The 57,072-nt window shown below is 64.9% G+C and carries 49 protein-coding genes (1 of these 49 cut by a window edge); 28 read left to right on the top strand and 21 right to left on the bottom strand.

The window, feature by feature from the left end:
• The 7 genes from paaC to WHZ77_RS23935 all read left to right on the top strand — a co-directional run.
• Positions 1–553, top strand: partial view of a 1,2-phenylacetyl-CoA epoxidase subunit PaaC gene (paaC, locus tag WHZ77_RS23965; protein ID WP_375310208.1) — the 3' portion only. Its footprint begins 224 nt before the window's first position; 553 of the gene's 777 nt are visible here — the last part of the coding sequence; the start codon falls outside the window, past its left edge; it ends in the stop codon at positions 551–553.
• Entirely contained in the window at positions 547–1,050 is a 504-nt protein-coding gene (paaD, locus tag WHZ77_RS23960; RefSeq protein WP_375310207.1) for a 1,2-phenylacetyl-CoA epoxidase subunit PaaD, read from the top strand. The genes paaC and paaD overlap by 7 nt, the downstream gene beginning before the upstream one ends.
• 2 nt (positions 1,051–1,052) lie before the next feature.
• Complete coding sequence (gene paaE, locus WHZ77_RS23955; protein ID WP_375310206.1) at positions 1,053–2,135, top strand: 1,2-phenylacetyl-CoA epoxidase subunit PaaE; 1,083 nt, start codon at positions 1,053–1,055, stop codon at positions 2,133–2,135.
• A gap of 101 nt (positions 2,136–2,236) precedes the next feature.
• Complete coding sequence (gene paaI, locus WHZ77_RS23950; RefSeq protein ID WP_375310205.1) at positions 2,237–2,686, top strand: hydroxyphenylacetyl-CoA thioesterase PaaI; 450 nt, start codon at positions 2,237–2,239, stop codon at positions 2,684–2,686.
• A 44-nt stretch (positions 2,687–2,730) separates the two neighbouring features.
• The gene (gene paaK, locus WHZ77_RS23945; RefSeq protein WP_375310204.1) at positions 2,731–4,062 is read left to right on the top strand and encodes a phenylacetate--CoA ligase PaaK; all 1,332 of its coding nucleotides are present in this window, start codon (positions 2,731–2,733) and stop codon (positions 4,060–4,062) included.
• A gap of 51 nt (positions 4,063–4,113) precedes the next feature.
• Complete coding sequence (locus tag WHZ77_RS23940) at positions 4,114–5,118, top strand: zinc-binding alcohol dehydrogenase family protein (protein WP_375310203.1); 1,005 nt, start codon at positions 4,114–4,116, stop codon at positions 5,116–5,118.
• Positions 5,118–6,176, top strand: coding sequence for a YeeE/YedE family protein (locus WHZ77_RS23935; protein ID WP_375310202.1), 1,059 nt, complete (start codon positions 5,118–5,120; stop codon positions 6,174–6,176). The genes WHZ77_RS23940 and WHZ77_RS23935 overlap by 1 nt, the downstream gene beginning before the upstream one ends.
• Here the strand turns inward: WHZ77_RS23935 and WHZ77_RS23930 are convergent.
• A complete protein-coding gene (locus tag WHZ77_RS23930; protein WP_375310201.1) occupies positions 6,155–7,066 on the bottom strand; it encodes a DMT family transporter in 912 nt (303 codons plus the stop codon). The genes WHZ77_RS23935 and WHZ77_RS23930 overlap by 22 nt on opposite strands.
• A gap of 82 nt (positions 7,067–7,148) precedes the next feature.
• Between WHZ77_RS23930 and WHZ77_RS23925 the strand changes: the two genes are divergently transcribed.
• Entirely contained in the window at positions 7,149–8,597 is a 1,449-nt protein-coding gene (locus tag WHZ77_RS23925) for a PLP-dependent aminotransferase family protein (protein WP_375310200.1), read from the top strand.
• A 61-nt stretch (positions 8,598–8,658) separates the two neighbouring features.
• Here WHZ77_RS23925 and WHZ77_RS23920 read toward each other — a convergent pair whose 3' ends face one another.
• Genes WHZ77_RS23920 through WHZ77_RS23900 form a run of 5 tightly spaced genes read right to left on the bottom strand, consistent with a single transcriptional unit; the run spans position 8,659 to position 13,432 of the window.
• The gene (locus tag WHZ77_RS23920; RefSeq protein ID WP_375310199.1) at positions 8,659–9,879 is read right to left on the bottom strand and encodes an alpha/beta fold hydrolase; all 1,221 of its coding nucleotides are present in this window, start codon (positions 9,877–9,879) and stop codon (positions 8,659–8,661) included.
• 25 nt (positions 9,880–9,904) lie between these two features.
• On the bottom strand, positions 9,905–10,567 hold the full coding sequence (locus tag WHZ77_RS23915; protein ID WP_375310198.1) for a sulfite oxidase-like oxidoreductase: 663 nt from the start codon (positions 10,565–10,567) through the stop codon (positions 9,905–9,907).
• Positions 10,568–10,585: 18 nt separating this feature from the next.
• Positions 10,586–11,908, bottom strand: coding sequence for an MFS transporter (locus tag WHZ77_RS23910; RefSeq protein WP_375310197.1), 1,323 nt, complete (start codon positions 11,906–11,908; stop codon positions 10,586–10,588).
• 33 nt (positions 11,909–11,941) lie between these two features.
• The gene (locus WHZ77_RS23905; RefSeq protein WP_375310196.1) at positions 11,942–13,162 is read right to left on the bottom strand and encodes a cytochrome P450; all 1,221 of its coding nucleotides are present in this window, start codon (positions 13,160–13,162) and stop codon (positions 11,942–11,944) included.
• A 60-nt stretch (positions 13,163–13,222) separates the two neighbouring features.
• Positions 13,223–13,432, bottom strand: coding sequence for a ferredoxin (locus WHZ77_RS23900; RefSeq protein WP_015687579.1), 210 nt, complete (start codon positions 13,430–13,432; stop codon positions 13,223–13,225).
• A gap of 156 nt (positions 13,433–13,588) precedes the next feature.
• Here WHZ77_RS23900 and WHZ77_RS23895 point away from each other — a divergent pair, with 156 nt between their 5' ends.
• Complete coding sequence (locus WHZ77_RS23895) at positions 13,589–14,236, top strand: TetR/AcrR family transcriptional regulator (RefSeq protein ID WP_375310195.1); 648 nt, start codon at positions 13,589–13,591, stop codon at positions 14,234–14,236.
• Here the strand turns inward: WHZ77_RS23895 and WHZ77_RS23890 are convergent.
• The 4 genes from WHZ77_RS23890 to WHZ77_RS23875 all read right to left on the bottom strand — a co-directional run bounded on the left by WHZ77_RS23890 (position 14,233) and on the right by WHZ77_RS23875 (position 18,280).
• A complete protein-coding gene (locus WHZ77_RS23890) occupies positions 14,233–14,871 on the bottom strand; it encodes an aspartate/glutamate racemase family protein (protein WP_375310194.1) in 639 nt (212 codons plus the stop codon). The two genes, WHZ77_RS23895 and WHZ77_RS23890, sit on opposite strands and share 4 nt — an antisense overlap.
• A gap of 157 nt (positions 14,872–15,028) precedes the next feature.
• Positions 15,029–16,039: an amino acid ABC transporter substrate-binding protein gene (locus tag WHZ77_RS23885; protein WP_375310193.1), complete on the bottom strand. Its 1,011-nt coding sequence runs from the start codon at positions 16,037–16,039 to the stop codon at positions 15,029–15,031.
• A 13-nt stretch (positions 16,040–16,052) separates the two neighbouring features.
• Complete coding sequence (locus tag WHZ77_RS23880; protein WP_375310192.1) at positions 16,053–17,402, bottom strand: aspartate aminotransferase family protein; 1,350 nt, start codon at positions 17,400–17,402, stop codon at positions 16,053–16,055.
• Between the two features lie 5 nt (positions 17,403–17,407).
• Positions 17,408–18,280, bottom strand: a complete 873-nt coding sequence (locus WHZ77_RS23875; protein ID WP_375310191.1) for a MurR/RpiR family transcriptional regulator — start codon at positions 18,278–18,280, stop codon at positions 17,408–17,410.
• A gap of 87 nt (positions 18,281–18,367) precedes the next feature.
• Here WHZ77_RS23875 and WHZ77_RS23870 point away from each other — a divergent pair, with 87 nt between their 5' ends.
• Both WHZ77_RS23870 and WHZ77_RS23865 read left to right on the top strand, forming a co-directional pair.
• Entirely contained in the window at positions 18,368–19,555 is a 1,188-nt protein-coding gene (locus tag WHZ77_RS23870) for an amino acid ABC transporter permease (RefSeq protein WP_375310190.1), read from the top strand.
• 2 nt (positions 19,556–19,557) lie between these two features.
• A complete protein-coding gene (locus WHZ77_RS23865) occupies positions 19,558–20,664 on the top strand; it encodes an amino acid ABC transporter permease (protein ID WP_375310189.1) in 1,107 nt (368 codons plus the stop codon).
• Between the two features lie 149 nt (positions 20,665–20,813).
• Here WHZ77_RS23865 and WHZ77_RS23860 read toward each other — a convergent pair whose 3' ends face one another.
• Both WHZ77_RS23860 and WHZ77_RS23855 read right to left on the bottom strand, forming a co-directional pair.
• The gene (locus WHZ77_RS23860) at positions 20,814–22,232 is read right to left on the bottom strand and encodes an amidase (RefSeq protein ID WP_375310188.1); all 1,419 of its coding nucleotides are present in this window, start codon (positions 22,230–22,232) and stop codon (positions 20,814–20,816) included.
• A 37-nt stretch (positions 22,233–22,269) separates the two neighbouring features.
• Positions 22,270–23,046, bottom strand: coding sequence for an SDR family oxidoreductase (locus WHZ77_RS23855; RefSeq protein ID WP_375310187.1), 777 nt, complete (start codon positions 23,044–23,046; stop codon positions 22,270–22,272).
• Positions 23,047–23,201: 155 nt separating this feature from the next.
• On the opposite strand from WHZ77_RS23855, the gene WHZ77_RS23850 reads away from it, so the two are divergent.
• A complete protein-coding gene (locus WHZ77_RS23850) occupies positions 23,202–24,275 on the top strand; it encodes a tartrate dehydrogenase (protein ID WP_375310186.1) in 1,074 nt (357 codons plus the stop codon).
• A gap of 61 nt (positions 24,276–24,336) precedes the next feature.
• On the opposite strand, the gene WHZ77_RS23845 is transcribed toward WHZ77_RS23850, so the two are convergent.
• Genes WHZ77_RS23845 through WHZ77_RS23830 form a run of 4 tightly spaced genes read right to left on the bottom strand, consistent with a single transcriptional unit; the run spans position 24,337 to position 28,546 of the window.
• A complete protein-coding gene (locus tag WHZ77_RS23845; RefSeq protein WP_375310185.1) occupies positions 24,337–25,410 on the bottom strand; it encodes a malate/lactate/ureidoglycolate dehydrogenase in 1,074 nt (357 codons plus the stop codon).
• An 11-nt stretch (positions 25,411–25,421) separates the two neighbouring features.
• Positions 25,422–26,333 carry an NAD(P)-dependent oxidoreductase gene (locus WHZ77_RS23840; RefSeq protein WP_375310184.1) on the bottom strand — a complete coding sequence of 304 codons (912 nt, stop codon included), beginning with the start codon at positions 26,331–26,333 and terminating at the stop codon, positions 25,422–25,424.
• Positions 26,334–26,345: 12 nt separating this feature from the next.
• Positions 26,346–27,596 (bottom strand): Zn-dependent hydrolase, encoded by a 1,251-nt coding sequence (locus tag WHZ77_RS23835; protein ID WP_375310183.1) that lies wholly within the window; start codon positions 27,594–27,596, stop codon positions 26,346–26,348.
• A 32-nt stretch (positions 27,597–27,628) separates the two neighbouring features.
• Positions 27,629–28,546: a LysR family transcriptional regulator gene (locus WHZ77_RS23830; RefSeq protein WP_375310182.1), complete on the bottom strand. Its 918-nt coding sequence runs from the start codon at positions 28,544–28,546 to the stop codon at positions 27,629–27,631.
• Positions 28,547–28,665: 119 nt separating this feature from the next.
• Here WHZ77_RS23830 and WHZ77_RS23825 point away from each other — a divergent pair, with 119 nt between their 5' ends.
• From WHZ77_RS23825 to WHZ77_RS23800, 6 genes are all read left to right on the top strand, one after another.
• A complete protein-coding gene (locus WHZ77_RS23825; RefSeq protein WP_375310181.1) occupies positions 28,666–29,481 on the top strand; it encodes a putative hydro-lyase in 816 nt (271 codons plus the stop codon).
• Positions 29,482–29,570: 89 nt separating this feature from the next.
• Positions 29,571–30,815 (top strand): ABC transporter substrate-binding protein, encoded by a 1,245-nt coding sequence (locus WHZ77_RS23820; protein WP_375310180.1) that lies wholly within the window; start codon positions 29,571–29,573, stop codon positions 30,813–30,815.
• A 197-nt stretch (positions 30,816–31,012) separates the two neighbouring features.
• A complete protein-coding gene (locus WHZ77_RS23815; RefSeq protein WP_375314800.1) occupies positions 31,013–31,846 on the top strand; it encodes a branched-chain amino acid ABC transporter permease in 834 nt (277 codons plus the stop codon).
• Entirely contained in the window at positions 31,846–32,829 is a 984-nt protein-coding gene (locus WHZ77_RS23810) for a branched-chain amino acid ABC transporter permease (RefSeq protein WP_375310179.1), read from the top strand. The genes WHZ77_RS23815 and WHZ77_RS23810 overlap by 1 nt, the downstream gene beginning before the upstream one ends.
• The gene (locus tag WHZ77_RS23805; protein WP_375310178.1) at positions 32,826–33,557 is read left to right on the top strand and encodes an ABC transporter ATP-binding protein; all 732 of its coding nucleotides are present in this window, start codon (positions 32,826–32,828) and stop codon (positions 33,555–33,557) included. Before WHZ77_RS23810 ends, WHZ77_RS23805 begins: the two co-directional genes overlap by 4 nt.
• Positions 33,541–34,245, top strand: coding sequence for an ABC transporter ATP-binding protein (locus tag WHZ77_RS23800; protein ID WP_375310177.1), 705 nt, complete (start codon positions 33,541–33,543; stop codon positions 34,243–34,245). The genes WHZ77_RS23805 and WHZ77_RS23800 overlap by 17 nt, the downstream gene beginning before the upstream one ends.
• Before the next feature lie 138 nt (positions 34,246–34,383).
• Here the strand turns inward: WHZ77_RS23800 and WHZ77_RS23795 are convergent, their stop codons facing one another.
• Positions 34,384–35,088, bottom strand: coding sequence for an aldolase (locus WHZ77_RS23795; protein ID WP_375310176.1), 705 nt, complete (start codon positions 35,086–35,088; stop codon positions 34,384–34,386).
• 103 nt (positions 35,089–35,191) lie between these two features.
• On the opposite strand from WHZ77_RS23795, the gene ltnD reads away from it, so the two are divergent.
• From ltnD to WHZ77_RS23755, 8 genes are all read left to right on the top strand, one after another.
• Complete coding sequence (gene ltnD / locus WHZ77_RS23790; RefSeq protein ID WP_375310175.1) at positions 35,192–36,109, top strand: L-threonate dehydrogenase; 918 nt, start codon at positions 35,192–35,194, stop codon at positions 36,107–36,109.
• A 14-nt stretch (positions 36,110–36,123) separates the two neighbouring features.
• The gene (gene otnI, locus WHZ77_RS23785) at positions 36,124–36,906 is read left to right on the top strand and encodes a 2-oxo-tetronate isomerase (RefSeq protein WP_375310174.1); all 783 of its coding nucleotides are present in this window, start codon (positions 36,124–36,126) and stop codon (positions 36,904–36,906) included.
• Positions 36,903–38,180: a 3-oxo-tetronate kinase gene (otnK, locus tag WHZ77_RS23780; protein ID WP_375310173.1), complete on the top strand. Its 1,278-nt coding sequence runs from the start codon at positions 36,903–36,905 to the stop codon at positions 38,178–38,180. The genes otnI and otnK overlap by 4 nt, the downstream gene beginning before the upstream one ends.
• Before the next feature lie 169 nt (positions 38,181–38,349).
• Positions 38,350–40,041 (top strand): methyl-accepting chemotaxis protein, encoded by a 1,692-nt coding sequence (locus tag WHZ77_RS23775; RefSeq protein WP_375310172.1) that lies wholly within the window; start codon positions 38,350–38,352, stop codon positions 40,039–40,041.
• A 257-nt stretch (positions 40,042–40,298) separates the two neighbouring features.
• Positions 40,299–42,395, top strand: a complete 2,097-nt coding sequence (locus WHZ77_RS23770) for a methyl-accepting chemotaxis protein (protein WP_375310171.1) — start codon at positions 40,299–40,301, stop codon at positions 42,393–42,395.
• Positions 42,396–42,650: 255 nt separating this feature from the next.
• Entirely contained in the window at positions 42,651–44,345 is a 1,695-nt protein-coding gene (locus tag WHZ77_RS23765) for a methyl-accepting chemotaxis protein (RefSeq protein WP_375310170.1), read from the top strand.
• Positions 44,346–44,515: 170 nt separating this feature from the next.
• Positions 44,516–47,695, top strand: a complete 3,180-nt coding sequence (locus WHZ77_RS23760; RefSeq protein ID WP_375310169.1) for an efflux RND transporter permease subunit — start codon at positions 44,516–44,518, stop codon at positions 47,693–47,695.
• On the top strand, positions 47,682–48,884 hold the full coding sequence (locus WHZ77_RS23755) for an efflux RND transporter periplasmic adaptor subunit (protein WP_375310168.1): 1,203 nt from the start codon (positions 47,682–47,684) through the stop codon (positions 48,882–48,884). Before WHZ77_RS23760 ends, WHZ77_RS23755 begins: the two co-directional genes overlap by 14 nt.
• A 106-nt stretch (positions 48,885–48,990) precedes the next feature.
• On the opposite strand, the gene WHZ77_RS23750 is transcribed toward WHZ77_RS23755, so the two are convergent.
• The gene (locus tag WHZ77_RS23750; protein WP_375310167.1) at positions 48,991–50,499 is read right to left on the bottom strand and encodes an acetyl-CoA acetyltransferase; all 1,509 of its coding nucleotides are present in this window, start codon (positions 50,497–50,499) and stop codon (positions 48,991–48,993) included.
• Positions 50,500–50,684: 185 nt separating this feature from the next.
• The gene (locus WHZ77_RS23745) at positions 50,685–51,818 is read right to left on the bottom strand and encodes a nitronate monooxygenase (RefSeq protein WP_375310166.1); all 1,134 of its coding nucleotides are present in this window, start codon (positions 51,816–51,818) and stop codon (positions 50,685–50,687) included.
• A 220-nt stretch (positions 51,819–52,038) separates the two neighbouring features.
• Here WHZ77_RS23745 and WHZ77_RS23740 point away from each other — a divergent pair, with 220 nt between their 5' ends.
• Together WHZ77_RS23740 and yghU are read left to right on the top strand one after the other, a co-directional pair.
• On the top strand, positions 52,039–53,694 hold the full coding sequence (locus tag WHZ77_RS23740; protein WP_375310165.1) for a flavin-containing monooxygenase: 1,656 nt from the start codon (positions 52,039–52,041) through the stop codon (positions 53,692–53,694).
• Positions 53,695–53,928: 234 nt separating this feature from the next.
• Positions 53,929–54,804, top strand: a complete 876-nt coding sequence (gene yghU, locus WHZ77_RS23735) for a glutathione-dependent disulfide-bond oxidoreductase (RefSeq protein ID WP_375310164.1) — start codon at positions 53,929–53,931, stop codon at positions 54,802–54,804.
• Positions 54,805–54,882: 78 nt separating this feature from the next.
• Here the strand turns inward: yghU and WHZ77_RS23730 are convergent, their stop codons facing one another.
• Complete coding sequence (locus tag WHZ77_RS23730) at positions 54,883–55,500, bottom strand: flavin reductase family protein (protein WP_375310163.1); 618 nt, start codon at positions 55,498–55,500, stop codon at positions 54,883–54,885.
• A gap of 134 nt (positions 55,501–55,634) precedes the next feature.
• On the bottom strand, positions 55,635–56,966 hold the full coding sequence (locus WHZ77_RS23725) for an IS1182 family transposase (protein ID WP_375310162.1): 1,332 nt from the start codon (positions 56,964–56,966) through the stop codon (positions 55,635–55,637).
• Positions 56,967–57,072: the final 106 nt, after the last annotated feature.

Raw genomic sequence — 57,072 nt, 5'->3', positions numbered from 1 at the left:
GGACAAGCTCGCTTACCTGCGCGACGTGCGGCAGTACCGCAATCTGCTGCTGGTCGAGCAGCCGAACGGCGACTTCGCCCAGACGCTGGTGCGGCAGTTCTTCTATTCCGCTTTTGCCGATCTCTACTGGCGCGCAATGATGACCTCGCGCGACACGACGCTCGCCGCGATTGCCGCCAAGTCGGAGAAGGAGAGTGCCTATCACCTGCGCCATGCCTCGGAATGGATCATCCGGCTCGGTGACGGCACGGACGAAAGCCATCGACGTGTGCAAGCCGCGATCGATCATCTCTGGGCCTTCACCGGCGAGATGTTCGCGGTCGACGACGGCGAGCGCGCCCTGATCCATGCCGGCATCGCCATTGATCCCGGGACCCTGCGCAGCCGCTGGCTGACCACGCTCTCCGATGTCGTCAGCGAGGCAACGCTGGTGCTGCCGCAGAACGACTGGATGCAGCAGGGCGGTCGCTCCGGCCGGCACAGCGAGCATCTCGGCCATCTCCTGTCCGAGCTGCAATCGATGCAGCGGACTTTTCCGGGGCTGACATGGTGATGGTGCTCGAGAGCGACGCCGAGCTGCGCCAGCGCGCCTGGGATGCGGCCGCGAGCGTGGTCGATCCCGAAATTCCCGTGCTGACGATCGCCGATCTCGGGGTGCTCCGCGATGTCGTTCTCGCCGGCGATCATGTCGAGGTCGCGATCACGCCGACCTATTCCGGCTGCCCGGCCATGAACATGATCGCACTCGAAATCGAGGTCGCGCTGGAGCGCGCCGGGTTCCATCGCCCGAAGGTCCGCACCGTGCTGTCGCCGGCCTGGACCACGGACTGGATGAGCGAGCAGGGCCGCGAGAAGCTGCGCGCCTACGGCATCGCGCCGCCACAAGCATCGAGCTCGCGCCGCGCGCTGTTCGGCGAGCAGGTCGTGGTCTGCCCGCAATGCGGCTCGGAGAAGACCGAGCTGTTGTCCGAGTTCGGCTCGACCTCCTGCAAGGCGCTCTGGCGCTGCAAGGCCTGCCTCGAACCCTTCGATTATTTCAAGTGTCATTGACCATGTCCGCAGCCGCACCACGCTTTCATCGCCTCGCCGTCAACGATCTTCGCCGCGAGGCGTCGGACGCCGTCTCGATGACCTTCGCCATTCCGGGCGAACTCGCCCGGGACTACGCCTTCACGCCCGGCCAGTATCTCACGCTGCGAACCATGCTCGACGGCGAGGAAGTGCGCCGCTCCTATTCCATCTGCTCCGGCCCTGACGACGGCGAGATCCGCATCGCCGTGAAGAAGGTCGATGGCGGCGCGTTTTCGAGCTGGGCAGCAGACGAGCTGAAATGCGGCGACGAGCTCGACGTGATGACGCCGACCGGGCGCTTCGGCGTGGTTGCGCCTGATGATGCCGGGCGCATCCATGTCGGCTTTGCCGCAGGTTCCGGCATCACGCCGATCATGTCGATCGTGAAGGGCATTCTCGCGCGCGAGACGGGCAGTCGTTTCTTTCTGTTTTACGGCAACCGCTCGACCGACAACATCATGTTCCTCGAGGCGCTCGAGGATCTCAAGGACCGCTTCATCGATCGGCTCTCGATCTTCCACGTCATCTCCGGCGAGGAGCAGGACATCCCCATCCTGCATGGCCGGCTCAACGGCGACAAGGTGAGGGTGCTGTTGCGATCGCTGGTGCCGGCGGCGAGCGTCGATCACGTTTTCATCTGCGGTCCCCTTGGCATGAGCGAGCAGATCGAGACGACCTGCCGCGATCTCGGCATCGCGCAGGACCGCATCCACGTCGAGCGTTTCGTCTCCGAATTCGGCGGCAGGCCGCGGCCGAAGAAGACCGTTGCGCCTGACGCCCCGCCGAAGGCGATGGCGTCGCTGATCATCGACGGCAAGCGCCGTGACGTGCCGGTCGCCGAGGATGAGGCGATCCTCGATGCGGCGCTGCGCGCCGGCGTCGATCTGCCCTTCGCCTGCAAGGGCGGCATGTGCTCGACCTGCCGCGCCAAGCTCGTCGAGGGGGAGGCGCCGATGGATATCAATTATTCGCTGGAGCCCTGGGAACTGAAGGCCGGCTTCGTTCTGACCTGTCAGGCCAAGCCGTCGTCGGAGCGGGTCGTGGTCGACTACGACCATGTCTGATCAGGCGTATCAGGGCCCGACAATGCAAATGCGTCGCATTATTTGACAGCTTGGGCCAAGCAGCAGAACATCATGTGCAAACAATCGGCCGGGAGAAGCGCGTGAACGTCAAAGCCACCTTGTCGCCTGAGGATGTTGCCCGCGCCTGCGCCGATGCGATGTGGGCCGAGGACGATGCGTCCAAGGGGCTCGGGATGGAGATCATCGAGATCGGCCCGGGCTTCGCGACGCTTGCAATGACGGTGCGGCCGGACATGGTCAACGGCCAGCGCATCGCCCATGGCGGGTTCATCTTCACGCTCGCCGATTCAACGTTCGCGTTTGCCTGCAATTCGCACAATGAGCGCGTGGTCGCGGCGCAGGGCCAGATCACGTTCATCAAGCCGGGCAAGCTCGGCGATCGCCTTGTCGCAAAGGCACGGGAAATCACCCGCGGTGGCCGCTCCGGCATCTACGATGTGCGCGTCACCGCAGGCGACACCGTCATTGCGGAATTCCGCGGGCATTCACGGGTCATTCCCGGCACATGGCTACCGGCGCAGGATCAATAAAGCGACCAACAAAAATAACGAACCAATGTTGTGGGGAAACGAGGATGGCTCTGACGAGGCTCAAGGAAGGTGGCAACGCCTATCGTGCCGAGATGGACGCGCATGAGCGCGCTTCTCGCGACGAGATTATGGCACTTCAGACGCAGCGGCTGGCCTTGTCGCTGAAGCACGCCTACGACAACGTCGCGCATTACCGAAAGGCCTTCGACAAGGCCGGCGTGCATCCGTCCGACTTTCGCGAGCTGTCCGATCTCGCCAGATTTCCGTTCACGGTGAAGACGGACCTGCGCGACAACTATCCCTTCAACATGTTCGCCGTGCCGCGCGAAAAGCTGGTGCGTGTGCATGCCTCCTCCGGCACGACGGGTAAGCCGATCGTAGTCGGGTATACGCAATCCGACATCGACACATGGTCGGACGTCATGGCGCGCTCGATCCGCGCCGCCGGCGGCCGCACCGGCATGATCATCCACAATGCCTATGGCTATGGTCTCTTCACCGGCGGGCTCGGCGTGCATTATGGCGCCGAGAAACTCGGCTGCACGGTGGTGCCGATCTCGGGCGGCATGACCGAGCGGCAGGTGCAGCTCATCAACGATTTCCGGCCCGACATCATCACGGTGACGCCGAGCTACATGCTGGCGATCCTCGATGAGTTCAAGCGTCAGAAGCTCGACCCGCGCCAGTGCTCTCTCAAGGTCGGCATCTTCGGTGCCGAGCCCTGGACCAATGCGATGCGCGGCGAGATCGAGGACGCCTTCGATATGGACGCGACCGACATCTATGGCCTGTCGGAGGTGATCGGCCCCGGCGTTGCGCAGGAATGCATCGAGACCAAGGACGGCCTGCACATCTGGGAAGACCATTTCTATCCCGAAGTGATCGACCCCGAGACCGGCGCGGTGCTGCCGGATGGCGAAAAGGGCGAGCTGGTTTTCACCTCGCTCACCAAGGAAGCCTTTCCGGTGATCCGCTATCGCACCCGCGACCTGACGCGACTGCTGCCGGGCACGGCGCGGCCGGGCATGCGGCGGATGGAGAAGGTGACGGGCCGCTCCGACGACATGATCATCCTGCGCGGCGTCAATCTGTTCCCGACCCAGATCGAGGAAGTGCTGCTCGCGACCGACTGGTGCGGCGGGCACTTCATCCTGGAACTGACTCGCGAGGGTCGCATGGACGAGCTGACGATCATCGCCGAGGCGCGGTCGGAGAGCTGGGACGGCCGGGGGCTCGTCGACCACGCCGACCGGGTTTCGACCCACATCAAGAACACGATCGGGATCAGCTCAAAGGTTCAGGTGGTGCCCCCCGACACGCTGGAGCGCTCGCTCGGCAAGGCAAGGCGGCTCTACGACAAGCGGCCGAAGGATTGACTTGGTCCCCCGCAAGGGCGACAAGGCCCGCGTTCAATCGTGGGTCATTCCATGTCTGCCACCGATACCAAAACCGTCGAGGCGCGCTGTGTGCGTCTCAATGCCAAGGCCGAGAACGCGGCGACGATTGCGCCGGTTGTCGAGCGTCATGCGCTGACGCGCGGTCCGAATGATCTCCTGATCGAAGTCAAGGCAGCGGCCGTCAATCCGTCCGACGTGAAGGCCGCGACCGGGCTGATGCCCTACGCCGTGTTCCCACGCACACCCGGCCGCGACTATGCGGGGGTGGTGATCGACGGTCCGGCCGGCACGGTCGGAAACGAGGTGTTCGGCTCCTCCGGTGATCTCGGTATCCGCCGTGACGGCACCCATGCCACCCATCTCGTCGTCGAGGCCGATGCTGTCGTCGAGAAGCCGAAGACCGTGTCGTGGGAGGAGGCTGCCGGCATCGGCGTGCCCTTCGTCACCGCGATGGAAGGCTTTCGCCGCGCCGGCGTGCCGAAGAGCGGCGAGACAGTTCTGGTGTTGGGCGTCAACGGCAAGGTCGGCCAGGCCGCGGTGCAGATCGCGACGTGGCAGGGCGCGCGTGTCATCGGCGTGGTGCGCAAGGCGGAAGCCTATGAGGGCCATGCCAATGCGCCGATCGAGGTGATCGACGCCTCCGCGACCGATGTTGCGTTGCGCGTGCGCGAGTTAACCGCCGGCAAGGGCGCCGACATCGTTTTCAACACGGTCGGAGATCCTTACTTCCAGGCCGCGCACAAGTCGCTGGCACTTCGTGGCCGCCAGATCCTGATCGCCGCGATCGATCGCATCGTGCAGTTCAACATTCTCGAATTCTACCGCGGGCAGCACACCTATGTCGGCATCGACACGCTCGGGCTGTCGTCGGCGGCAACGGGCGCGGTGCTGCGCGATCTCGGCCCGGGCTTTGCGAGCGGGCACCTGAAACCGTTCCCGATCAAGGCAAATGCCATCTATCCCCTGGAGCGCGCCAGGGAGGCCTATGTTGCGGTGGCCGGCTCCTCGCGCGACCGCGTGATCCTGAAGCCGTAATGGAATCGCCTGCTCAACTCGTCATTCTTGCCGGCCTCGTCATCGGTCTGATCTACGGCGCGGTCGGCCTGCTCAGCGGTTTCTGCCTGATGAGCAGCATGCGGGGCTGGCTCGCAGGGGGAGACGGACGCCTGGTGCGGACTTATGCGCTGGCGATCGCCGTTGCGATCGCAGCCAGTCAGTTCCTCGCCGGCAGCGGAATGGTCGATCTCGGCAAGTCGATCTATCTGCAACAATCGTTTTCGGCGCCTGTGCTGTTCCTCGGCGGCCTGCTGTTCGGTTACGGCATGGTGCTGTCGAACGGCTGCGGCTCGCGTGCGCTGGTGCTGCTCGGCCGCGGCAATCTTCGCTCCTTCATCGTCGTGATCGTGCTTGGCATCGCCGCGCAGATGACGCTCAAGGGCTTGATCGCGCCCGCGCGCATTGCGCTGGTTCAGGCTTCGCAGGCCACGATGAACGCCAATTCGCTGCCGTCCTTGCTGGCGACGCTTGGCCTCGACGAAACGGCTTCGCGCGCGCTGGCTGCTGCCTTGATTGTCGTTGCGCTGATCCTGTTCGCTTTCGCGCATCCGGCGTTCCGTCGCTCGCCGGGCCAGATCGCGGCGGGGATCATTGTCGGGCTGCTCGTTGCGGGAGGATGGTTCGTCACCGGCTATCTCGGTGCCGACGACTTCAACCCGGTTCCGGTGACCTCGCTGACCTTCATCGCGCCGATCGCGGACGCCCTGCAATATGCCATGCTCTCGACCGGTCTGACGCTGAACTTCGGCATCGCGACAGTCGCCGGCGTCTTCGCCGGCAGTCTGGCCACCGCGCTCGCCACGCGCCGTTTTCATCTCGAAGGCTATTCCTCGCCGCGCCACATGCTGCGCTCGGCCGGTGGCGCCGCGCTGATGGGGATCGGCGGCGTGATGGCGTTCGGCTGCTCGGTCGGGCAGGGGCTCACAGGCGTATCGACGCTGGCCCTCGGTTCATTCGTCGCGGTTGCCGGCATCCTGCTCGGCACGACGGCGGGCCTGCGCGGAAGCTTGCGCGTTCAGCCTCTTGCTGCGGCCTGACTGCGCAGCCGGTCGCCCAGCGTCGCAAGCCCGATGCCGGTCACGATCAGCGCGGCCGCAATGGCAAGGCTCATGTCGATGGGCTCGCTCAGCAGGATCGCAGCACTGGCGATGCCGACGAGCGGCGTCCCGGTGGTGCCGAGTGCGGTCGTCAGCGCCGAGATGCTCCTGTTGACCATCGACATCGCCCAATAGGCCAGCGCCGTTCCGATCAGGCCGGAGTACAGGAACAGCAGGATGAGCTTCCGTGACAATTCCGCATGAGGCAGGCCTTCGGTGATGAGTGCAGAGACCGTCAGCACGATGGTTGCCACGAGCACCTGCCAGATCAGCAATTGGAGCGGAGACGCGATCCAGTGATGCGCGCGGATGTAGATGATGTTCGCCGCCCAGGACATCGCGGCCAGAATGACCATGCCGGCGCCGAGCACGACGTTGGAATTGGTCCAGTCGATTGAGGTCGGGTTCAAAATGACGGCAAGGCCGATCAATCCAAGCAGCGCGCCGGCAAGCTTTGGCGCGGTCAGCGCGTCTTTTCCGAGCAGGGGCGCCGCGATCGCGACCCAGAGCGGCGTCGTGTAGCCGAGCACGATGGCCTTGCTGGCGGGCAGAAAGCGTACACCGGCCGCGACCAGGACCGAGAATATCGTCATGTGCAGCAGCGCGACGCTGAGGACCACCGGAATGTCGCGGCGCTCCGGGATCACCAGATTGTTGCTTAGCCCGAGGATCACGAACAAGCCAGCCAGGGCGATCCAGCTCCGGATCGCCGAAGCCCACAGCGGCGGAAGAAACTGGACGAGCTGTTTCGTCACCGACCAGTTCACGCCCCAGGCCAGCACGACGATGAGAAACAGGCCGACGGCCGCGCGGGGTGACAGGGAGTTCATCGCAAGATCCTTGAAGCAGTTCTATCCGGCGGATAGCATCGGGAGTGGCACCTGAAAAAGTGCCAGATGGGAAAGGAACAAGGTGCCAGTTTCCGAAGGTGTGATCTCCGCCCTGATCGAGCTGAAGCGGACCGACGATGAGGGGCTGGTCGCGCAACTGACGAGTCAGTTGCGGGGCCTGATCGCGACCGGCCGTCTCGGCAAGGGGCGGGCGCTGCCTTCGAGCCGCCGGCTTGCGAGCGATCTCGGCGTCTCGCGCAATACCGTCACCTATGCCTTTGAGCAGCTCGCCGCCGAGGGATATCTTGAGGCGTCGCACGGTCGTCGTCCCGTGGTCACGGTCGACGGCGGCGGACGTGTCGAAGGGGTCGGCGCCGTCGCGTCTGGCGTGCGCCCGGGCAAGCCGCGGCTCTCACCCTGGGCTTCCAGGCTGAAGCAGACCGATTGGCCGATGTCCTATCAGGCTCCGTTCAAGCCGCTGTGTCCAGGGCACGGCGATGTCAGGGAGTTTCCGAACGAGGCCTGGGCGCGTTGCCTCCGTCGCAGCGCAGTGCAGGCAGCGCGGCGCGAGCTCGGATCGGTCAACCGAACCAGCCTGCGCGAGGCTCTGGCGCATTATCTGGCGACCAGCAGAGGCGTCCGCGCCACGGCGGACCAGATCATGATCCTGCCGAGTGCACAGGCCGCGCTGACCTTGATTGCGGCTGCAATCATCACGCCCGGCGACGAGGTCTGGGTCGAGGACCCCGGCTATCCCGGCGCGGCAGCCGCCTTCCGCGCGTCCGGTGCGAGGCTCACCGGTATCACGCTGGACGAGCAGGGCATGCAACGGCTGCCGGGCCTCGTTGCTCCCAAGCTGATCTTCATGACGCCATCGCACCAGCACCCGACCGGGCGGTTGATGTCGCTGGCCCGGCGCACCGAACTTCTCAGCCTGAGCAGGCCGGGCAAGACCTGGATCGTGGAGGACGATTACGACGGTGAATTCCACTATGACAGCCGGCCGGTGCCGGCCTTGCAAGGGTTGGATGCCCACGGCCGCGTGTTCTATGTCGGTACGTCCTCGAAGGCGATGACGTCGGATATCCGGCTCGGTTATCTCGTCGTGCCCCCGGCACTGGTCGGCACCTTCGAGATCGCGCAGCGGCATATCGGGCTGATCGCTGCCAGCCACGTCCAGGAAGCGCTGGCCGAATTCATTGCCGACGGACACTTCCTTGCGCATCTGCGCCGGGTGCGCCGGATCTATCACGCGCGCCGCGATCACCTCGCCGAGGGACTGGAGCGCCATCTCGGTGAGGTGCTTTCGGTCGAGGTTCCCTCGGGCGGCATCCAGCTCGTCGCGCGCCTCAAGCGCGGTCGCACTGATCAGGCAGCGGTCAAGCGGCTCGGCGCGGCCGGCGTCGTGACGCGCGCCCTGTCCAGCCTGGCGCTGGACCGGCCGCGCGATCACGGCCTGCTGCTCGGCTTTGCGGCGTGGCGCGAGAACGAGATCAGCGCGGCCCTGCGGACGATGGTGTCGTGTTTCTAGAGCATGATCCGGAAAAGTGTGGAGTGGTTTTCCGAAAAGATCATGCTCAAAAAATAACGCGCTACTCCACGGCCGTGGTCACGATGCGGATCTCCGAGGTCAGCGTCCGGTGCACCGGGCACTTGTCGGCGATCTCCATCAGCTTCTTGCGCTGCTCGGCATCGAGCGCGCCGTCCATCGCGATGTCGCGCTCGATCTGGTCGAGCATGCCCACGCGCGTCTCGCACTCCTCGCAATCCCTGGCGTAGATCTTAGAGTGCTTCAGCGTGACCGTGACGCGGTCGAGCGGCAGCGACTTGCGTTCGGCATAGAGGCGCATGGTCATGGAGGTGCAGGCGCCGAGACCGGCGAGCAGGAGGTCATAGGGGCCAGGGCCTGCATCCTCACCGCCGGCCGCAACCGGCTCGTCCGCCACCAGACGATGTGGACCGACGGTGATCGTCTGGTTGAACTTGCTCTTGCGGGTTTCCTGCACGACGACCTTTCGCGGTTCGGCGAGATCGATCGGTTTCGCGGGCTTTGCTGCGTCGATGTAGCGGCTCGCCCAGGCCGCGATCACGTCGGCCGCGTAGAGCGCGTCGGCCGGCTTGCTTAGGAGATGATCGGCGTGGTCGAGCGAGACGAAGCTCTTGGGATGTCTTGCCGCCACGAAAATCCTCGTCGCGTTGTCGATGCCGACGGTGTCGTCAACAGGGGACTGCATCACTAGCAGCGCCTTGTGCAGGCCGGTGACGTCCTTCATCAGCTCGTGCTCGGCGATGTCGTCGAGGAATTCGCGCTTGATCCGGAATGGACGCCCCGCGAGTGACACTTCGACCTCGCCCTGCGCGCGGATGGTGTCGAGATGCTCCCTGAACAGGCCGGTGACGTGAGCCGGATCGGACGGCGCCGCAATGGTCGCGACCGCTTTCGCCTCCGGGATCTTTCCGGCTGCCGCAAGGATCGCGGCGCCGCCGAGGCTGTGGCCGATCAGGATCGTCGGCGCCTCGCGTGTCGAACGCAGATGATCGGCGGCGCGCACGAGATCGGCGACATTGGAGGAGAACGTCGAATTGGCGAACTCGCCTTCACTTGAGCCGAGCCCGGTGAAGTCGAAGCGCAGCACCGCGATGCCTCGGGCGGCGAGCGCGACCGAGATGCGTTTCGCCGCCAGCGTGTCCTTGCCGCAGGTGAAGCAGTGCGCGAACAGTGCGTAGGCCGCGGGCTCGCCGTCCGGCAGCTCCAGCGCGGCCGAAAGTTGATGGCCGCTTTCACCGGTGAATTGGAAGCGTTCCGTCGGCATGGGCTCCCCCTCGTGTTTGCCTGATCTAGTCGCCTGAATAACGCTGCTCGGCCCAGGGATCGCCGCGGTTATGATAGCCGCGGACTTCCCAGAAGCCCGGCGCGTCCTTGGTCACGAATTCGATGGCCTGGAGCCATTTGGCGCTCTTCCAGAAATACAGATGCGGCACGACGAGGCGCACCGGGCCGCCATGCTCTTCCGCCAGCGGCTGGCCCGACCAGCTATGGGCGAGCAGGGCGTCCTCTGCGGCAAAGTCTTCCAGCGCGAGATTGGTGGTGTAGCCGTCAGAAGAATGCAGCACGACGAAGCGGGCATCTTCGCGCGGCTGACAGGCCGCCAGCAGTTCGCGCGTGGCGAGGCCTTCCCAAAGATTGTCGTAGCGCGACCACGTCGTCACGCAGTGGATGTCGGAGACGAACTGCTCCTGCTTCTGCGCGGTGAACTCGGCAAAAGTCCAGAACACGGGATTTTCGATCGCACCGTAGACATCGAGCCGCCAGCGCTCGCGGGACACCGGCGGCATGACGCCGAGATCGAGCACCGGCCAGTCCTTGGTGAGGTGCTGGCCGGGCGGCAGGCGCTGGTCCTCCGGACGCGTGATCTTGCCGGTGAGAAAGCGGCCTTCGCGCGCCCATTTCTCCTTGGTGCGCGTCAGCTTGCTGTCGGGCGGCTCGTTGTCGTTGGCCATAACCTACTCGTGAATGGGCTACTCGTGGCGATGCATCGCGGAGGCGTGCTTGGTGTCGCGCATGGTGGAATAGATGATGAGCGACAGGAAGATGATGCTGGCGAGATAGTAGTAGAACCACTCCTCGTGCCCGATGCTCTTGAAATAGAGCGCGATCGCCGGTGCCGTCCCGCCGAAGATCGAGACCGTGATCGCATAGGGCAGGCCGACGCCGAGCGCGCGGACATTGGTCGGGAACAGCTCCGCCTTCACCACCGCGTTGATCGAGGTGTAGCCGGCGACGAACAGCCAGGCGCAGCAGATCAGGATGAACGCCATGAACGGCGACTTGGTCTCCTTCAGCGTCATCAGCAGCGGCACTGTCGCAAGCGTGCCGGCCACGCCGAAGAAGATCAGCAGCGGCTTGCGGCCGATCTTGTCGGAGAGCGCGCCGTAGATCGGCTGGAGGATGGTCGCGAAGATCAGCGTGCCGAAGATCACGAATGTGGTCTGGTCCTCGGTCAGGCCCACCGAGAGCTTGACGAAGGTCTGCATGTAGGTGGTGAAGGTGTAGAACGCTGCGGTGCCGCCGGCGGTGAGGCCGACCACGAGCAAAAGCTCTCGCGGATATTTCAGCAGATTGGTGATCGAGCCGGTCGGCTTTACGACCTTCTTGGCTTCCTCGAAGGCCTCGGTCTCGTGCAGATTGCGCCGCATCACCGCGGCAAAGATCGCGAGCGCCGCGCCGATCGCGAACGGGATGCGCCAGCCCCAGGCCTTCAGCTCCTCGGGCGTCAGGAAGACCTTCTGCAGGAGCAGCAGCACGATGATCGCGGTGAGCTGGCCGCCGATCAGAGTGACGTACTGGAAACTCGAATAGAAGCCGCGGTGCTTGGGGTCTGCGACCTCGCTGAGGTAGGTAGCGCTGGCCCCATATTCGCCGCCGAGGCTCAGGCCTTCGATGACGCGGGCGAGCGCCAGGATCACCGGCGCGGCGAAGCCGATCGTGGCATAGGTCGGCGTCAGCGCGATGATCAGCGATCCGAAGCACATGAAGACGACCGACAGGGTCAGCGAGATCCGCCGCCCATAATGATCAGCGATATAGCCGAACAACCAGCCGCCCAACGGGCGCATCAGGAAGGTCGCCGCGAACACGACCGCGACGTTCAATTGCTGCACGACGGGGTCGTTGCCGGGGAAGAAGGCAGGGGCGAAGTAAAGCGCGAACGCCGTATAGGCGTAGAAATCGTACCATTCGACGAGATTGCCGATCGAGCCGATGAGGATCGCCTTGATCCGGCGCTCGGCGTCGGCAATGTCGATGTGGTCGGAGGCCGGTTTGATAGCTTGCTCAGTCACGTCCGGCCTTTCCGTATCGCTGTTGGGAAAGGTCTACATCGCCTTTCCCAACAGAAATGGCAACTGGCGGGGGCCTCTCACCGTGCCCTGCGACCACGTCACGGTGCCTGCCGGATCGAGCCGGAAGTCAGGAATCCGCTTCAGCCATTCCTCCAGCGCAACCTGCATCTCCATGCGCGCAAGGTTGGAACCGACGCAGCGGTGAATGCCGAGGCCGAAAGCGGCGTGGCGATTCTCGCGGCGGTCGATCACGACTTTGTCAGCGTCCGGAAACACCTTGGGATCGCGGTTTGCAGCGGGGAACGACAGCAGCACCATGTTGCCTGCCTTGACCGGGCATCCCGAGATCGTGGTCTCCTTGACCACCTCGCGCGCCATCGTCACCGGCGAATAGGCCCGCAGCAGCTCCTCCACGGCGATCGGGATTAGCCCGGGCTCGGCGATCAGGCGCTCGCGGTCGGCGGGCGTCCGGGCGATGTGCCAGAGCGAGGAGCCGATCGCGCTCCAGGTGGTGTCGATGCCGGCGATCAGCAGGAGCCGCAACGAGCCCAGCACGTGGGACTCTTCCAGCGGCTGGCCTTCCTTGTCCTTGGCATTCATCAGATAGGAGATGAGATCGTCGGTCGGCTTGGATCTGCGCTCCTCGATATGCGCCCTGAAATAGGAGCTCATCTCCTGCACGGCCTGGAGCAGCTTGCTCTCGTCCTTGATGCCGAGCTCCAGGATCATGTGGATCCAATTAATGAAGAGATCGCTGTCGGACTCGGGAATGCCGAGCATATGGGCGATGGCCCGGACCGGGATGTATTTGGCGTAGCGCGCCGCTGCGTCGACCTTGCCGTCGGCGAGGAAGCCGTCGATTAGCTCGTTGCAGATCGCGCGCATCCGCGGTTCAAGCTTCTTCATCGCATCGGGCGTGAACGGCGGCAGCAGCAATTGCTTGGCCGGCTTGTGCACGGGAGGATCGGACGTGATGGGCGGGGCCGCGTTCCTGGCGACCTCCGGCCGCACGTCGCGGACGATGATCCTGCGCGAGGAGAAATGCTCGGTGTCGTTGGCGATCTCGCGCACCGCCTCGTAGGTTGTAGGCATGTAGCAGCCGAGGAAACGCTCGGTATGCACGACCGGGCTCGCGGCGCGCAGCTCGTCCCAGATCGGGAAGGGATCCTCGGTCCACTGCGGATCGGTGTGGTCGAAATCATGGACCCAGTCGGTCACGGGCGGATGGGCGGCGGGCTGGCTGACGTCGGACATATCAGGAAAATCCCTTGGGGCTCGTGTTCGCTGATGGCGTGCAAGCAGGCGCAGGCCGCGCTACTCCTCGATCACATCGATTGCGATTTCCGGACAGTTCGATTTGGCAAGCCAGGCCTTGTCTTCAAGACCAGGAGGAACGATGCCGTCCCCGGCCTCGTGGGCGTTGCCGTATTCGTCGAGCTCGAACAGCTCCGGCGCGAGCGCCTTGCAGCGGGCATGGCCCTGGCATTTGTCGGGATCGACGTGAACCCTCAGTCGCTCAGTCATGGCAGCTTCCTCGGTCGTGTGCGCGGGCCACGAAAGGCGGCGCGTTCCTCTTGGTCAGTTTTGTCGGCGGCACGTGCCGCCTGTTCAAAGTTATAGTATATTACATTCGTGGCAGGCTTCCCCTGTCAAGCGCGAACTTATAGGCTTGCGCGCAACATGCGCTCACAACTTGCCCGCAAGACGGAGAATACCTACCACCATGGCGATCTGCGCGACGCCCTGATCAAGGCTGCGCTCCGCGAGGCGGAGCAGGGCGGGGCCGAGGCGATCAGCATCAAGGCGCTGGCCAAACAGCTCGGCGTCTCGCAGCCGGCACCCTACCGTCATTTCGCCGATCGCGAGGCGCTGCTTGCAGCGGTGACGGCGGAGGCGTTCCGGCAGCTCAGTGCGATTCTGCGGGAGGAGATGGCAAAGCCGTCGAAGCAATCGAAACTGTCGCGACTGGCGCAGGCAACGCTCGATTTTGGCCTGCGCCGCAACGGCATCTACCGCTTGATGTTCGCCTCACGAACCGTATCCTGCGCCGCCAGGGGCAGCGAGCTGCACGAGGCCACGCGTGAGACGTTTGCGCTGGTGATCGAGGCGCTGGAAGCGCCGGCGGTGGGGTTTCTGCGCGAGCGGCAAGCGCTCAAGATCTGGGCGGCGCTGCACGGCGTGGTGATGCTGGCCGAGCAGGGCCTGTTCACCGGCGAGGCGGCGCATGCGACGCGCGAAGAGCTGGTTGAGGATTTTGTCAGCGAAACCAAAGCCGCGCTTGCGGCGGCGATCAAGGGCGCGCGGCGCCCGAAAAAACCGCGCGCCTAGGCTTTCGCCTTCAGCAGCATCATCAACTTCTCGACCGCGCTGTCAGGCGTCGTGACGACGGGACGGCCAGTGGCCTCCGCAACCAGCGGCGCGGTCGCGGCGATGCTGAACTGTGCGAGCGCAATGACGTCGCAATCGCACAGGTCCTTCGATGCTTCCACGATCAGCCGATCGTGCGTGGCGCGGTCGCCGCGGTCGAGTGCGGCCAGCGCGCACTCGGCAAGTTTTGGCACGACCTGGACCGAGACGGGAAACTCCGGCGGCATCGAGGCCAGAGTCGGCGGGAACGTCGAGAGCAGGCCGATTCTCCGGCCCATCGTCACGGCACGCTCGATCATGGCCTCGTTCGGCTTGAGCACCGGCATCGGCGCGTGTGCGCGCGCGACCGCCTCGATGCAGGGGCCGAAGGCCGAGCAGGTGAACAGGATCCCGTCCGCACCGGTGGCCGCCGCATAATCGCCGAGCGCAAGGAAGCGCCCGGTCATGGCGTCGTTGAGCGCGCCGTCGCGCGCCAGATCCGCCGAGAGGCTGTCGTCGAGCAGGTTCATCAGCCGCGCCTCCGGCCAGGCCTTCGCGAACGCCGCCTCGATCGGAGCGATGGAGTGCTTGAGGGCGTGGATCAGGGCGATGCGCATGGGTGTCTCTTCTCCCTCGCCCCGTTCTTACTGGGAGAGGGTGGGGTGAGGGGCTCTATCCGCGCAGAAAGTGAGAGTTGGACTCGCGGAATCTCCCCCTCACCCGACCGCTGCGCGGTCGGCCTCTCCCCGCACGCGGGGAGAGGTGAAGCACCGTTTACTTGAACGGCACCGCGTACATCAAGCCACCCTTGCTCCAGAGGCCGTTGAGGCCGCGCTCGAGCTTGAGCGGGCTCCCCTTGCCGACATTGCGCTCGAACATCTCGCCGTAATTGCCGGTCGCCTTGATCGCCGTCACCAGCCATTTGTTGTCCAGCCCGAGCCGCGAGCCGAGATCGCCGGAGGCCCCTAACAGCCGCTGGATCGCCGGCGTCTGCGACTTCGCCATCTCGTCGACATTGGCTTGGGTGACGCCGAGCTCTTCGGCTTCGATCAAGCCGTAATGCAGCCAGGTGATGATATCGCTCCAGACTTCGTCACCGTTGCGAGTGAAGGGTCCGAGCGGCTCCTTGCTGATGGTCTGCGGCAGCACGACATAGTCGGCCGCGTTCGGCGCCGCAGTCGTCACCGCACCTGCGAGCGCGGAGGCGTCCTGGGTCATGGCATCGCAGCGACCGCCGAAGAAGGTCTGGTACATGGTGTCGATGCGGTCGAACACCAGCGGCTTCCAGTCGATACCGTTGGCGCGGCCGTAATCGCCGAGCGTGACTTCATGCGTGGTGCCCTGCGCGACGCAGACGGTGGCGCCCTTGAGATCCTTGATCTCCTTCACGCCGAGGTCCTTCTTCACGACAAAGCCCTGGCCGTCGTAGAAGTTGACCGGGCCCTGCCGCAGGCCCAACGTGACACCGCGCAGATAAGTCTGTGTCGAGTTGCGGTAGAGCACGTCGATCTCGCCGGATTGCAGCGCGGTGAAGCGGTTCTGCGCGGTCAGCGAGACGTACTTTACTTTCGTCGCATCGCCGAGCACGCCGGCTGCAAGTGCGCGGCAATAATCGACGTCGAGGCCCTTGTAATTGCCTTGCGAGTCCGGCGCCGAGAAACCGGCAAAGCCGGCGCTAACGCCGCACACCAGCGTGCCGCGGCTCTTCACCGTGTCGAGCGTCGCCGCCGACACCGCAACCGTCGATGCGGCGAACACGCCTGCCGCGATAACCACTTTCCTCATCGTGATACTCCCCTCAATGATTGACACTACGCAACACATTGTCGACGGCCGTGCCGAGCTTGTCGACGATCAGGTCGATCTCCTCCGTGGAGACGATATAGGGCGGCGCCAGCAACACGTGGTCGCCGCGCACGCCATCCACGGTGCCGCCGCCGGGATAACAGCCGAGCCCGTTGGCGAATGCTTCCGCCTTGATCTTCTGGTTCAGCTTGAGCGCCGGATCGAACGAGGTGCGACTGGCGCGATCGGCGACGAGCTCGATCGCCCAGAACAGCCCGCGCCCCCTGATATCGCCGATGTGGCGGTGGTTGCCGAAGCGCTCGGTCAGCCGTTGCTCGAGCTGCCTTCCGCGCTCCCTAACCCGGTCGAGCAGGCCGTCCTCACGGATCACATCCTGCACCGCGAGCGCGGCCGCGCAGGCGAGAGGATGCGCGAGATAGGTGTGGCCGTGCTGGAAGGCGCCCGAACCGGCGCGGATGGTGTCGATGATCCTGCCGCTCGCAAGCATCGCCCCGATCGGCTGATAGCCGCCACCGAGCCCCTTTGCGATCGCCTGGATGTCCGGGGCGATGCCTTCCTGTTCCCAGGCATGTGTGGTGCCGGTGCGGCCCATGCCGCACATGACCTCGTCGAGGACGAGCAGCGCTCCATGACGGTCGCAGATCTCGCGCACCGCCTTGAAGTAGCCGTCCGGCGCCGTCACCGCGCCAGCGGTGGCACCGACGACGGGCTCGGCGAGGAACGCCGCGACGGTGTCCGGGCCAAGGCGCTGAAACTCCGCCTCGAGTTCAGCCGCGAGCCGCGCCACGAACTGCGTGTCCGACTCGCCCTCGTGCTTCTCGTGGTAGGCAAAGGCCGGCGTTACATGACTGAAGGCGGTCGAGAGTAGCGGCGCATAGGGCGCACGGCGCCAGGCGTTGCCGCCGGCGGCGAGCGCGCCGAGCGTGTTGCCATGATAGCTCTGCCGCCGCGCGATGAAATGCTGCCGCTGCGGTTCGCCGCGCTCGATGAAATATTGTCGTGCGAGCTTGATGCTGGCCTCGATCGCCTCCGATCCGCCGCTGACGAAATAGGCGTAGGCAAGACCGCCGGGCTCATGGCCGACCAGCGTTTCGGCCAGCGCCTCGGCCGGCTCGGACGAGAAGAAGGCGGTGTGCGCATAGGCCAACGTCGAGGCCTGCTTCGCCATCGCCGCGATCACGCGCGGATGCTGGTGGCCGAGACAGGAGACCGCCGCGCCGCCGGACGCGTCGATCACACGCCGGCCATCCTCGGCGAAGAGATAGATTCCTTCGCCGCCGATCGCCTTGGGCGGCGTCTCACGCAAGGAGCGGTGCAGCACGCGGCTGGTGCGAGCGGCCATGGGGGTCAACCTTTCTCTGAGATATAGGTGGAGGCCACAGCGAGCCGCGCCTCGGTATTCTCCAGGCGCTTCTTTGCGGCAGTGCCGCCGAGCGAGAACGTCACCGCGGCCAGCGACTGCGCGATCGCGATGGCCCCGGTGAGGCTGGGGAAGAAGCCGGGCGACGAGGCCGCTTCGAACAGCAGCACGTGGTCGGCACCTTCGGCCATCGGCGCCGAGAGGCTGTCGGCGATTGCGATCAGCGTCGCGCCGGCCCGATAGGCGGCTTGTGCTGCGCGGACGCTCGCATGCGTGTAAGGCACGAAGCCGATGACGATGACGGCTTCGCCGGACCTGAAAGCGCCGAGATCAAGATCGTCAGGGCCGGACGCGCCGACGAGCTGCACCTGTTCGGGACGGAACAGCCGCAGCTCGTAGTTCAGCAGTTCCGCGACGCTGCGGCAGCTTCGATAGCCGGTGATCCAGATCCGTTTGGCATCGTGCAACGCGCGGGCAGCCTCCACGATCGGTTGGGCCGGGATGCGTGGAAGCCCGGCGGCTTCGGCCGCGAGCTTGTCGGTGACGAGCGCGACATCGGCGTGCGGCCCGTTGCGGCGGCCCTTGGCGCGGCCGGAAAAGGGAGAGATCTGCGATGGCCGCCGCGCTTCGGTCAGCGCGGCGCGCAATTCGTCCCAGCCGGAATAGCCGATCGCCTTGGCAAGGCGCGTGAAGGCGGCGGGATCGGCGCCGGCGACGGCGGCGAGATCGCGCATCGAACGGGTGGTGGCGTCGTAGTCATTGGCGGCGACGAAACGGCCGACCTCCTGCAAGCGCAGGGGGAGCGACGGCAGCGCAATGCGCAGTTCGCTCAGCGGCGAGGATTTCGCGGGCTCGACCATGAAACATTTGTTGCATGGAATAATATTTGGTGCAACAGTTGACGTGCGCCGCCGGAAATCGCTGTTTTCGAGAAGGATTTTTGTGCTGTGACATCGGATGATCCCAGACCGCCGCCGCGCCGTCGCCTCTCTGTCGCGCTTGGGCCGAACGCGTTGAAGGGCCTGTTCTGGCAGGTGCTGGTGGTCGGGATCGCGGTCGCGATCATCGCCTTCCTCTGGTCCAATACCGTCACCAATCTCTCGGCCCGCCGCATCACCACAGGCTTTGCGTTTCTCGGCCGCGAAGCCGGCATGCCGATCGCTGACAGCCTGCTCGCCTACAATCCGAGAGATAGCTATCTTTGGGCCTTCGTCGTCGGCATCGCCAATACCTTGCGCGTCGCCGTGATCGGCATCGTGCTCGCGACCGTCCTCGGCACGCTGATCGGCATCTCGCGGCTGTCGGCCAATTGGCTGCTGTCGCGACTTGCCGCGGTCTATGTCGAAACACTGCGCGACATCCCGCTGCTGCTCCAGCTCCTGTTCTGGTACGTGCTGATGCAGGCGCTACCGGCCGCGCGTGCGGCGTGGCGACCGGTCGAGGGCGTGTTCCTGTCCAATCGCGGCCTGATCCTGCCCGCGATCCCGCTTGGCCCGCCCCAGCTTTGGGTACTGGGCACGGCAGTGCTCGGACTTGCCGTGTTCTATCTGATCCGGCGCTGGCAGATCGCGCAGCAGATGCGCGACGGCCATTCGCGGCCGGCCTGGCCGTCTGCGGTCGGGCTGATCGTCGCGCTGCCGGCGCTGGTATCCGTGCTGCTCGGCGTGTCCTGGACGATCGAGTGGCCTGCGTTGCGTGGCTTCAATTTCGTCGGCGGCCTGACGCTCGCGCCGGAATATTTCGCGCTGGTGATCGCGCTGGTGACCTACACCTCGGCCTTCATCGCCGAGATCGTGCGCAGCGGCATTCAGTCGGTGCCGCGCGGGCAATGGGACGCGGCCAATGCACTCGGCCTGCGCCGCAGCTTCATGCTGCGGCAGATCATCCCGCCGCAGGCCTTGCGTGTCATCGTGCCGCCGATGACGAGCCAGTATCTCAACCTGACCAAGAACTCCTCGCTCGCTGTCGCGATCGGCTACCAGGACGTGGTCTCGATCGCCAACACCACGCTGAACCAGACCGGTCAGGCGATCGAGGCGATCGCGCTCATCATGGCGGTATTCCTGACCATCAGCCTCTCGATCAGCTTCTTCATGAACTGGTACAATTCGCGCATCGCGCTGGTGGAGCGCTGATCATGACCGCGATCACCGACATTCCGGACGCACCGCGCGCGGCCCGCCGTCCCCATATCGGCAACCCGGTGCTGCGCTGGCTCCGCACCAATCTGTTCTCGTCGATCCCGAACGCTATTCTCTCCGTCGTGCTGCTGGCGGTGCTTGGAAAGGGCATCTTCAGTTTCGTGCAGTGGGGCATCGCCAACGCGGTCTGGTTGACGCCGGCCAACGATTCCAGCGCCTGCCGTGCCGTCCGCGGCGTCGGCGCTTGCTGGGCGATCATCCCCGAAAAATATCGCTTCATCCTGTTCGGCACCTATCCGTTCGACGAGCAGTGGCGGCCGGCGCTGTCGGTACTGGTTTTCATCACGCTGTTCTTCCTTTCTAGCCGGCGTGCCCTGTGGCGGCGCGAACTGGCCTATCTCTGGATCGGCGCGCTGGCGCTGATCAGCGTGCTGATGTGGGGCGGTGTGTTTGGGCTGAGCTTCGTCTCGCAGGACCGTTGGGGCGGGTTGCCGGTGACGCTGATCCTGGCGACATTCGGATTGGCGTTCGGCTTCCCGCTCGGCATCCTCGTTGCGCTCGGCCGGCGCTCGAATTTGCCGGCGATCCGCTCGCTCAGCGTGCTCTATGTCGAACTGATCCGCGGCGTCCCGTTGGTGAGCCTGTTGTTCATGGCGAGCGTCATGTTTCCGCTGTTCATGCCGAACGGCTTCAACATCGACAAGCTCCTGCGTGCGCAGATCGCGATCATCCTGTTCGCGGGGGCCTATCTTGCGGAAGTCATCCGCGGCGGCCTCCAGGCTGTGCCCCGCGGTCAATATGAGGCCGCCGACGCGCTGGGGTTGTCCTATTGGCGCAAGCACCGGCTGATCGTCCTGCCGCAGGCGATCCGCCACGTCATTCCGCCGCTGGTCAACACGTTCATCGCCTTCTTCAAGGACACCAGCCTCGTGCTGATCATCGGCATCTTCGACCTGCTGACGACGGCGAAGACCGCCATCATCGATCCCGGATGGCAGCAATTCTCGGTCGAGGTCTACATCTTCGTCGCCGCGATCTATTTCGTCTTTTGCTTTGCGATGTCGCGGTATAGCCGGAGTCTGGAAGCGACGGGCGGAAGGTGAGGCTCCGCGTGTCCCGGACAAGGTGCAGCGCGCAAACGCTGTGCCGCAGAGCCGGGACCCAGGGATGGCACGGGAAGTCTTGGAGACATGGGCCCCGGCTCTGCAGCGCACCGCTGAAGAAGCGCTGCGCTGCGTCCGGGGCAAGAGAGCTACTTCTTCACCTTCGGATCGATCGGCGTCGTCCCGCGCACGTCCAGAATATCCTCCAGCACCTTCGCGCCGGCTATGACCTGCGCATCCGCGCGCGGCGCGCCGACCACCTGCATGCCGACCGGCAGGCCCGAGGCGGTGAAACCGCAGGGCAGCGACAGCGCCGGGCAGCAGGCCAGCGTGATGGCGTAGACGATGCCGAGCCACTCGACATAGTTATCGAATCGCTTGCCGGCGCATTCGGCGACGTAGCGGTGCTCGATCGGGAAGGGCGGCACGATCGTCGTCGGCACCAGCAACAGATCGTAGGTCTTGAAGAAATCGACCGCGCGGGCGGTCATGTCGACGCGCTGGGCTTCCGCACGCGCAAGCTGCTCGACGGTGAGCTTGAGACCCTCCTCGATGTTCCAGATCACCTCGGGCTTGAGCAGATCGCGCTTGGTTCGCAGCAGATTGGCCTTGGTGATGGCGAAATCGAAGGCACGCAAGACGTGGAAGCACTCATGCGCCTCGCGCCAGTCCGGGTGCGCCTCCTCGACGATGGCGCCGGCCTCCGCGAAGCGTTCGGCGGCTTTGCGCGTGATCGCTTTCACCTCGGGATCAACCGGCGTGATGCCGAGATCCGGCGAATAGGCGATGCGCTTGGGCTTCTTCGCCGTTCGCGCCGCCGACAGGAACGAGGTCGCTGGCGCCGGCAGCGACAGCGGATCGGCCGCGTAGTCGCCGCTCATGGCATCCAGCAGCAGTGCGAGATCCTCGACGTTGCGCGCCATCGGGCCGAGGACACCGAGATTGCGGTCGATCGCCGATTTCGGCGTATGTGCGACCCGTCCAATGCTCGGCCGCATGCCGGCGATGCCGCAGAAAGCCGCCGGGCTGCGCAAGCTGCCGCCCATGTCCGAGCCCTGTGCGAGCCAGGCCATGCCGGTGGCCAGCGCCACAGCGGCGCCGCCGGAGGAGCCTGCCGCCGATTTCGACGTATCCCAGGGATTGAGAGTCGCGCCGAACACTTCGTTGAAAGTGTTGGCGCCGGCGCCAAATTCCGGCGTGTTGGATTTTGCGTAGACGACCGCGCCGTTGGCCTCGAGGTTCTCGACCACGATGTCGGACTTCGCAGCGATGCTGTCCTTGAAGATAGGCGAGCCCTGCGTGGTCAGCACGCCCGCAACGTCGGTCAGATCCTTGATTGGTACCGGCAGGCCCGCGAGCAGCCCGCGTGCGCCGGCCGGCTTCTGCATCAATGCCTTGGCGTTATCCCGCGCGCGATCGAAGCACAGCGTCGGCAGCGCATTGACCTTGCCGTCGACCTCACCGATGCGCTTCTCCAGCGCATCCAGCAGCTCGAGCGGCGAGACGTCGCCGGAGCGCAGCTTGTCGACGACGGTGCAGGCCGTTTCGCGGATCAGGTCTTGAGACAACGATCTTACTCCTACTCTTGCAAAATGACGGTGAAGCTTAACCCCAGCCTGCGCTGATGCCGCCATCGACCGTATAGATGACGCCCGATGTATAGCCGGCGCGATCCGACGCCAGGAACGCCATCAGGTCGCCGATCTCGCGCGCATGCGCGGGGCGGCCGAGCGGCAGGCTCTTCTGGAATTCCTTGTAGCGGCTCTCGTCGCCAAACTGATGCTTTGCTCGCGTCTTGAGCAGGGTGACGTGGCGGTCGGTACCGACGGGGCCGGGATTGATGCCGACCACGCGGATGTTGTCGGCCAGGCTCTTGCCGCCGAGAGCGCGGGTGAACGCCATCAGCGCGGCATTGCCGGCGCTGCCGCAGATGTAGTTGGCGTCGAATTTCTCGCCGGCTGCGCCGATGTCGTTGACGATCACGCCGCCGCCCTTGGCCTTCATCTGCGCGTAGATGTGCCGCGTGAGGTTGATATAACCGAACACTTTCAATTCCCAGGCGTGCCGCCAGGCCTCCTCGTCGATCTTGTCGATGGAGCCGCCGGGGATGTCGCCGGCGTTGTTGACGAGCACGTCGATGTCGGCGGCCTCCTTGGCGAGCCGCGCCACGTCCTCAGGCTTGCGCAAGTCCACGACACTCGTCGCGGCATCGATCTGGTGTGCCGAGCGCAGGCGGTCGGCCAGCGCCTTGAGCGCGTCGCCGCTGCGGGCGGCAAGCAGCAGATGAGCGCCTTCCTCGGCGAACGCCTCGGCGGCGGCTGCGCCAATGCCCTTGGACGCGCCCGTGATCAGGACACGCTTGCCACGCAGATGCAGATCCATGAGGGGTACTCGCTTGGTGGGAACAGGATGAAATCAGTAGGCGTTCGGCCGCGCCACGGTCAACATTGCAGTGCAGCGTTGCACCGTCGGCGACTTTGGTCCATTGCATTGCGGTCAAAAAGGCGGCGGCTGCCGACCAACCAGGGACGTTCTCGATGAGCAAGAAGCAATACCGGATCGCAGTCATTCCCGGCGACGGCATCGGCAAGGAAGTGATGCCGGAAGGTCTGCGCGTTTTGGAGGCGGCGGCCAAGAAGCATGGGGTCTCCCTGCACTTCGACCATTTCGACTTCTCGTCCTGGGACTATTACGAGAAGCACGGCCAGATGATGCCGGACGACTGGAAGGAGAAGATCGGCAAGCACGATGCGATCTATTTCGGCGCGGTCGGCTGGCCGGCGAAAATCCCCGACCATGTCTCGCTGTGGGGCTCGCTGATCAAATTCCGCCGCGAGTTCGATCAGTATGTGAATTTGCGCCCGGTCCGGCTGATGCCCGGCGTGCCGTCGCCGCTGGCGGGCCGCAAGCCCGGCGACATCGACTTCTGGGTGGTGCGCGAGAACACCGAGGGCGAGTATTCGTCCGTCGGCGGCCGCATGTTCCCGGACACCGACCGCGAGTTCGTCACCCAGCAGACCGTGATGACCCGCGTGGGTGTCGACCGCATCCTGAAGTTCGCCTTCGAGCTGGCGCAGTCGCGGCCGAAGAAGCACCTGACGTCGGCGACCAAGTCCAACGGCATCTCCATCACCATGCCCTATTGGGACGAGCGCGTGGAGGCGATGGCGAAGAAGTATCCAAGCGTGAAGTGGGACAAGTACCACATCGACATTCTCACCGCGAACTTCGTGCTGCATCCGGACTGGTTCGACGTCGTGGTCGGCTCGAACCTGTTCGGCGACATCCTCTCCGATCTCGGCCCTGCCTGCACCGGCACCATCGGCATCGCGCCCTCCGGCAACATCAACCCCGAAGGCAATTTCCCGTCGGTGTTCGAGCCGGTGCACGGCTCGGCGCCCGACATCGCGGGGCAGGGCATCGCCAACCCGATCGGTGCGATCTGGTCGGGCGCGATGATGCTCGAGCATCTGGGCGAGAAGATCGCCGGCAAATCGATCGTGGACGCGATCGAGCGCACGCTCGCCGAACGCACGCTCCGCACCAAGGACCTCGGCGGCAATGCCGACACGACCGCTTGCGGCAAGGCGGTTGCGGAGATGGTGGACTAAGCCGAGCTGCTAACCAATGGTCGTCCCGGCCTTACGCCGGGGCGACGCAGAGAGTGGCGGCCTACCCCGCGATCTTCTCGATCGTCGCCTGCTCCAGCCCGAACTTCTTCCCGGCCTCCAGAATTTCCTGCCAGGTGGTCGGATCGACCGGAATGCCTTCGGCGAGCCGCTTCTTCTTGGTCTCGCGCTCGGGCTCGCCGGCGATCTTGACCTTGTCGACGCCGGCGGCGGGCGGCGAGCCGGTGTGCCAGGCGACGAAGCCCTCGACCTCGCGCGCGAGGTTTTCGGCGGTGCCGAGCTTGCCCGGGTCGATGACGATCGAGAGCATGCCGTTGAGTACGTTGTGCTTGCCGTCGGACGGGCCCTTGACCGCCTGCCCGCCGGAGAGCGCACCGCCGAGGATTTCGCACACCAGCGCGAGCCCCGAACCCTTGTGCTCGCCGAACGGCAGGATGGCGCCGTGCGGCGGGATCACGGTGTAGCGCGGGTTGACGGTGGGTTTGCCTTCATTGTCGATGATGGTGCCGGGCTCGAGTTCGACGCCCTTGTTGTGGGCGACGCGGGTCTTGCCCTGCGCGATCCTGCTGGTGGCGAAGTCGAGCACGATCGGCTCCTTGCCCTTGCGCGGGATGCCGACGCAGAACGGGTTGGTGCCGTGGCGGGCATCGCTGCCGCCCCAGGGCGCCACGATCGGGCGCGAGATCACGTTGACGAAGTGGATCGAGACCAGCCCGTGGTCGATGCACTGCTCGGCCCAGTGGCCGATGCGACCGATGTGGTGCGAGTTGGAGAGGCCGACCAGGCACACGCCGTTCTGCTTGGCGCGCTCGGCCGCGAGCTCCATCGCCTCATGGCCGATCACCTGGCCGTAGCCGGTGAGGCCGTCGAGGGTGAGAAGCGGACCGGTGTCGAGCACGGTCTTGACGTGCGCGTTCACGGCGAGGCCGCCGTTGACGACGCTCTGGACATAGCGCGGAATCATGCCGACGCCGTGCGAGTCGTGGCCCTTGAGGTTCGCTTCCACCAGATTGGTGGAGACGAGTTCGGCTTCGCGGTCCGAGGACCCACCCGCCTTTACGATGGCGCGGATGGCGTTGGTGAGCGGCTCAGCCTTGATGGTGCGATAGTCGGCCATTGTTGTTGCTCTTATCCTTTCACGATCCTGCGGCAGTGGATCCATGCCGCTTCAATCAGGTTCTCGCTGGCTTCCGGCGTGCGGAAGGCGGAATGGGCCGACAGCGTCACGTTCGGCAGCTTCGTCAGCGGGTGATCGCCGGGCAGGGGCTCGATGTTGAAGACGTCGAGGCCGGCATGGCGGATGTGGCCGGACTTCAGCGCTTCGATCATCGCCTGCTCGTCGACCACTGCGGCACGCGCCGTGTTGATGAGGATGACGCCCGGTTTCATCGCAAAAATCTTCTCGCGCGTGATCATGCCGCGCGTCTCGTCGTTGAGCAGCAGATGCAGCGACACGACGTCGCTTGTCGCAAGTACCGTATCGAGATCGGTGAACGTGACGCCCGGATGGCTCTTCGGCGAACGGTTCCAGGCGATCACCTTCATGCCGCTGCCGGACGCGATGCGCGCAACTTCAGCCGCGATGCCGCCGAAGCCGATCAGGCCGAGCGTCTTGCCGGTGAGTTGCATGCCGTCCTCGCGCAGCCAGTTGCCGGCGCGCATCTCGCGGTCCATCATCGCGATGACGCGGGCCGAGGCCCACATCAGCGCGATGGCGGATTCCGCGACCGCCGTGTCGCCATAGCCTTTGATCAGATGCACGGAGATGCCGAGCTCGGCGAGCTCCTCCGGATTCATGTAGCTGCGCGCGCCGGTGCCGAGGAACACGACGTGCTTGAGGCCCGTGCATGTCTTCGCGACCTCGGTCGGCAGCGCGGTGTGATCGACGATCGCGATCTCCGCGCCGCCGAGGATTTCAGGATATTGCTCGGGCTTGATATCGGGATCCCGGTGAATCCGCACCTTGGGATCGCCAGGCTTCTCCAGCCGCTCCATGATCACGGCGAGGGCTTCGTTGGCGTCGACGAAAACTCCCTGCATGGCTCTCTCCGGTCAGGATGCCACGCCGGCGATCGCCAGCACGGTGTGCATGAGGACGTTGGTGCCCGCGGCACAGTCGGGCTGCGTGGCGTCCTCCAGCTCGTTGTGGCTGATGCCGTCCTTGCAGGGCACGAACACCATCGCTGCCGGCATGATCGTGTTGAGGTTGCAGGCGTCGTGACCGGCGCCGGAGGTGATGCGACGGGAGGAATAACCGAGCGTCTTCGCAGCGTTCTCGACCGCCGCGATCAGCTTGGGATCGAAATGGGTCGGCGGCTTGCGCCAGACCAGATCGATCTTGACCTCGACCTTGCGGCGCGCGGCGATCTCGGCGATTGCCGCACGAAGATCGCGATCCAGCGCATCCATGATCGCGCCATCGGCGCTGCGGCAATCCATGGTGAAGGCGATCTCGCCGGGAATGACGTTGCGCGAGGGATTTGCGATCACGGCCTCGCCGATGGTGCCGACCGCGTTCGGCCCGTGCTTCCTCGCAATGGCCTCCATCGCCAGCACGATCTCCGACAGCGTTGCCAGCGCGTCGCGCCGCAGCGGCATCGGTGTCGAGCCCGCATGGCTCTCGAAGCCGGAAATCTTACCGTCGTACCACAGCACGCCCTGGCCGGAATCGACCACGCCGATGGTCTTGCCTTCGGCCTCGAGGATCGGGCCTTGCTCGATGTGCAGCTCGACGAAACATCCGAGCTTCTGGAAACCGACCGGCTTGTCGCCGCGATAACCGATGCTGTCGAGCGCCTGGCCGACGGTCGTGCCCTCGACGTCCTTGCGCGAGAGGATGTCATCGGTGGTGAAATCGCCGACGTAAGCCGCGGAGGCCATCATGGCCGGAGCAAAGCGCGAGCCTTCCTCGTTGGTCCAGTTGACGATGCAGATCGGCGCGTCGGTCTCGATACCGGCGTCGTTCAGCGTGCGGATCACCTCCAGTGCGCCGAGCGTTCCCAGGATGCCGTCATACTTGCCGCCGGTTGGCTGCGTGTCGAGATGCGAGCCGATGCCGACGGGCGGCTTCGACATGTCGCGGCCCTTGCGCAGGCCGAACTGCGAGCCGAGCGCATCGACATGCACTTCGAGACCCGCGTCCTCGCAGGCCTTGCGGAACCAGTCGCGCACCTGCTTGTCTTCGCTGCTCAGCGTCAGCCGTCGCACGCCGCCCTTGGCCGTCCCGCCGAATTGCGCGGTCTCGTGGATGGAGCCCCAGAGGCGGGCGGAATCGATTTGCAGATTGGTGGCGGCTCGGCTCATGCGGTCGGTCTCTCGATTATCCGGCGCCTGTTTCAATGACGCGCCAGCGCGGGCTCGTCAACCGCGAGGCTGCTCTGCGCAATCTGCCGTGCGAGCTCCGCGACGCGCTCTACCGCGACGACGTCGGGCGAGGCGAGCCAGCTTGCGGTGAATGTCAGCGGTGCGATTTCGAGATCGGTGTCGAGCAGTTGCAACCGCCCGTCGGCGAGCTCGTTCTCGACGATGGCATCGGGGATCACGGCGATGCCGAGCCCTTCGACGGCCATGTGGATGACGGTCGCGAGCGACGCGGACGCATGCAGGCGGATCGGTGGCAGTTCCGGACGGTCGAACACCTCGCGCACGACCTCGTAGGGTCTGGTCTTGCGCGGGAAGGTGATGATCGGAAACCGCGCAAGCTCGGCGCGCGACACCGGGCCGTTGCCGAGGCCCAGCGAAGGGCTCGCGAGGAAGCCGATCGGGTAATCGGCGAGCAGGCGATTATGCACGCCGGAGGCCGACAGCGGTCCCACGACGAAGGCCAGCTCGATCTCCTGCGCGAGCAGGCGGGCGGTGAGGTTCGGCGTGATGTCGACCTCGATCTCCAGCGACAGGTTCGGATAGACCTCGTTCATGCTCTTCACCAGGCGCGGCAGCCACGTGTGCACGATGGTCTCGGCGACGCCGAGGCGCATCACGCCGCGCATCGCGGAACGGTCGCCGATCTCGGCCACCATCGCGGCACGCAGGCCGATCAGCTTTTCGGCATAGACCATCATCTGCCGGCCGCTGGGTGTCGGCGAGGCGACGCGATGGTCGCGGTTGAGGAGCTTGACGCCCATCTCGCGCTCGAGCTGGGCGATGCGCTGGGAGATTGCCGGCTGGGTGGTGTTGAGCCGTGCTGCGGCGCCGCGAAAGCTCCCGAGCTTCACAACCCAGAGGAATGTCTCGATCGACCTGAAGTCCAGCATTGGAAGGATTTCCCCGATCGATAAATTTAATTTATCGATATCGATTAGAAAGGAAGATTAGACTTTATAGCATGCTTGGTGTTGGCTGTCTTTGTCGAGTTTATAGGCAGGTCGATCAAATGACTGTTTTGGTGGCAGCGCAGCAAACTGAAACACCCGACACCCTCCCGAGCCACCAGGCGCGGCTCGCCTATCGCGGCGGCGAGGTCGGCTCCACGGCTGGTGTCGCTCCCGGTTTCGTCCAGGGCAATCTGGCGATCCTGCCCGCGGAATATGCCAGCGCCTTTCACCGCTTCTGTCAGCTCAATCCCAAGCCGTGCCCGATCATCGGCATGTCCGATGTCGGAAGCCCGCACATCCCCGCGCTCGGCGCGGATCTAGACATCCGCACCGACGTGCCGCGCTACCGCGTCTGGCGCGACGGTGAGGTGGTCGAGGAGCCGACCGACGTAACCAGATACTGGCGCGACGATCTCGTGACCTTCGTGCTCGGCTGCTCCTTCTCGTTCGAGGAGGCGCTGCTCGACGAGGGCATGCCGATCCGCCATATCGAGCAGAACGTGCGGGTGCCGATGTATCGCACCAACATCGCCTGCGGCGAGGCCGGTCCGTTCGCCGGCCCGATGGTGGTGTCGATGCGCCCCTTCAAACCGGCCGATGCGATCCGCGCGGTGCAGATCACCTCGCGCTATCCCGCCGTGCACGGCGCGCCGGTGCATCTCGGCCATCCGCACCTGATCGGCATCAAGGACATCGCCAAGCCCGATTACGGCGATCCCGTTCCTGTCGCCGATGACGAGATTCCGGTGTTCTGGGCCTGTGGTGTCACACCGCAGTCGGTGATCAATGCCGCCAAGGTCCCGTTCGCGATCACGCATTCGCCCGGCCTCATGCTGGTGACGGATCTGAAGAACAGGAACATGGCCGTGATTTAGTAGGCAGCGTTTGCTGCTTCTTCGGGCTTTACCGCATCCATCAATCGCTTCATTCGATCAGTCGAAATTCAGTAACAGGGGACTTTGCCATGACGATCTCTCGCCGCGACGTGCTGCTAGGAGCCACCGCCACTGCAGCGCTGGTGCCGCTCGCCGCACGCGCCCAGACCTCGGAAGTCGTGATCGGCGTCATCTACCCGTTCTCCGGCGGCAGCGCCCAGCAGGGCATCGATGCGCAGAAAGCCTATGAGACCGCGCTCGAGGTCATCAACAAGGACACCGATTTCGACCTGCCGCTGGCGAAGGGCGAAGGCCTGCCGGGTCTCGGCGGTGCCAAGCTGCGCCTCGTGTTCGCCGACCATCAGGCCGATCCGCAGAAGGGCCGTGCCGAAGCCGAGCGCCTGATCACGCAGGAGAAGGTCTCCGCCATCATCGGCACCTATCAGAGCGCGGTTGCCGTCACCGTCAGCCAGATCTGCGAGCGCTACCAGATCCCGTTCGTCTCGGCCGACAACTCCTCGCCGAGCCTGCATCGCCGCGGTCTCAAATATTACTTCCGCGCCGCCCCGCATGACGAGATGTACTCGGCCGCGATGTTCGACTTCTTCGACGCCATGAAGAAGAAGGGCACCAAGGTCGAGACGCTGTCGCTGTTCCACGAAGACACCATCTTCGGCACGGACTCCGGCAACGCCCAGGCTAAGATCGCCGGCGAGCGCGGCTACAAGATCGTCTCCGACATCAAGTACCGCGCTAACTCGCCCTCGCTCTCGGCCGAGGTGCAGCAGCTCAAGACTGCGAATGCCGACGTGCTGATGCCCTCGAGCTACACCACCGACGGCATCCTGCTGGTCAAGACCATGTCCGAGCTCGGCTACAAGCCGAACGCGATCGTGGCGCAGGATGCCGGCTTCTCCGAGAAGGCGCTATATGATGCCGTCGGCGACAAGCTCGAAGGCGTGATCTCGCGCGGCACCTTCTCGCTCGACCTCGCGCAGAAGCGCCCGATGGTCGGCAAGATCAACGAGATGTTCAAGACGCGCTCGGGCAAGGACTTCAACGACCTCACCTCGCGCCAGTTCATGGGCCTGATCATCCTCGCCGACGCGATCAATCGCGCCAAGTCGGCCGACGGTGAGAAGATCCGCGACGCGCTGGCCGCGACCGACATCCCGGGCGAGAAGACCATTATGCCCTGGAAGCGCGTCAAGTTCGACGAGACCGGGCAGAACAACGATGCCGACCCGGTGCTGCTGCAATATATCGGCGGCAAGTTTGTCACCATCTTCCCGCCGCAGGCAGCGATCGCCGAGGCGACCTGGCCGATGAAGTAAGACTGGGAAGCGGGAGCTCAGACGTAGCTCCCGCCCTCATCCTGAGGAGCGGGCGCAGCCCGCGTCTCGAAGGACGAGCGCTGGGCCCTCCTCGGAGACGCGCGCTAGTTGCGCGCTGCTCGGGATGAGGACGTATTTCGGGGGACAGACTTTTGACAGCCCAAGCCATTATCCAGAGTCTCGCGAGCGGCCTGCTCATGGGCCTGCTCTACGGACTGATTGCCGTCGGCCTCGCGCTGATCTTCGGTCTGATGGACGTCACGAACTTCGCCCATGGCGAGTTCCTGATGATCGCGATGTACCTGTCGTTCTTTCTGTTCGCGTTCTTCGCGATCGATCCGTTGTTGTCGGCGCCATTGGTCGCCGCGGCAATGTTCGTGTTCGGAGCGGTAGTCTACCTGCTCATTGTACGCTTCGCCATGCGGGCCAAGGCAAATGCCGGCATGGTGCAGATCTTCACCACTTTCGGTCTTGCCATCCTCATGCGCGGCCTTGCGCAGTTCTTCTTCACGCCGGACTATCGCAGCATTCCGCAGTCCTGGGTGGGCGGCAAGACCATCTCGGTCGCCGGCATCTTTCTGCCGGAGCCGCAACTGATCGGTGCGGCCGTCTCGATCGCGGCCTTTGCCGGCCTCTATTTCTTCATCCACCGCACCGACTTCGGCCGCGCGCTGGAAGCGACTCGCGAGGATCCCGGTGCGGTCGCGCTGGTCGGCATCGACAAGAACCGCGTATTCGCATTCGGTTGGGGCCTCGGGGCCGCGCTGGTCGGCCTCGCCGGCGCGATCATGGCGGTGTTCTTCTATATCTATCCCGACGTCGGTGCGTCCTTCGCCCTGATCGCCTATGTCACGGTGGCGCTCGGCGGCTTCGGCAGTGTGTTCGGCGCCTTCGCCGGCGGCATCATCGTCGGCCTCGTGGAGGCGACCACCGCCTTGTTGCTGCCGCCCTCGCTGAAATCTGTCGGCATCTACGCGGTCTATCTGCTCGTCGTCTTCATCCGGCCGCGTGGCCTGTTCGGGTCGATGTGATGGACAAGACTTTTACCGCGCGGCGCCGCCGCGACCTCATCATCGCCGCGGTGCTGGCCGGGCTCGCGGCGCTCGCGCCGCTGTTCATCAAGGATGTCTACGTCCAGAACATCATGATCCTGACCTTGATGTACGCGGCGCTGTCGCAGAGCTGGAACATCCTCTCCGGCTATTGCGGTCAGATTTCGCTGGGGCACGCGCTGTATTTCGGCATCGGCGCCTACACCACCGAACTGCTGTTCACCAAATTCGGCGTGCTGCCGTGGTTCGGGATGCTGGCCGGTGGCATGATCGCGGCGATCATCGCCATGGGGCTCGGCTATCCCTTCTTCCGCCTGCGCGGCCATTACTTCGTGATCGCGACTATCGTCATCGCCGAGATCGGGCTGCTGCTGTTCCAGAATTGGGAATGGGCGGGGGCTGCCATGGGAATCACCGTTCCCGTGCGCGGCGATAGCTGGCTGAAATTCCAGTTCATGCGCAGCAAGCTGCCGTACTTTTATTTCGCGCTGGTGCTATGCAGCCTCGCCTGGTTCGTCACCTGGTGGCTCGAAGATTCCAAATGGGGCTTCTGGTGGCGTGCAGTGAAGGACAATCCGGAAGCGGCCGAGAGCCTCGGCGTCGTCGTGTTCAACTCCAAGATGGGTGCAGCCGCCGTCTCCGCCTTCCTCGTTGCCATCGGCGGTGCGTTCTATGCGCAGTTTCTCGCCTATATCGATCCTGAGAGCGTGATGGGCTTCCAGTTCTCGCTGCTGATGGCGCTGCCGGCGGTGCTCGGTGGTATCGGCACCCTCTGGGGCCCCGTGCTTGGCGCGGTCATCCTGATCCCGATGACGGAGCTGACGCGCTCCTATATCGGCGGCTCCGGCCGCGGCGTCGACCTCATCGTCTATGGCGCACTGATCGTGGCGATCTCGCTGGCCCTGCCGCAAGGCCTGGTCAGCCTGTTATCGCGGGCGAAGACGAAGGGAGCCACGCGATGACCGCGCTCCTTGAAACCCGCGGCGTCTGGCAGCGGTTTGGTGGTCTCGTCGCCAACAGCGATGTCTCGATCTCGGTCGGCCGCGGCGAGATCGTCGGTCTGATCGGCCCGAACGGCGCCGGCAAGTCGACGCTGTTCAATCTCATCGCCGGCGTGCTGCCGCCGACCCAGGGCTCGATCTGGTTCGACGGCGAGGATGTCACGGCCTTGCCGGCGGCGGAGCGCTGCCAGCGCGGCGTCGGTCGCACCTTCCAGGTGGTCAAGAGCTTCGAGACCATGACGGTCATCGACAACGTCATCGTCGGTGCGCTCGTGCGCAACACGGTGATGCGCGAAGCCCGCCGCAAGGCGCACGAGGTTCTGGAGTTCACCGGCCTTGCCGCGCGTGCCGATGTGCTCGCGAGCGACCTCGTGCCGGCGGAGAAGCGCCGCCTCGAAGTTGCGCGTGCGCTCGCAACCGAACCGAAACTGCTGCTGCTCGACGAGGTCCTCACCGGCCTGACGCCGACGGAAGCGCAGACCGGCGTGGCACTGGTGCGAAAAGTGCGCGATACCGGCATTACCGTGCTGATGGTCGAGCATGTCATGGAGATCGTGATGCCGCTGGTCGACCGCGCCATCGTGCTCGACCTCGGCAAGGTCTTGGTCGAGGGCAAACCCGCCGACGTGGTCCGCGATCCCAAGGTGATCAGCGCATATCTGGGAGATCGTCATGCTGTCGGTGCATGAAATCACGACCGCCTATCAGGGCCTGGTCGCGATCTCCGCGGTCTCGATCGAGGTTCAGAAGGGCGAAATCGTCTGCGTGGCCGGCGCCAACGGCGCAGGCAAGTCGACACTGCTCAAATCCATCGCCGGCGCCGAGCGCCCGCGTTCTGGCACCGTGACGTTCGACGGCAAGCGCATCGACGGCATGGCGCAACACCACATCACCGCAACGGGCATTGCCTATGTTCCGGAGAATCGCCGCCTGTTTCCACGGCTCTCGGTGCGCGACAATCTCCGTCTCGGCAGCTATCTCTATCGTAGCGAAGCGAACCGCGACGAACCGCTCGACCTCGTCTTCGAGCTGTTTCCGCGCCTCTCCGAGCGTCTCGACCAGCGCGCCGAGACGCTCTCCGGCGGCGAGCAGCAGATGCTCGCCATCGGCCGTGCATTGATGACGCGCCCGCGGCTGTTGATGCTGGACGAGCCCTCGCAGGGCATCATGCCGAAGCTCGTCGACGAGATCTTCCTCGCGGTGAAGCGCATCCGCGATGCCGGCATGACCGTGCTGATCGTCGAGCAGCGCATGGCCGAGTGCCTCGAGATCGCCGATCGCGCCTACATCCTGCAGACCGGCCGCGTGCTGATGCAGGGCCCGGCGGCCGAGATCAGGGGCAATCCCGACGTGCGCAAGGCGTATCTGGGGCTTTAAGCGCTAGCGCTCTCCCCACAGGCACAGCCGTCATCCTGAGGTGCGCGCCCTTCGCGCGCCTCGAAGGATGGCCGCGAGCGCCTGTAGCCCATCCTTCGAGGCTCCCGGCGCGATGCAAAGCATCGCGCCACTCGCACCTCAGGATGACGTCGGTGTGTGTGGTTCGTGCCCATGCTCCGGCAGCGCCACCCCGAACACCTTCACCAGATCCTTCACCTGCTCCGGCGACAGATAGCGCGGGTTCATCCCGCGCAGCAGCAGGTACAGCTTCGCCGTCTCCTCCAGCTCCTCGGTCGCGAACACCGCGGCCTCCAGCGTGTCGCCGGCGACGACCGGGCCGTGATTGGCGAGCAGCACGGATGAGTATTTCCCGGCCAGCCCCTTGATCGCGTCCGCGACCGCGGGATCGCCGGGGCGGTAATAGGGCACGAGTGCGGTGGCGCCGCATTTCATCAGATAATAGGCGGTCATCGGCGGCAGTGCGGCGCGCGGATCGATCTCGGGCAGCATCGAGAGCGCGACCGAATGGGTGGAGTGCAGATGCACGATCGCGCGCGCGCTTTCGCGGCTATCGTAGAGTGCCGTATGCAGCGGAACTTCCTTGGTCGGCGCGTCGCCCGAGAGCAGGCGACCCCGTCCATCCAGCCGCGACAGCCGCGCCGGGTCGAGGAAACCAAGCGAGGCGTTGGTCGGGGTGACCAGCCACCCACCATCGTGCATCCTGACACTGATATTGCCGGAGGAGCCCGGCGTCAGCCCGCGCTCGAACAGGGACCGTCCGAAGCGGCAGATGTCCTCACGCAGCCGGGTCTCGTTGCTGGTTTCGGTTTTCATGGCCGTCATGCCCGCTTGTCTCACGCTTTGGCAGCGCGGCCAAGCCGTGTTATTCGAGATGAGAGCCGCCGCAAAGGGGGCCGTCCGGGAAACGTTCGCAAGGGTTAGTTGCATGGCCGCCTCCACCTCACAGAATCAGCGCATCGCCGTCATCGGGCTCGGCTCGATGGGCTTTGGCATGGCGACCTCGCTGAAGCGCGCCGGCCATGCCGTGACCGGCTGCGATGTCTCGGCCGATGCCGTGACGCGTTTCGTGAAAGATGGCGGTGCGGGCGCGAAGACGCCGGCTGAAGCGGCCAAGGACGCCGACATCGTCGTCAGCGTGGTCGTCAATGCCGCGCAGACCGAGACGATCCTGTTCGGCAAGGACGGTGTCGCCGAGACTCTGCCGAAGGACAGCGTTTTCGTGTCGTCCGCGACCATGGACCCGGATGTGGCGCGGCGTCTCGCCAAGCAGTTGGAAGCGACCGGCCGGCATTACCTGGATGCGCCGATCTCCGGCGGCGCTCAGCGCGCCGCCGAGGGCGAGCTGACGATTTTGGCGTCTGGCAGCCCAGCTGCCTTTGCAAAGGCGAGGCCGGCGCTCGATGCCATGGCGGCAAAGCTCTACGAGCTTGGCGACGCCGCAGGGCAGGGCGCGGCCTTCAAGATGATCAACCAGTTGCTCGCTGGCGTGCATATCGCAGCGGCCTCGGAGGCGATCGCGTTTGCGGCCAAGCAGGGCCTCGACATCCGCAAGGTCTACGAGGTGATCACGGCCTCCGCCGGCAATTCCTGGATGTTCGAGAACCGCATACCGCATGTGCTCGACGGCGACTACACGCCGCGCAGCGCGGTCGAGATCTTCGTCAAAGACCTCGGCATCATCCAGGACATGGCGCGCAGCGCCAGATTTCCGGTGCCGGTCTCCGCCGCAGCCCTCCAGATGTTCCTGATGACATCGGCCGCCGGCATGGGTCGCGACGACGATGCCTCGGTGGCGCGGATGTATGCGCAGGTCACCGGCGTGAAGCTGCCCGGCGACAAGTAGGTAAGAGGATCACAATGCCCCGTTTTGCCGCCAATCTCTCGATGATGTTCACCGAGGTGCCGTTCCTCGACCGCTTCGATGCCGCAGCGAAGGCCGGCTTCACCGCCGTCGAGTTTCTCTTTCCCTATGATCATCCGGCCGAGGCGGTCGGCGAGCGGCTCAAACGCAACGGCCTGACGCAGGCGCTGTTCAACCTGCCGCCGGGCGACTGGAATGCCGGCGAGAAGGGTTTTGCGTCGCTGCCGGCGCGGTTCACCGACCTCAAGGCGAGCCTGGAGACGGCACTGCCTTATGCCAAGGCGACCGGCGTGAAGCGGCTGCACCTGATGGCCGGCATCGCCAACCGCGGCGAGCGCGTCGCGATCGAGGCGTTCTACAAATCGGTGGCCTGGGCCGCCGAGTTCTTCGCGCCGCACGGCATCGACATCGTGCTCGAGCCGATCAATGCGCGCAACGTGCCCGGCTACTTCCTCAATGATTTCGGCTTCGCGCGCGACCTGATTCAGGAATTACGGCTTCCGAACCTGAAGCTGCAGTTCGACATCTATCACTGCCAGATCATCCATGGCGACGTCACCATGCGCCTGCGTGAGATGATGCCGATCATCGGCCACATCCAGATCGCCAGCATTCCCTCGCGCAACGAGCCCGATGGCGAGGAGCTGAACTATCCGTTCCTGTTCGCAGAGCTCGACCGGCTCGGCTATGCCGGCTTCGTCGGCTGCGAATACAATCCGCGCGGCAAGACCACCGATGGCCTCGCCTGGTTCAAGCCCTATGCGGGAGTGAAGCCGTGACGCTTGCATTAGGCTGCATCGCCGACGACTACACCGGTGCCTCCGATCTCGCCAACACGCTGACGCGCGCGGGCCTTCGCACGGTGCAGACCATTGGCGTGCCAGCGGATGATCTCGCGCTGCCCGAGGTCGATGCCGTCGTCGTGTCGCTGAAGAGCCGCTCGATCGAGGCGCGGCTTGCCGTAGCGCGCTCGCGCGCGGCGGAGACGTGGCTGCGTGGCCGCGGCGCAGGCCATGTGCTGTTCAAGATCTGCTCGACTTTCGATTCCACCGACGCCGGCAACATCGGCCCGGTGATGGACGCCCTGCGCGCCGATTGCGGCGAGGCCATCGTGCTGGTGACGCCTGCCTTCCCGGAGACCGGCCGCACCGTCTATCAGGGCAATCTCTTCGTCGGCGCCGTGCCGCTGAACGAGAGTCCGCTGAAGGACCACCCGCTCAACCCGATGCGTGATTCCAACCTGGTGCGGGTGCTGGCGCGCCAGAGCAAGACTCAGGTGGGTCTGGTCGATCTGGCGACCGTCGCCCGCGGCGCGGAAGCCGTGCAGGCGCGGCTGGCTGAACTCGCCGGCAAGGGCATCGGCGCCGCCATCATCGACGCCGTGTTCGACCGCGACCTCGAAACCATCGGTCTCGTTGCGGCCCGGCACCGGCTGTCGGTCGGCGCCTCCGGCATGGGCCTCGGCCTTGCGCGCGCGCTGGTCTCGACCGGCAAGGTCAGGTCGGCCTCGGCAAGCAGCGAGCAGGGCACCGCCGTCGGCGGTGCGGCGGCGTGCCTCGCCGGAAGCTGCTCGCAGGCGACGTTGCAGCAGATTGCCAAGGCGGAATCCGTCATGCCGGTGCTCCGTCTTGACCCGGACCGTATTCTTACGGAAGAGGGCGAAGTGGAGCGCGCGCTGGCCTGGGCGACGCCCCGACTCGCTGAAGGCCCGGTGCTGATCGCGTCGAGCTCGACGCCGGATCAGGTCGCTGCACTGCAGGCGCGTCACGGCCGCGACGCGGCCGGTCACGCGATCGAGCAGGCGATGGCCGACATTGCGGAAAACCTAGTGAAATCAGGCGTCCGGCGCCTGATTGTTGCTGGCGGCGAGACCTCTGGTGCGGTCGTCGACCGTCTCGGGATTCCCGGTTTTCTGGTCGGCGCCGAGATCGCCGCCGGTGTCCCGGTGCTGCGCGCCGTCGGTGCGGAAGCAGGCGACATGCTGCTCGCGTTGAAGTCCGGAAACTTCGGTGGCCCTGAGTTTTTCGCCGATGCGCTTGGGCTCATGCGCTGAGCGCGGGGCGTTTTTAGTCCCTCCTTCATTTCTTTAAGGTTCCGTACTCGTACGGAGTCGTAGCTTAACAACTGCTCAGTCGCTTTGTTGTTGGATATCGGCGCCGCTGCTTTCGGTTGATCACGATTTCCGGACGCGCCACCGCGCCAACGCAAAGAGACCCATTATTATGCTCGCCACCATCTCCATTCGCGCCAAGATCATCAGTGTCGTGGCGTTTCTGCTGGCCGCCATGACCGGCATGGGCCTGCTCGCCGTCATGAAGATGCGGACGATCAACGCTAGCACCGTCGACATCTCCACCAACTGGATGCCCAGCGTCCGCACGATTGGCGACCTGCGCGCCAGCGTCATCACCTACCGCAACGTGGTCCGCCAGCACATGCTCGCCGAGACCCTCGAGGACAAGCTCGCGACGGAAAAGACTGCGGCGACCGTGATCGATGCGCTCGCCAAGACTCGTACGAAATACGAGGCGATGATCTCGTCAGCGGAGGAGCGGAAGCTCTACAGCGAATGGTCGAAGCTCTGGGAAGACTACAAGAAGGGCACCGAAGAGGTGTTCGCGCTGTCCCGCAAGGAGGTCGGAAAGGTCCCGCACGACTCGCAGGAGCTGAACTCCAAGACGGTCAACAAGATCGGTCTTGCGGCGGATGAGGTCCTGACCAGGGACATCGAGCTCAACACCAAGGGCGGCGATCAGGCCGCCGTCGATGCCGCCGATACCTTCTACTACGCCTTCATGCTGGTCGCGATCATCCTCGGTGCCGCGGTCATTGCCGGCCTCGGCGTCGGCTTCTATCTCGTCCAGGACGTCTCGCGCGGCATCAACTCCATCATCGAGCCGATGCAGGCGCTGGGGTGCGGCGATCTCTCCGCAGAGGTCCCGCATCGCGGCGCGAAGACCGAAATCGGCGCGATGGCCGACGTGCTCCAGGTCTTCAAGGAGGCGCTGATCGCCAAGAAGGCCGCCGACGAGGCTGCCGCGGCCGATGCCGAAGCCAAGATCGAGCGCGGCCGCCGCGTCGACAACATCACCCGCGAATTCGAAACGATGATCGGCGAAATCGTCCAGACCGTGTCGTCGGCCTCGACCCAGTTAGAGGCCTCCGCCTCGACGCTGACGTCGACCGCCGACCGCTCGCAGCGGCTGGCGACCACGGTTGCCGGCGCTTCGGAGGAAGCCTCGACCAACGTGCAGTCGGTGGCCTCGGCGACCGAGGAGATGGCCTCGTCAGTCGGCGAGATCAGCCGTCAGGTGCAGGAATCGGCGCGGATGGCGGGCGATGCCGTCAGCCAGGCCCGGACTACCACCGAGCGCGTCAGCGAGCTCTCCAAGGCGGCTTCGCGGATCGGCGACGTCGTCGAGCTGATCAACACCATTGCCGGCCAGACCAACCTGCTGGCGCTGAACGCCACCATCGAGGCGGCGCGCGCCGGTGAAGCCGGACGCGGTTTCGCAGTGGTCGCTTCCGAGGTGAAGGCGCTCGCCGAGCAGACGGCGAAAGCGACCGGCGAGATCGGCCAGCAGATCTCCGGCATCCAGGCGGCGACCAACGACTCGGTCGGCGCCATCAAGGAGATCTCCTCCACCATCGAGCGCCTGTCGGAAATCTCCTCGGCCATCGCGGCCGCGGTGGAAGAGCAGGGCGCCGCGACCCAGGAAATCTCCCGCAACGTGCAGCAGGCGGCCCAGGGCACCCAGCAGGTTTCGTCGAACATCACCGACGTGCAGCGCGGCGCGACCGAGACCGGCACGGCCTCCTCGCAGGTGCTGTCGGCGGCGCAGATGCTGTCGAACGACTCGACCCGGCTGAAGACCGAGGTCAGCAGGTTCCTGACCAACGTCCGCGCGGCGTAAGCTCCGCAACCAACTGTCGATCCGACGACGAGCGGCGCCAAAGGCGCCGCTCGTTTCGTTTTGCCGCATCGCGACCGTTCCCGTCCCCTACGATGGGCCGCAACCACTTGGTAAGCCTATCGTTCAACCGCAGGACGAACCGACCAGGTTCCACCACGATCCTTGACGCAGGACAATATCGTATTGCCGACTTCGGATATTCCTGGTCGGGCCGCTCTCTGCCCCTGAGGCCGGTGATGACGAGAAGGATGCGAACAGTGAGTTTGAGAATCGGAACGGTCCTGCCCCTTGTCATTGCGGCGCTGGCTCTGATGGGCGTGGCCGCGACGGGCTATGCATCGCTTCAGGCATACCGCGACCGGCAGGCGGCGGACGCCTTCGTCAACCTCAACGGCATCTCGCGGCTGTTGTTGCAAAGCGCTGGGCAGTGGGCCATGGAGCGAGGCATGACCAATGCCGCGTTGAGGTCGCCGGAGGTGACGGCCGCCGATCGGCGGTCCGAGATCATGAAGCTACGGGGCGGCTCGGATCAGGCTTTTCGCGAAGCTGCGCGCCGCCTTCGCACGTTCGGTGAATTCAAGGTGGCCGGATCCCGTATCGATGAGGCGGAACGAGCCCTTCAGAACGTCGAAGATTTGCGCCGCAAGGTCGACGAAAATCTCGCCAAGCCGGCGGCGGGCCGCAGTGCGGACGTCGTCAACGGATTTGTGCCCGCCGTCACCGAGTTGATCGACTTGACCGCCATCCGGCTGCGCCTGATCCTGGAGACGCTGGCTACTCCGCCTTCGGCGACGATGTCGCGTCTCGTCGGGCTTCGGCACCTTGCTGCGGAGATGGCCGAGAAGGCCGGGCGCGAACGTGCGTTCCTCGGAGGCGTGATTGGGTCGGGCAACAGGATGACACCCGAAGAGTTGAGCCGGATTGCCGGTTTTCGGGGCTACGTCGAGCTTGCCTGGGGGACGATCGCGCCGCTGGCCGAGCGAGCCGACGTTCCAGGCGACGTCGCCGGAGCGATCAAGGGCGTCGAGCAGGACTACTTCCGGATTTATGACGCGACCCGCAACCGCGTGCTCGCGGCGGCGGCCAGCGGAGACTACAGGATCAGTGGCAATGAATATTTCGCCAGCGCGACGACGGGGATCAATGCGATCCTTCGCCTGTCCGATGCGATCGGAGCGGCCGCGGATCTCGAAGCGACCGGGCAAGCCGCCAGGGCAACGTCCAATCTGATCGTCGCCGGCCTGATGCTGGCGAGCTGCGTTGCGCTGGTCTTGCTGAGTTTCTGGATCGCGTTCTCACGGATCGTGCGGCCGCTGTCCGCATTGACCCGCGCCATGGGCGAACTCGCCGCCGGCAATTTCGCCGTGGCTCTCCCCGGTCTCGATCGCAAGGACGAGGTCGGCGACATGGCACACGCCGTGGAGCGGTTCAAGATCGTGGCCGAGCAGAAGGCACGCGACGAGGCGGAGGCCAAGGCCCGGCAGGATCGGATTGCCGCCGAGCAGCGCAAGGCCGAGATGCACAGGCTTGCGGATCAGTTCGAGGCTGCGATCGGGGAGATCGTCGACACCGTCTCGTCGGCGTCCACGGAGCTCGAGGCCTCGGCGAGCACGCTGAATGCCACCGCAGGGCGCGCCAAGGAGCTTGCGGTAACGGTCGCCACAGCCTCGGAGGAGGCTTCGACGAACGTGCAGTCGGTGGCATCGGCGACCGAAGAGCTGTCGTCCTCGGTCAACGAGATTGGCCGCCGGGTCCAGGACACGGCGCGAATGGCCAACGTAGCCGCAGATCAGGCGGGAAGGACCAACGAGCGCATCGGCGAATTGTCGCGAGCGGCTGCGAAGATCGGCGACGTCGTCGCATTGATCGACTCGATCGCGGGGCAGACCAATCTGCTGGCGCTCAACGCCACGATCGAAGCGGCGCGGGCGGGCGAGGCCGGTCGCGGCTTCGCGGTGGTGGCATCGGAAGTGAAGGCCCTGGCGGAGCAGACCGCAAAGGCGACCGGGGAAATCGGCCAGCAGGTCTCCGGGATGCAATCTGCGACGCAGGAATCCGTCGATGCGATCCGCGACATCGGCGGCACGATCACCCAGCTGGCCGAGATCGCCTCGGCGATCGCCGCGGCGGTGGAGGAACAGGGCGCGGCGACGCAGGAGATCGCGCGCAACGTGCAGCAGGCTGCCCAGGGCACACAGCAGGTCTCGTCCAACGTCGGAGACGTCGAGCACGGCGCTGCGGAAACCGGGGCGGCCTCGACGCAGGTGCTTTCAGCAGCGCAGATGCTGTCGAGCGACTCCACTCGGCTGAAGACCGAGGTCAGCAGGTTCCTGACCAATGTCCGCGCAGCGTAAAGTCTCCACAAGAATTGTCGATACGACCTTCGACAACACCCGACGATCTGACGACGGACGGCGCTAGAAGCGCCGCTCGTTTTCCGCCGGCAGCTTGATGGTGTCTTATGAGTGGTATCATGCACAGTTACCCGTAGTCGTACGGGAAGAGGATTTCATCGATAGTTAAATTCGTCTGATCAGAACTGCTGAAGACGTTTTGAATAGCGCAGTCCGGATGGGATTGACCGCATCGCGTTTCATTTGGGGGCCTTGATGCGAAAGAATTTGCCGGTTACCGCAACCGAATATCCCGTCAGTGGCGAGACGCTGATCGTTTCCCGTACGGATCTCAAGGGAAAGCTCGCGTATTTCAACGAGGACTTCATCGCAGCCGCGGGCTTTACGTCCGAGGAGCTGATGGGGCAGCCTCACAACATCGTCCGCCATCCGGACATGCCGCCGGAAGCTTTCCAGAATCTTTGGGACACGCTCAAAGCCGGCAAGCCGTGGCTCGGCGCGGTGAAGAACCGCCGCAAGAATGGCGACTATTACTGGGTGCTGGCGACGGCGTCGCCGATCCGTGAAAACGGTCAGGTGACCGGCTACACTTCGATCCGCACCGGGCTGCCGGCCGACCAGCGCAAGCTCGCCGAGCAGGTTTACGCTGCGATCCGCGAGAAGAAGCCGCATGGCTATCGCATCGACGCCGGCATCATTCGCCGCCGTTCGATGCTCGATCGCTTCAGTGTCTTCACCAGGACCTTGAAGGCCCGCCTGGTCACGATGATCGCAGTCCAGGCGCTGTTCATGCTTGCGCTCGGCGTCGGTGGTGCGCTCACCACTGGCGGCTCGACGAGCCTGGTTCTGTCGCTGCTGGCCGTCGTCGGCGCAGCCATCGGCGGCTTCGCCGGCTTTTCGACCATGCGTGCGATCCAGGGGCCGATGCAGCACCTCAACGACACCATGGTCAATCTCGTGCAGGACAAGCTTGACAACCGTATCGTCATCGAGCGCGACGACGAGATCGGCGAGGCGCTGCGCAATCTCCAGACCGTTCAGACCATCATCCGTTTCAGCCGCGACGAGGTTCAGGCGGTGCAGCGTCGTGCCGAGGGGCAGCGCAAGGCCGACATGACGAAGCTCGCGGACGGCTTCGAGGCGGCAATCGGCGAGATCGTGGAAACGGTGTCTTCGGCCGCGACCGAGCTCGAAGCGTCGGCCTCGACGCTGTCCTCGACCGCGGGCCGGGCTCAGGACCTGGCGACCGTCGTCGCTTCCGGCTCCGAACGAGCCTCCAGCAACGTCCATTCAGTGGCGTCGGCGGCGGAGGAGATGTCGTCCTCGGTGCGGGAGATCAGCCGTCAGGTGCAGGATTCCGCCCGGATCGCCGGCGAGGCGGTCAGCCAGGCGCAAGCCACCACCGAACGCGTCAGCGAACTGTCGCGCGCCGCATCGCGGATTGGCGACGTCGTCGAACTGATCAACGCGATCGCAGGCCAGACCAACCTGCTGGCATTGAATGCCACGATCGAGGCGGCGCGGGCCGGCGAGGCGGGCCGCGGCTTTGCGGTGGTCGCTTCGGAGGTGAAGGCGCTCGCTGAGCAGACCGCCAAGGCCACCGGCGAGATCGGCCAGCAGGTCGGCGGCATCCAGGCCGCGACGCAGGATTCGGTCAGCGCAATCGGCCAGATCAGCGGAACCATCGCGCGCCTGTCCGAGATCTCGTCGATGATCGCGGCCGCAGTCGAGCAGCAGGGAGCGGCAACCCAGGAGATCGCCCGAAACGTGCAGGAGGCGGCCCAAGGCACCCAGCAGGTGTCGACCAATGTCGGCGACGTCCAGCGCGGCGCCTCCGAGACAGGCTCGGCGTCCTCGGAGGTGCTCTCGGCGGCGCAGATGCTGTCGCGGGATTCCAATCGCCTCAAGCTTGAGGTTGGAAAGTTCCTGGGCTCGGTCCGCGCGGCGTGAGGCGTCCGGCCGCATAGCTGCGATGTAGATTTCGCGGTGCGGTAGCAGGGAAGTGAAGGCACATGAGCCGCCGGAGGTTAGCGTTTTCGGCGGTGCTCAGGTAAAGGAGGAAGGGGGATCCCCATGGGGGCGGATTCCGTTTCCTCGCTTGATCTGGAATTGCCTGGCGCATGATTGCTCTGGTTCGTATTGCCCTGAGCCGACCCTACACGTTTGTCGTGCTCGCGCTCCTGCTCCTGATCATCGGACCGCTGGCGGCGCTGCGGACGCCGACCGATATCTTTCCGGACATCCGCATCCCCGTGATCGGCGTCGTCTGGCAGTACACCGGGCTGCCGCCGGACCAGATGTCCGGCCGCATCACCACGCCATTCCAGCGCGCGCTGACCACCACCGTCAACGACATCGAGCACATCACCGCCAACTCCTATAACGGCTTTGGCATCATCAAAATCTTCTTCCAGCCCAATGTCGACATCCGCACCGCCAATGCGCAGGTCACCGCGATTTCGCAGACGCTGATCAAGCAGATGCCGCCCGGCGCGACGCCGCCCTTGATCCTGAACTATTCCGCCTCGACCGTGCCGATCATCCAGGTGGCGCTATCCGGCGACGGACTGACCGAGCAGAACCTCGCCGATATCGGCATCAACCAGCTCCGCACGCCGCTGGTCACCGTGCCTGGAGCCGCTATCCCGTATCCATTCGGCGGCAAGCAGCGCCAGGTCCAGATCGACCTCGACCCGACCGCGCTCCAGGCCCGCGGCCTGTCCGGTCAGGATGTCGCCAATGCGCTGGCCGCGCAAAATCTGATCACGCCGGTTGGTACCCAGAAGATCGGCCAGTTTGAATACAACATCCAGCTCAACAACTCGCCGCTCAGGATCGACGAACTCGGCAATCTGCCGATCAAGACCGTCAACGGCGCAATGGTTTACGTGCGTGATGTCGCGACCGTTCGCGACGGCAATCCGCCGCAGACCAACATCGTCCATGTCGACGGCAACCGTTCGGTGCTGATGATGGTGCTTAAGGCGGGCGCGACCTCGACGCTCGATATCATCGCCGGCATCAAGCAGAAGGTGATCGACGTCAAGGACCAACTGCCGGACGCACTGAAGATCGGTTTCATCGGCGACCAGTCGGTGTTCGTCCGCGGCGCGATCCAAGGCGTCGCGTTCGAGGGCGTGATCGCAGCGCTGCTGACCAGCGTCATGATCCTCCTGTTCCTCGGCAGCTGGCGCTCGACCGTCATCATCGCGGTGTCGATCCCGCTCTCCGTGCTCGGCGCGATCATCATGCTCTCGGCGATCGGCGAGACCTTGAACATCATGACGCTCGGCGGCCTTGCGCTCGCGGTCGGCATCCTCGTCGACGACGCCACCGTCACCATCGAGAACATCAACTACCATCTGGAGCAGGGCAAGCCGGTCGAGCAGTCGATCCTCGACGGCGCCAACCAGATCGTCACGCCAGCCTTCGTCTCGCTGCTCTGCATCTGCATCGTGTTCGTGCCGATGTTCTTCCTCACCGGCGTTGCGCGCTTCCTGTTCGTGCCGATGGCGGAAGCGGTGATGTTCGCGATGATGTGGTCGTTCATCCTGTCGCGCACTCTGGTGCCGACCATGGCCAATTATCTGTTGCAGCCACATGTGCATCACGAGGGCGAACCGCCGAAATCTCGCAATCCGCTGGTCGTGTTCCAGCGCGGCTTCGAGGCGCGGTTCGAGCGCATTCGCGGTGGCTATCATGACTTCCTCGGGCTCGCGCTCGGGCACCGCACGGTGTTCGTCGTCGGTTTTCTCTGCGTGGTCGGCGCGTCCTTTGCGCTGTTGCCGTTCCTCGGGCGCAACTTTTTCCCCGCGGTCGATGCCGGCAATATCCTGATGCATGTCCGCACCCAGGTCGGAACGCGCGTGGAAGAGACGGCCAACCAGCTCGCAGACGTGCAGAAGGCGATCCGCAAGCTGGTCCCAGGCGAGATCGAGACGCTGACCGACAACATCGGGATGCCGATCTCCGGCATCAATATGACCTACAACAACACCGGCGTGATCGGCCCGCAGGACGGCGACATCCAGATCAAGCTCAGGGAAGGCCACAAGCCGACCGAGGAACACGTGAAGGTGCTGCGTGAGCAGTTGCCGCGGCTGTTCCCTGGCGTCAGCTTCTCGTTCCTTCCGGCCGACATCGTCAGCCAGATCCTGAATTTTGGTGCGCCGGCACCGATCGATCTGCAAATCCGTGGCGCCAATATTGCCGGCAACTTTGCTTACGCCAACAGCCTGCTGGCCAGGGTGCGCAAGATTCCCGGCGTCGCCGATGCGCGCATCCAGCAGTCGCCGAACAGCCCGACCTTCAACATCGATGTCGATCGCACCCGCGCGCAATATGTCGGCCTGACCGAGCGCGACGTCACCAACAGCCTCGTGGTCAATCTCGCTGGCTCCTCGCAGGTGGCGCCGACCTACTACCTCAACCCCGATAACGGGGTGTCCTACTCCATCGTGATGCAGACGCCGCAATACCAGATGGATTCCCTCAGCGCGCTCCAGACGCTACCGATCACCGCGGCCGGCAATGCGCAGTCGCCGATCCTCGGTGGCATTGCCGACATCAAGCGCTCGACGTCGAGCGCGGTGGTGTCGCAATACGACATCCAGTCGATGGTGCAGATTTTTGCGACGACCTCGGGCCGTGATCTCGGCGCGGTTGCCAATGATATTCGCCAGGTCATCGCCGACACCGCCAAGGACGTGCCGAAGGGTTCTTCCGTCATGCTGCTCGGTCAGGTGCAGACCATGAATAGCGCCTTCACCGGCCTTCTGTTCGGCCTGCTGGGGGCGGTCGTGCTGATCTACCTGCTGATCGTCGTGAACTTCCAGTCCTGGTCCGATCCGTTCGTGATCATCAGCGCGTTGCCGGCTGCACTTGCCGGCATCGTCTGGATGCTGTTCACGACGCAGACCACGCTGTCGGTCCCGGCACTGACCGGCGCCATCATGTGCATGGGCGTTGCCACCGCCAACAGCGTGCTCGTGATTTCCTTCGCCCGCGAGCGCTACGCGGAGCTCGGCGATCCCGTCGCGGCTGCGCTGGAAGCCGGTTTCGTCCGGTTCCGCCCGGTGCTGATGACCGCGCTCGCCATGATCATCGGCATGGCGCCGATGGCGCTGGGGCTGGGCGAGGGCGGCGAGCAGAACGCGCCGCTTGGCCGCGCGGTGATCGGCGGCCTGATCTTTGCAACGTTCGCCACGCTGATGTTTGTTCCCGTGGTGTTCAGTATGGTACACAAGAAGCAAGGTGCCAAAGCCGCCGCCCCATTGGAGTCTCCGCATGTCGCCCACTGAACCCCGCTCCCCGGTGTCGCACCGGAAACTGGGCATCTTCGGCGTGGTGGCGCTGATCGCGGCGGGCCTCGTCGTCGGCAGCGGCATCCGCGCCCGCGAGGAGCAGGGCTCCAGGCTGAAGGAATGGACCGACGATCAGGCCGTTCCCAGCGTCGCTGTGGCGCTGCCCAATGCCAAGGCCCGCAGCGCCACCATCGATCTGCCGGGCCGGCTCGAGGCCTATTACCGAGCCCCGATCTTCGCCCGCGTCTCCGGTTACCTGAAGAGCTGGAGCGCCGACATCGGCGCCCGGGTCAAGGCGGGGCAGGTGATCGCCGAGATCGAGGCGCCGGACCTCGACCAGCAGCTCCTGCAGGCCCGCGCCGACCTCGCCAGCCAGCAGGCCAGCGCAAGGCTGTCGGAAGCCACGCTGAACCGGCGCAAGACGCTGGTCGCCTCGAATTTCGTCTCGGCGCAGGAGATCGACGAGCGCACCGCCGACCTCTCCAACAAGAACGCCGCGGTTCATTCAGGCCAGGCCAATGTCGAGCGGCTGGAAGCGCTGGCCGGCTACAAGAAGATCACGGTGCCATTCGACGGCGTGGTGACGGCGCGCGATACCGACGTCGGTGCGCTGATCAACGCGGGCGGCGGCTCCGGTCCGGCGATGTTCGTGGTCTCCGACATCACCAAGCTGCGCGTCTACGTCAACGTGCCCCAGAATTACGTGCCGGCGATCAAGATCGGTGCCAAGGCCACCATGGTGATGCCGGAATACCCGAACCGGACATTCCAGGCGACGGTGGAAGCGTCCTCGCAGGCCGTCGACGTTGCCTCGGGCACCACGCGCATGCAGCTCGGGCTCGACAATTCGAGCGGCGAGCTGATGCCCGGCGGCTATGCCAGCGTGAAACTCAACTTGCAGCGCGACAGCGCGCCTCTGAGCATTCCCGCCAGCGCCCTGATCTTCAACGGCAGCGGCTTGCGTGTCGCCACCGTCGGCCCGGACGACAAGGTTCTGTTCAAGCCCGTGACCATCGCCCGCGATCTCGGCCGCGAGATCGAGCTCGCCTCGGGTATTGCAGCGGACGACCGCGTCATCACCGCCCCGCCGGATGGCCTCTCCGACGGTGATGCCGTTCGCGTGGTCGGCGCCGGCGCCAAGAGCAAGCCGGCCACCGCGTCGGAAAAGCAGGCGCCGAAGACTTAAGGCGGTTTCGTAGGGTGGGCAAAGCGAAGCGTGCCCACCATTTGCAGGCGATCCCGAAAAGATTGGTGGGCACGGCGCAAGAGCGCCTTTGCCCACCCTACGAGAGCTACGCCACCCGCCACTCCGGCACACCATCCGCGGCCATCGTGATCTCGCCGAGCGAACCCACCGGGGTGCGGTCCATGTTGAGCAGATGCGCCAATGTCGCGCTATCGCTTGCCGGAATCCTTGCCAGCGTGCGCCGGTCGTCTTGCGTCCGCAGCATGACCACGCCGTGCTCGACATCGCCGCCGCGGCCGTAGAGCACGGTAAAGCTCTCGACCTTGCCTGTGCCGCCCGGCTCCGTCACGAACTCCGGCACCGCCCGCTTGTTGCGATCAGCTTCGGCCTGTACGCTGGTGTCCTGTGCCAGCGCCTCGCGTGGCGGGGTCTTCGACACCACCAAGGCATGATGCTTGGTGACGAAGCCGCCTTGTCCATAGAGCAGGCCGAGCCTGGCGCCCTCGCGCACCCGCCGCACCATCGCGCAGGCCGCGTGCGTCATGTAGGTGTTGAGCGGCGCGCCGAAGAAGGTGAGGCCGCCGGTCACGGTCGGTTGCACGTCGGCGCCCAGGCCCAGCGTCCGCCGCGCCATCTTCGGCACGCAGGGGAAGCAGCTGTAGAGCTCGATCGCGTCGAACTTCCTGCCGTCGCCGCCGGCGAGGTCCATCACGGCATTCAGCACCGCGTTCTGCGGATGGCTCTCGTAGAACTGGTCGCGCAACAGATAGTCGCGCGGCTCCTCCGCGGAGGCGCCGCCGAGCGGATAGACGAACTTGTCCTCGGGAATCCCGGCTGCACGCGCCTTGGCGAGGCTGGTGAGCAGCAGCGCGCCGCCCATGTTGACGCTGGGATTGGCGACCATGAGCTTATTGTAGGGCCAGGCGATCAGGCGGTTGTCCGCCGTCGGCGTCGTGATCTCGTCCGGTGCATAGCGCCGCCTCAGCCAGGAGTTGGGATTTTGCGCCGCAGCCTCGGAGTATCGCGACCACAGCGTGCCCGACTCCGCCATCGCCTCGCGTGGGGTCTGCCCCCAATGCGCGGAGGAGGCCGCCTCGTAGAACGGATAGACCGTGACGGGGCGGAACACGCCGAGCGTCACCGCCAGCGGCTTCTGGAACGCCGCGCCGCGCTTGGGCTCCTCGACGTCATGAGCGAACGGCGTCCATGGCAGCTTCGCCCCGGCGCGCTCGGCCTTGGTCGCGGTCGACTGCGCCTCCGCGCCGCAGACCGCCGCCACGGTGCATTCGCCGCGCGCGATGCGCTTTGCCGCCTCGTGGATGTAGCGGATCGGGCTCTCGCCGCCGACCGGACCGTAATAGCAATGCGCGGGCGTGATCCCGAGCCGCTGTGCCAGCAGCTTCTCCGGATCGCGATAGCGCCAGCTCAGGAAATTGACGACATCGAGCGACTGCACCTCGCCGAGCAGCTTTGCCCCGGCATCGGCCTCGGCGCGCCGCAACGCCTGCTCCAGCAGGTCGAGTGGTTCGAGGCCCTCGATGATCTCCTTGGGACGATCGACGATCTCGCCGATGCCGACGATGACGGGGATAAGGTCTTCGGGGATACTGGTCATTTCTTCTTGCTTCACGTTTCAGATTTTCGGCACGCCGTCGCCCTTCGAGGGCCGCTGAAGAGGCGGCCACCTCAGGGTGACGGCTACGGAGGAAGCGTCATCCTGAGGTGCGAGGCCGGAGGCGCAACGCGCCGTCGGGCGAGCCTCGAAGGATGGACCAAGGACTCCGTTCCGGTCACGAGCAATCACTCGGCCACCAGCGTATTCATGTGCTCGACGGCTTCGGCAAATTCTTCCTTGAACTCCTGCACCACGGCGCCGGCGGACTTCACGCTGTCGATCAACCCGACGCCCTGGCCGACGAAATAGCTGACGAGGTCGCGTGCCCTGGCATTGCCGCCTGCCGCCGCACGATCGATCGAGTTGAAGGCATCGCGGCTGATGATGCTCTGCAGCGGCATCGGCAGCGCGCCCGGGCTTTCCGGCGCGCGGTCCCAGGCATCGGTCCAGACCGAGCGGAGCTGCCGGGCGGGCTTTCCGGTGCGGCCCTTCGAGCGGATCGCATCGCGCGAGGAGGCCGCGATCATCTTCTCGCGAAGGATCTCGGAGGTTTCGGCCTCGACAGTTGCAAGCCACACCGAGCCAGTCCAGGCGCCGGCCGCGCCCATGGCCATGCAGGCCGCCATCTGCCGTCCCGTCATGATGCCGCCCGCCGCCAGCACCGGCACGTCGCGGATCGGCTTGATCGCCTTGATCACCTCCGGCACCAGCACCAGGGTCGAGACCTCGCCGCAATGGCCACCGGCTTCGGTGCCCTGCACGACAAGGATGTCGACGCCGGCCGCGACCTGGCGCAGCGCATGCTCCTTCGCACCGACGAGCGCCGCAACCGGTACGCCGTGCTTCTTGCCCATCTCGATCATCGCTTTCGGCGGCACCCCGAGTGCATTGGCGATCAGGCGGATGGGATGATTGAAGGAAACTTCGAGCAGCTGAAGTGCTGTCTTCGCGTCGAACGGCTGCGGCTGGTTGTCGGCCACATCAGTGGTCGTCAGCTCGATATCGTATTTCTTCAGAAGATCGCGCGTGTACGTGCGATGCTCTTGCGGCACGCGAGCTTCCAGGCTCTTCCAGGTGACGTCCTTCTCGCCAGCGGTCGAGATGTTTTCGGGGATCAGCACGTCGATGCCGTAGGGCTTGCCGTCGACGTGCGCGTCGATCCATTTCAGCTCGCGTTCGAGCGTGTCAGGCGTGTGCACGGTCGCGCCGAGCACGCCAAAACCGCCGGCGCGGCTGACGGCGGCAACCACATCGCGGCAATGGCTGAAGGCGAGCAGCGGGAACTCGATTCCCAGCATGTCGCAGATCGGCGATTTCATGGCTCTCTCCCGGCGGCCTTCGACGACGCTAGCCCATCGTCATCAGTGATGCCAAGCCGGATTTGGGCGCGCATCTTGCGTGCAGGCGCCGCGCAGCGGATGAGCCATTCCGCTGCACAAAATAAGCCACGCCAGTGCCCGCCGATTTGCCCCTTGCGCTTCGGCCGACCTGAGAGAATGCTGGCCACAACAAAGCAAAACAACCAGGGAGCGCCAGCCGATGTCGCCAGTGCAATCGAGTCCGGCTCGAGCCACCGAAGCCTACGATGTGGTCGTCGTCGGCGCAGGCTTCGCGGGCATGTACATGCTGCACCGTCTGCGCGGGCTTGGTTTCTTGGCACGCGTGTACGAGCGGGGCGGCGGCGTTGGTGGCACCTGGTACTGGAATCGCTATCCCGGCGCGCGCTGCGACGTCGAGAGCATGCAGTATTCCTACTCGTTTTCGGAAGAGCTCCAGCAGGAATGGGATTGGAGCGAGCGCTACGCGCCGCAGCCGGAGATCCTGCAATACGCCAACCATGTCGCCGACCGTTTCGATCTGCGCCGCGACATCCAGTTCGACACAAGCGTCGAGCGCGCCGTGTTCGATGAGCGCACGGGCACTTGGTCGGTGACGATCTCCGGCGGCAGGACTGTCGAGGCCCGGTTCGTCGTGCTCGCCACGGGCTGCCTCTCGAATGCGCGCAAGCCGGACATCAAGGGCCTCGAGAATTTCAAGGGCCCTGTCTATCACACCGGCAACTGGCCGCACGAGCCGGTCGACTTCACTGGCCTGCGCGTCGGCCTGATCGGCACGGGATCGTCAGGTATCCAGTCGGCGCCCATCATTGCCGAGCAGGCCAAACATCTCACCGTTTTTCAGCGCACGGCGAATTTTTCGATTCCCGCCCGCAACGGCGCGCTGACCGACGAGGAGCGCAATGGGTTCCGCAAGAACTACCCGGAGATCCGCCGTTTCGCCCGCGAGGTCGCGCGCAACGGGATCTATGCCGAGCAGCCCGACCGCGGCGCGCTCGACGACAGCGAGCAGACCAGGCGCGCCAAGTTCAAGGCGCGCTGGGACCGCGGCGGGCTCACCTTCATGTATGTCTACAACAATCTCGGCCTCGAACGCTCGGCGAACGACACTGCGGCGGACTTCGTGCGCGGCAAGATCGCCGAGATCGTGAAGGATCCGGAGACGGCAAAGCTGTTGCAGCCGAACAGTCACCCAATCGGCACCAAGCGCATCTGCATCGACACGGATTATTTTGCGACCTTCAACCGGCCGAACGTTTCGCTGGTCGACATCAAGGCCGACCCGATCGAGGAGATCACGGCGAACGCCGTCCGCGTCGCGGGCAGGGATCACGAGGTCGACGCGCTGGTGATGGCAACCGGATTCGATGCCATGACCGGATCGGTCGCGAAGATTGACATCAGTGGTCGCGGCGGGCAAACCCTGAACCAGAAATGGGCGGAGGGGCCGAAGACTTTTCTCGGGCTGATGAGCGCGGGCTTTCCGAACCTGTTCATCATCACCGGCCCGGGCAGCCCCTCGGTGCTCTCGAACATGATCGTGTCGATCGAGCAGCATGTCGACTGGATCGCCGACTGTCTCGTCCACATGCGCAAGCAGGGTCTCGCCACCATGGAGGCGGGCAGGGAGGCCGAGGAGAAATGGGTCGCCCATGTCAACGAGGTCGCCAGCGGTACGCTCTATCCGCAGGCCAATTCCTGGTACATGGGCGCCAACATCCCGGGCAAGCCGCGCATCTTCATGCCCTATATCGGCGGTGTCGGCGTCTACCGCCGGATCTGCGACGACGTCGCGGCGAAGGGATATGAGGGATTTTTGCTAGGGCTGGCAGAGCAGCCACAGGCGGCGGCGTCATAGAGGCTGTCATTCCGGGGCGCGCCCTTGGCGCGAGCCCGGAATCCATTTCTCCGAGTTTTGCTGGGGGCCGATGGATTCCGGGCTCGCCCTTCGGGCGCCCCGGAATGACGGGGAGGTAGCCCGCCATGACGAAACGGTGAGTTACCCCGCCCGGCAATGCGTTTCGGCACCCTTGCCATCCGCCATCCGCGGGCTAATTAATGCAGACGCATCTTTTTCCGCCGGAGCCCCCGCATGACCGACGCCCCCGCCTACGTGCCGCCCAAAGTCTGGACCTGGAACAAGGAGAATGGCGGGCAGTTCGCCAGCATCAACCGGCCGATTGCCGGCGCGACCCACGACAAGGAGCTGCCGGTCGGCAAGCATCCGCTTCAGCTCTATTCGCTGGCGACGCCGAACGGGGTGAAGGTCACCGTGATGCTGGAGGAGCTGCTGGCGCTCGGTCACAAGGGCGCCGAATACGACGCCTGGCTGATCAAGATCGGCAACGGCGACCAGTTCGGCAGCGGTTTCGTCGACATCAATCCGAACTCGAAAATCCCGGCGCTGATGGACCGCTCGGGCCCGGAGCCGATCCGCGTGTTCGAGTCGGGTTCGATCCTGTTCTACCTCGCCGAAAAATTCGGAGCCTTCCTGCCGAAGGATATCAAGGCCCGCACCGACACCATGTCGTGGCTGTTCTGGCAGATGGGCAGTGCGCCATATCTCGGCGGTGGCTTCGGCCATTTCTATGCCTACGCGCCGTTCAAGATCGAATACGCCATCGACCGCTTCGCGATGGAGGTCAAACGCCAGCTCGATGTGCTCGACCGGCGCCTCGCCGACAACGAGTATCTCGCGGGCAAGGACTACACCATTGCCGATATGGCGGTGTGGCCCTGGTATGGCGCGCTCGCCAAGGGGCTGGTCTACGGTGCCGGTGAATTTTTGTCGGTGCAGGATTACAAGAACGTGCAGCGCTGGACCGACCAGATCGCGCAGCGTCCCGCTGTGAAGCGCGGCCGCATGGTCAATCGCGTCTCCGGCGATCCCGCCAGCCAGCTCCACGAACGCCATGACGCCAGCGACTTCGAGACGAAGACGCAGGACAAGGTCGCACCCGCGACGTAGCTGGGTAGGGTGAATTAGCCGAAGGCGTAATCCACCATCTTCGCGAGCATTCGGCGGATTACGCTGCGCTAATCCGCCCTACTTCCCCTTCACACCCTCCGCCGCCGGAAACACCACGCGGTCGTCCGTGCGGCAATAGCGGTCGGCGAACATGCGCCCGATCGGGTGATAGCGGTCCATGTGTACCCGCATCGCCTTGTCGTCCCAGAGCTCGTCGCGGATGTAGAAGTGCAGGCCTTCGCCCATGATCAGGCGGCGATCGTCGTTGACGTCGATCATCTTCCAGAGCTTGCACTCCATCGCCCAGGGCGTGTCGGCCAGCCGCGGCACAGCGACCGTCTTCGAGGCCGCGAGCTTCAGCCCGAGATAATCGGGCTCGCCGACGTCAGGTGGAAAATCGCCGCTGCTCTCGTGCATGGCCTTCGCCAGCGGTTCGTCGGCGATGTTGACCACGAACTCACCTGTGCGCTGGATGTTGAGGAACGTGTCCTTGTCCTGCCCGTTCGGCTTGCGGTTCGCCGCGAACATGCACAGCGGCGGATCCTCGCAGAAGGCGTTGAAGAAACTGAACGGGGCGGCGTTGACCACGCCGGTCGGCCCAACCGTCGTCACCCACGCGATCGGCCGCGGCAGGATGAAGGATGTCAGCACCTTGTAGCGCTCGCGGGGCGTCAGGTCGCTGGCGGCGTATTCCATGGGGACTCCGGGGGAGGAAAGTCTCGTAGGGCCTGTGAGCCAATACGTTTTCTTTGGGCCTTGGCCATTGAGGGACGTTAGCGCTCCTTGATGGCAGAATGCGGAGGTGGCAGCCGTCAGGTTTTGTTCTTGGATTATGGTTTTGCGAGACGATGTCCTTGCAGGATGTTGTTGGTGAGAGCGTACCAGAGCACGACGGCGCGGACCTTCGCGATGCCGCGCACGGTCAGTTGCCTGAGGCCCCAGTTCCGCCATCGGGCATGGATGCATTCGCAGATCGTGCGGGCTTTGTACTGTGCCTTACCGGCCTCGCTAGCCATGCGAGCGCGCCAGGCCGCCACTCCAGGACCGTCGCTGCTCCGGGGTAAGAAGGGATCGACGCCGCTCCTGGAGTTGGGGGGAGGACAGTAGACCTCGATCCCTTCGCCGTGCGCCCATTCGATGTCCTCGCCACTGCAGAACCTGCCATCGGCGAGGTAGCGGCGGGGCAAGCGCTTCAGTCGGTCGCGCGTTCGCTCCAGCATCGGCCGCATCAGGCCGCGATCTGATCCATTGTTGTCGACATCGATCGCGACCACGATCAGTTCGCCGGCCGCGCTGGCCACCTGCACATTGTAGGCCGGACGGAAGCCGGCATCGGCCATTTTCATCACCCGTGCCTGCGGGTCGGTGGTGGAGGCCCGGGGCTCCTTCGGCTTCTTGCCGTTGCCGCCCTTGTCGTCGAGTTGCTTTCGCTTCCGCTTGATCTCGTCCAGAGCCCTCTGCGCAGCCTGCACCCGCTCACTGCGTTCGCGCGCCGCGCGCTCTCTGGCGGCCCGGATACGCCGATTGCTGGCCTCCGGATCCGCATCAACCTCGCGCTTGAGTTCTTCCACCACGGCCTTCGCCTGCGCCATCTGCCGGTCGAGCGTCGCCTCCCGCCGGAACGAGCCGGTCCCCGCATTTGCCCGTATCCGCACCCCGTCCTGAGCCAGTTTCTCCAGATCGACCAAACCCGCCGCGTTCAGGGCAACCAGATGTTCGACCAGCAAACGGTCGAGCAACTCGGCACAGCCGACCCGGAAGTCAGACAGCGTGTGATAGTTCAGCGAGACCCCGCCACAGAACCAGCGATAGACGTCGTGACTGTCGCAGAGCCGATCCAACGCCCGCGCGCTGCCGACGCTGTCGCTCGTCGCGTACAACCAAAGCGCCAGCAGCAACCGTGGCGATGGCGCCGGATGACCCGGCCGGTTCTCCCGCGCCTTGACCCCATCTTCCAGCTCGCTCAGGTCGAGCCCTTCGACATAAGCCCAGATCACCCGTGCCGGATGATCCTGCCCGATCAGGCTGTCGATATCGACCGCCCGCAATTCGACCTGATTGCGTACTGGCTCGCGCAGCCGAGGTGCACCCCGCGACACCGCTTCGGTTCGCCGCGCCGACTGTTCCGGCAATTCGCCAAAAAGTCCGTCGTCAGCCATCATTCTCTCCAGCAAAGCAATCTGCTTAGAGAATCATATCCGCTCGGCCATCGGTATGAAAAAGATTCACAGCCTCGTAGGGTGGGCAAAGCGGAGCGTGCCCACCACC

The organism is Bradyrhizobium sp. A5, assembly GCF_042076515.1.
GTDB lineage: Bacteria > Pseudomonadota > Alphaproteobacteria > Rhizobiales > Xanthobacteraceae > Bradyrhizobium > Bradyrhizobium cosmicum.
This window is presented reverse-complemented; position numbering and strand designations above follow the sequence as displayed.

What these genes read in the sequence shown, in the direction of transcription:
- paaD (WP_375310207.1), top strand. Translation starts at nt 547, where the DNA reads ATGGTGATGGTGCTCGAGAGCGACGCCGAGCTGCGCCAGCGCGCCTGG.
- paaE (WP_375310206.1), top strand. Translation starts at nt 1,053, where the DNA reads ATGTCCGCAGCCGCACCACGCTTTCATCGCCTCGCCGTCAACGATCTT.
- paaK (WP_375310204.1), top strand. Translation starts at nt 2,731, where the DNA reads ATGGCTCTGACGAGGCTCAAGGAAGGTGGCAACGCCTATCGTGCCGAG.
- WHZ77_RS23940 (WP_375310203.1), top strand. Translation starts at nt 4,114, where the DNA reads ATGTCTGCCACCGATACCAAAACCGTCGAGGCGCGCTGTGTGCGTCTC.
- WHZ77_RS23935 (WP_375310202.1), top strand. Translation starts at nt 5,118, where the DNA reads ATGGAATCGCCTGCTCAACTCGTCATTCTTGCCGGCCTCGTCATCGGT.
- WHZ77_RS23930 (WP_375310201.1), bottom strand. Translation starts at nt 7,066, where the DNA reads ATGAACTCCCTGTCACCCCGCGCGGCCGTCGGCCTGTTTCTCATCGTC.
- WHZ77_RS23920 (WP_375310199.1), bottom strand. Translation starts at nt 9,879, where the DNA reads ATGCCGACGGAACGCTTCCAATTCACCGGTGAAAGCGGCCATCAACTT.
- WHZ77_RS23915 (WP_375310198.1), bottom strand. Translation starts at nt 10,567, where the DNA reads ATGGCCAACGACAACGAGCCGCCCGACAGCAAGCTGACGCGCACCAAG.
- WHZ77_RS23905 (WP_375310196.1), bottom strand. Translation starts at nt 13,162, where the DNA reads ATGTCCGACGTCAGCCAGCCCGCCGCCCATCCGCCCGTGACCGACTGG.
- WHZ77_RS23900 (WP_015687579.1), bottom strand. Translation starts at nt 13,432, where the DNA reads ATGACTGAGCGACTGAGGGTTCACGTCGATCCCGACAAATGCCAGGGC.
- WHZ77_RS23895 (WP_375310195.1), top strand. Translation starts at nt 13,589, where the DNA reads ATGCGCTCACAACTTGCCCGCAAGACGGAGAATACCTACCACCATGGC.
- WHZ77_RS23890 (WP_375310194.1), bottom strand. Translation starts at nt 14,871, where the DNA reads ATGCGCATCGCCCTGATCCACGCCCTCAAGCACTCCATCGCTCCGATC.
- WHZ77_RS23885 (WP_375310193.1), bottom strand. Translation starts at nt 16,039, where the DNA reads ATGAGGAAAGTGGTTATCGCGGCAGGCGTGTTCGCCGCATCGACGGTT.
- WHZ77_RS23880 (WP_375310192.1), bottom strand. Translation starts at nt 17,402, where the DNA reads ATGGCCGCTCGCACCAGCCGCGTGCTGCACCGCTCCTTGCGTGAGACG.
- WHZ77_RS23875 (WP_375310191.1), bottom strand. Translation starts at nt 18,280, where the DNA reads ATGGTCGAGCCCGCGAAATCCTCGCCGCTGAGCGAACTGCGCATTGCG.
- WHZ77_RS23865 (WP_375310189.1), top strand. Translation starts at nt 19,558, where the DNA reads ATGACCGCGATCACCGACATTCCGGACGCACCGCGCGCGGCCCGCCGT.
- WHZ77_RS23855 (WP_375310187.1), bottom strand. Translation starts at nt 23,046, where the DNA reads ATGGATCTGCATCTGCGTGGCAAGCGTGTCCTGATCACGGGCGCGTCC.
- WHZ77_RS23850 (WP_375310186.1), top strand. Translation starts at nt 23,202, where the DNA reads ATGAGCAAGAAGCAATACCGGATCGCAGTCATTCCCGGCGACGGCATC.
- WHZ77_RS23845 (WP_375310185.1), bottom strand. Translation starts at nt 25,410, where the DNA reads ATGGCCGACTATCGCACCATCAAGGCTGAGCCGCTCACCAACGCCATC.
- WHZ77_RS23840 (WP_375310184.1), bottom strand. Translation starts at nt 26,333, where the DNA reads ATGCAGGGAGTTTTCGTCGACGCCAACGAAGCCCTCGCCGTGATCATG.
- WHZ77_RS23835 (WP_375310183.1), bottom strand. Translation starts at nt 27,596, where the DNA reads ATGAGCCGAGCCGCCACCAATCTGCAAATCGATTCCGCCCGCCTCTGG.
- WHZ77_RS23830 (WP_375310182.1), bottom strand. Translation starts at nt 28,546, where the DNA reads ATGCTGGACTTCAGGTCGATCGAGACATTCCTCTGGGTTGTGAAGCTC.
- WHZ77_RS23825 (WP_375310181.1), top strand. Translation starts at nt 28,666, where the DNA reads ATGACTGTTTTGGTGGCAGCGCAGCAAACTGAAACACCCGACACCCTC.
- WHZ77_RS23820 (WP_375310180.1), top strand. Translation starts at nt 29,571, where the DNA reads ATGACGATCTCTCGCCGCGACGTGCTGCTAGGAGCCACCGCCACTGCA.
- WHZ77_RS23815 (WP_375314800.1), top strand. Translation starts at nt 31,013, where the DNA reads ATGGGCCTGCTCTACGGACTGATTGCCGTCGGCCTCGCGCTGATCTTC.
- WHZ77_RS23810 (WP_375310179.1), top strand. Translation starts at nt 31,846, where the DNA reads ATGGACAAGACTTTTACCGCGCGGCGCCGCCGCGACCTCATCATCGCC.
- WHZ77_RS23805 (WP_375310178.1), top strand. Translation starts at nt 32,826, where the DNA reads ATGACCGCGCTCCTTGAAACCCGCGGCGTCTGGCAGCGGTTTGGTGGT.
- WHZ77_RS23800 (WP_375310177.1), top strand. Translation starts at nt 33,541, where the DNA reads ATGCTGTCGGTGCATGAAATCACGACCGCCTATCAGGGCCTGGTCGCG.
- WHZ77_RS23795 (WP_375310176.1), bottom strand. Translation starts at nt 35,088, where the DNA reads ATGACGGCCATGAAAACCGAAACCAGCAACGAGACCCGGCTGCGTGAG.
- ltnD (WP_375310175.1), top strand. Translation starts at nt 35,192, where the DNA reads ATGGCCGCCTCCACCTCACAGAATCAGCGCATCGCCGTCATCGGGCTC.
- otnI (WP_375310174.1), top strand. Translation starts at nt 36,124, where the DNA reads ATGCCCCGTTTTGCCGCCAATCTCTCGATGATGTTCACCGAGGTGCCG.
- WHZ77_RS23775 (WP_375310172.1), top strand. Translation starts at nt 38,350, where the DNA reads ATGCTCGCCACCATCTCCATTCGCGCCAAGATCATCAGTGTCGTGGCG.
- WHZ77_RS23765 (WP_375310170.1), top strand. Translation starts at nt 42,651, where the DNA reads ATGCGAAAGAATTTGCCGGTTACCGCAACCGAATATCCCGTCAGTGGC.
- WHZ77_RS23760 (WP_375310169.1), top strand. Translation starts at nt 44,516, where the DNA reads ATGATTGCTCTGGTTCGTATTGCCCTGAGCCGACCCTACACGTTTGTC.
- WHZ77_RS23755 (WP_375310168.1), top strand. Translation starts at nt 47,682, where the DNA reads ATGTCGCCCACTGAACCCCGCTCCCCGGTGTCGCACCGGAAACTGGGC.
- WHZ77_RS23750 (WP_375310167.1), bottom strand. Translation starts at nt 50,499, where the DNA reads ATGACCAGTATCCCCGAAGACCTTATCCCCGTCATCGTCGGCATCGGC.
- WHZ77_RS23745 (WP_375310166.1), bottom strand. Translation starts at nt 51,818, where the DNA reads ATGAAATCGCCGATCTGCGACATGCTGGGAATCGAGTTCCCGCTGCTC.
- WHZ77_RS23740 (WP_375310165.1), top strand. Translation starts at nt 52,039, where the DNA reads ATGTCGCCAGTGCAATCGAGTCCGGCTCGAGCCACCGAAGCCTACGAT.
- yghU (WP_375310164.1), top strand. Translation starts at nt 53,929, where the DNA reads ATGACCGACGCCCCCGCCTACGTGCCGCCCAAAGTCTGGACCTGGAAC.
- WHZ77_RS23730 (WP_375310163.1), bottom strand. Translation starts at nt 55,500, where the DNA reads ATGGAATACGCCGCCAGCGACCTGACGCCCCGCGAGCGCTACAAGGTG.
- WHZ77_RS23725 (WP_375310162.1), bottom strand. Translation starts at nt 56,966, where the DNA reads ATGATGGCTGACGACGGACTTTTTGGCGAATTGCCGGAACAGTCGGCG.